Genomic DNA, 51,939 nt, shown 5'->3' on the forward strand with positions numbered 1-51,939 from the left:
AGTTCCTCGATCGGGCACTGCCCAACGAGGACGCCGACGTCTCGAAGGAAATCGCCAAGCAGTACAAGAAGCTCGGCGTCACCATCAAGACCGGTGCCGCTGTGCAGTCCATCAGCGACGACGGCAGCAAGGTCACCGTCTCGATCAAGGACAACAAGTCCGGCGAGATCGAGACCGTGGTCGTCGACAAGGTTCTGCAGTCCGTCGGCTTCGCACCGCGCGTGGAGGGCTTCGGTCTCGAGAACACCGGTGTCGCGTTGACCGATCGCGGCGCCATCGCGATCGACGACTACATGCGCACCAACGTCCCGCACATCTTCGCCATCGGTGACGTCACCGCCAAGCTGCAGCTCGCGCACGTCGCAGAAGCTCAGGCTGTCGTCGCTGCCGAGACCATCGGCGGCGCGGAGACGCAGACACTCGGTGACTACCGGATGATGCCGCGTGCGACGTTCTGCCAGCCGCAGGTCGCCTCGTTCGGTTTGACCGAGGAGCAGGCCAAGGCCGAGGGCTACGACGTCAAGGTCGCGAACTTCCCGTTCGCTGCCAACGGCAAGGCACACGGTCTCGGTGACCCGACCGGTTTCGTCAAGCTGATCGCCGACAAGAAGTACGGCGAACTGCTCGGCGGGCACCTCATCGGACCGGACGTTTCGGAACTGCTGCCCGAGCTGACCTTGGCCCAGAAGTGGGACCTCACGGTCAACGAGTTGGCACGCAACGTCCACACCCACCCCACGCTCAGTGAGGCACTGCAGGAAGCGATCCACGGCCTCGCCGGCCACATGATCAACTTCTGACGGCAGGGCCTTCGGCCCCGTGCGCCTTTTCGGTAGTTCGCACTACCGGAAAGGCTCACGGGGTTTTTCGTCTTTTGTGTCGAGTTGTGTTGCGAAACCGCCATCTGAGGCCTTCGAGTCGGGGTGTAGGCGCGCAACGCATTAGCGTCCCGAGTCGACCATTCGGCTTTCGAAGGACCACTCATGAAAACTCGTTCCGTACTGCTCGCGGCTTGCGTCGCGCTGACGCTCTCCGCCTGTGGAACCTCAGGTGACTCCGGATCGGACGCCGAAGCTTCGGGTGCCGCCGAGGTGGGGGCGTTCCCCGTGACCGTCGACCACGCCTACGGTTCGACGACGATCGACGCGGAGCCTATGCGCATCGTGACCATCGGATGGAGTGGCCAGGATGCGGTGATCGCACTGAACAAGGTTCCGGTCGCCATGGAGAGCTTCTCCGGCGCCGGCATCGAGAACAACATCCTGCCCTGGGACGCTTCGCGTCTGAACGGTGCCAAGCCTGTTCTCATGACGACCAATCCCGATATCCCGTTCGAGCAGATCCTCGGGCTCGATCCCGACGTGATCCTCGCCGTGTACTCCGGCATCGACGAGGGCGAGTACAAGCGTCTCAGTGACATCGCGCCGACCGTCGCGTTCCCCGACCAGCCGTGGGATACCGCGTGGGACAAGCAGATGAGCATGATCGGTGCAGCGCTCGGACAGCCGGAGCAGGCTCAGACGCTGATCGACGAGACCGGGGCGTACTTCGAGAAGCAAGCCGCTGATCACCCACAGTTCCAGGGCAAAACCGCAACGTATGCAATGCGCACCGACGAGGGCCTGATCGTCTTCTGCGGCACCGACCCGCGGATCCGTCTTCTCGGCCAGCTCGGGGTGAAGACCTCGCCCGGTGTCGACGCAGTGTGCACTTCCGGCGACAGTTCGGTGTCCGTGGGCATGGAATCCATCGACACACTCGACGCCGACGTCTTCATTCTCGTCGACGCCGACGGCATCAACCTGGACAAGCTGATGTCCTTCGGTCCGTTCGCGAACATGACCTCGGTGTCGAACGGCCGTCTGGTTCGTCTGGTCGGAATGGACTACGCGATGGCTACGTCCGCTCCGACGGTGCTGAGCGTTCCCTACGCATTCGACGAGTTCATCGCTCAGCTTTCGGACAAGTTGAGCTGATTCCGAGCGTCGTACGACGCTTGTGACGCAACGATTTTCGGAACCTGCGACTCGAGTAGTTCGATCAGGGCCGTGATCTTTGCGGCGACGTCGGCGCCGAGTTCGGTCAGGCTGTATTCCACTTTGGGCGGGATGGTTTCGAGTACCTCACGGTGCACGAGGCCATCCCGCTCGAGTGTTTGCAGGGTCTGCGAGAGCATGCGCTCGCTGACTCCGTCGACGCGTCGGCGCAGGGCACTGAACCGGTACGGGCCCTCGTTCAATGCCGCCAGCGCGAGTGCTCCCCAGCGTCCGGTTGCATTCTGCAATGCCGCCCGAGAGTTGCACCCGCGAGCGAAGACGTCAGCCTCGAGCGTTGGGTCCACGACGTCGGCATTCGGATCAGGGGTCTGGGCAGCACGTGAAGGTGAGTCGGTGCTGGTCATGAACCCAGGCTACTACTGCACGATCCCATAGCGCTAACTCGACGTGTTGCACTTACGAAAAATAAGTGCATGATGGTTGCAGAACGCATTTACGCTTCAACCTGGATCGGGAGTTCGCATGAGCATTGCAGTCACCGGCGCAACCGGAAACCTCGGACAACTGGTAGTCGAGTCGTTGATCGAGCGGGGAACCGCCGCGTCCGACATCGTCGCAGTGGTCCGCAATCCACAGAAGGCGGAAAGCCTCGCCGCCCGCGGAGTAGTTGTACGCCAAGCGGACTACGCCGATGCCTCGGCGTTGGAAACCGCACTGGCGGGCGTCGACAAGCTGGTTCTGATCTCGGGAAGTGAAGTGGGGTCACGGCTCGCGCAACACACCAACATCATCGACGCGGCGAAGGCTGCCGGCGTCGGATTCATCGCCTACACGAGCATCTTGAATGCTCAGGACACGCCGATGAAGCTTGCTGCCGAGCACAAGGCGACCGAGGACGTGCTCACTCGGAGCGGTATTCCGTTCGCGCTGTTGCGCAACGGTTGGTACTGGGAGAACTTCACCAACGACCTGGCCGGTGTGATCGAACGCGGCGCACTGGTCGGTGCGGGAGCGGAAGGCAAGATCGCGGCTGCGGCGCGTGCGGATTACGCCGACGCCGCAGCAGTAGTCGCGACCACCGATGGCCACGAAGGTGCAGTGTACGAGTTGGGCGGTGACGAGAGGCTCACCTATGCCGAATTGGCCGAGAAGATCAGCGAATTTGCCGGCAAGCCTGTCGCGTACCAGTTCGTGAGCGAGGACGCATACAAGGGGATTCTCGAGAGCGTCGGCCTGCCTGCCCCGGTCGCAGAGATTCTCGCGGATTCCGATGCTGCAATTGCCAAGGGGGCGTTGGACACCGAGTCGGGTGACCTGCAGAAGTTGATCGGCCGCAGCAGCACTCCGGTGGCTGAGGTGTTGAAGAAGGCCTGACCTGCTGTGCGCCTTTATTAACCGCGGGCGGTTAATAAAGGCGCACAGGGGTTACCCCATGTGGACTGCACCCTCGGCGGGCAGATCACCCTTCTTGGCGCGGACCAGAACCAGCACTACCGGTGCGATGATCGCCAACAAGATTGCCGCCCAACCGAATGCGGCCGAGTATCCGGATACCTCGGCGCCGAAGAAGTAGTCCGTCATCGAGGCGACGAAGTCCTGTACCGGCTGGGGGAGTAGTGCCAATTGATCGCCGGTCGGGATGGTCGCATTCGACATGTCGACAGGAATGCCTTCCGGCGGGATCGGCGCCGCGTTGTCGGCGGTGAAGGCCGACTTGGCCGAAGCGTAGATCGTGGTGAACAGTGCGGTTCCGAGTGCGCCGCCGATCTGCAGGGTGGCGTTGACCAGGGCACTGGCAGCGCCGGCGTCGTGGTCGGGGACACCGATCAGTGCGAGGTTCTGCATCGGCACCATCAGCAGACCCAGTCCGAAGCCGAAGATCGCGAGGCCGGGGAACACGTGCGTCCAGTAGGAGCTGTGTACCTCGATCTGGGTCAGCATGAGCAGTCCTACTGCTGCCACCAGCGGGCCGGCGACCATGAGCGGCTTGGGGCCGATCTTGGTGGACAACTGCGCTGCGATGGTCGACGCCAAGACGATGAAGAACGCCATCGGCAGCGATCCGACGCCGGCCATGACCGGGCTGAATCCGAGCACGATCTGCAGGTAGAACGTCAGGTACAACGTGCCGCCGAGCAGGGCGGCGCCCACCAGCATGGAGCCGATCAGAGCAGCGCCGCGATCACGATGCCACGGAACGCTCAGCGGTAGAAGCGGATTCTTGCTGCGGCTCTCGACGACCACGAAGATCGCGAGGAAGACCAGACCCAGTGCGATGAACAGCAAAGTGTCCGCCTGACCCCAGCCGTGCTCGGCGCGTGTGAATCCGTAGACCAGTGAGCCGAGCCCCAGGGCGATGAGGACAGCGCCGGGAAGGTCGTAGCTCGTGTCGCCGTGCGCTTTGGTTTCCTTGACGATCGGGACGGCCGCAGCGATGGCGATCAGCGCGATCGGGATGTTGACGAGCAGGCACCAGCGCCAGTCGACGTACTGCGTCAGCACTCCACCGAGGAGAAGGCCGATAGCAGCGCCACCGCCGGAGATCGCGCCGTAGACGGCAAAAGCCTTGGCGCGCTCCTTCTCTCCGATGAAGGTGGTGGTGAGCATCGACAGCGCGGCGGGCGCGAGCAGTGCTGCGAAGACGCCCTGGCCGGCGCGAGCGATGAACAGTTCGATACCGCTCTGCGCGATGCCGCCGATGCCGGAGGCAACCGCGAAGCCCGCCATGCCGACGATGAAGGATCGCTTTCGGCCCCAGTAGTCCGCGATACGTCCGCCGAGGAGCAGCAGCGCACCGAACGCCAAGGCGTACGACGTGACCACCCACGCGCGGTCAAGGTCGCTTATGCCCAGTTCCTCCTGGGCTGCCGGTAGGGCGATGGAGACGATGGTGCCGTCGAGCACCACCATGAGTTGAGCGAACGCGACGATGCAGAGCACCAGCCAGCGACGTTGATGATTCGGATTCTCGGAGACAGCCGGGATCGGTGGCAGAGTGCCGCCGTCGACGTGGGACGTGGTGGTCATTGGAAAAAGGTATTCCAGCCTTCTCGGGTGAGTCAAACGAAATAGTTCGTTCGGTTACCATCATCACTATGGCTCCCACTGACTTGACCGCGACGAAACAGCGAATCCTCGACGCTGCGCAAGAAGAATTCGGCACCTACGGGCTTGCCGGTGCGCGCATCGATCGGATTGCGAAGAACGGAAACGCCAGTAAGGAGCGCCTCTACGCCTATTTCGGTGACAAGGTCGCGTTGTTCCACGCGGTGCTCGACGTCGACTTCGAGCAGGCGATGGAATCCGTCGAGTTCACCGGTGAAGACATGCCCGCGCATGCCGTCGAACTGTTCGACGCAATGCTCGGCAAACCACAGATTCAACGGATGATGATCTGGGGTCAATTGCAGGGTGAGGCACCACGGATGAAGAAGCTGGCCGAGGAACATTCCAGCTGGGTTCCGCGAATGGCCACGATCCGCAAGGCTCAAGAAGACGGCCTCATCTCGAAGCACTGGGACCCCCAGGACCTGATCACGATGCTGTTCGGCCTCGTGTTCGGCTGGGTGGTGGCCCCCGGTGTGGCCGACAACCAGAACGTCGACGCCGACGAGATCGCGCGCCGCCGTGAAGTGGTGCGCGAGGCCGTCACTCGAATCTGCAAGCCGTGACTGTCAGCGAGAGAGGTACGCGGCCCAACCGCCGTAGTCGGTGATGTCAGCTGCGCCGTTTACGGCGTCATGAGTGCAGCTGAAACCGACTGTCGTTCTGCCGTCGGATAACTCGACGCTGGTGAGCGCCATCGGTGCAGGCAAGGCGGCGAGGAACGTTCCCAGCCCGGCCGGTGAGATTCGGAAGATCTCGCCGACGACCGGTGCGCCGAGTCCAGGGCCACGGCGTACCAGGCCGGGCTTCGGTGGCGTCGTGTCGAGAGCGAAGAGCCGGTAGGCATCCGAGGTCGTGACGGTTTCGACGTACCGCGCGCCGAGGTCGACCAACTGTGTGTTGAGGGGTTGCCCGCGCAGGTGAGCGCCGAATACTGCGAGGTCGATTCCGGTATCGACGAGCGTGGGTGAAGGCGCACCGCCGAGTCGCGCAGCGAGGTCGATGGCGATCTGGTCGTCGAAAGCGGGTACGACGAACATGACGCCGAACGGGTGATCTTCGGCAGTGCGGTGTCCGGGCGCCGCGACGGCCGCCATGTCGAGCAGGTTGCAGAAGTTGGTGAAAGTTCCCATCCGGCGGTTGATTCCGAACGGATCCTCGGTCACGGCGGCAATCGTCGGGTGTTCGGTGGTGGTGGGAAGCAGTAGGGCGTCGAACCCGGCGAGGAGTTCCCGGGCGGCAGCCTTGGCGCGGGTGAGAGCATCGAGATCGTCGACTAGCTGGTATCCGGTGGGGTGCTTCGCACCGAGCACGATGTCGGACACCGCGGGATCTGCTCCGGCAGGACGAGTTTCGAGGAACTCGCCGGCAGCGGCGTACCGCTGCGCCACCACGGCGCCGTCGTAGAGCAATCGGGCCGCGTCGAGCAGTCCGGATATGTCGACGGTCTCGGTCTCGGCGCCGCCGGCTACCAGAGCTGTCACAGTGTCCTGAAATGCTGCTGTATACGACGGGCTCAGTTGAGCGAGATCCTCGATTCGGGGGACGGCGACGCGGGGATTCGGCGCCGCCGCGAGACGAACGTCGGAAGGCCAGACGCGGCTGCGGGGATCCCTAGGTTCGTGGCCGATCATGATTGCCGCTGCCGCGGTTGCCGATTCGAGGTCGTCGGCAAATACCGTCAGAGCGTCGTAGTCGACGCAGGCGGGCACTACTCCGTGGGCGGGGATGACGCCGAGCGAGAGCTTGAGTCCGTAGATCCCGTGGAACGCTGCCGGCACCCGGCCCGAACCGGCAGTGTCGGTGCCGATTCCGATGTCTGCAATTCCCAGCGCGACAGCGACGGCGGATCCGGAGCTACTACCGCCCGAGATCAACTCTTCGTCCCAGGCGCAGCGAACGGCTCCGTACGGACTGCGCGTTCCGACCAGTCCGGTGGCGAACTGGTCCAGATTGGTCTTCCCCAGAACAACAGCCCCGTGCTCGATCAACCGCGCAACGGCACTGGCGGTTTCGTCCGGCGAATACGCGAATTCGGGGCACGCCGCTGTGGTCGGCAGACCGGCGACGTCGACGTTGTCCTTGACGGCGACCAGACGCCCAGCCAGAGGAAGATGCTCGCCCGTGGCGATTCTGGCTTCGACCGAAGCGGCATCGGCAAGCACATCTTCCCTGCGGCGCAACGTGATCCAGACTTCGGGGCGATCTACTTCCTCGATCCGCTGGAATGCCTGCTCGACCCGGGCTGTCGGGGTGAAAACTTCTGCTGCGATGGTCATGGTGTGTACTGCTCCGATCAGTCCGTGATGTTGGCGAGTGAGAGCGCGGTGATCGCGCGGGTCACCCGGTCGAGGACGACGTCGAGAGACTCGCCGATGTGCTGGTGCAAAAGCGTGCGGGCCTCGGGCAGATTGCCGGCACGTAGTTCTTCGAGGATTCGAATGTGCTCCGCGATCGAGGTGTCGATGCGGCCGTTGACCATGAAGTCGTACATCCGAACGTGCCGGATACGGGAATTCACCGACAGCAGCGACGCGACCAGTTCATTGTTTCCCGACGCCCTCAGTACGGCGACGTGGAATTCCTCGTCCAGTTCGACGAACCCCGGTTCCTGAGCGGGCGGATCGAGAGCCAGGGCACGCCACCGCACCAATTCGTCGTCGAGGATTGTTCGGTCGTGCCGGATCGTCGGATCTGCGATCGCCCGGGTAATTCCCTGTAGTTCCAGAGTGATTCGGAGTTCATACAGATCTCGGATCCGCGGGATACTCGGGCGCACGGCGGAGAACCCGTACTCTTCCCGGCGCAGGAGTCCATCGGCGCACAGCATCGTCAACGCTTCCCGTACTGGTGTGCGAGAAATGCCGAAACGCGTGGAGAGTTTCGGTTCCGTCAGGCGCTGATCGAACCCGATGGTCCCGTTGACCAGTTCGGTGCGTAGTTCCCGGTAGACCACCTCACGCAGTGGCTCCGGCGCCGTATTCATCCCTGTCGACATACCTGTATACGCTATTGATCAGGTGTTTCGTCCAGATGTCTTCGGGTTAGAGCTGAGTTACGGCCGCCGCGGAACTTCAGGAGAAGTCGCGCTGAACCCGCAAGGTTCCGATCGTGGTGGCCAGGCCGTCGTACTGAGTGACCAACAAGGTGAATTCGATCAACCGACGATCGTCGAGATGCTGCGAGAGCGTTCCCCACGTGTCGTCGGTGACGTCCTTGGTGGTGACCAACTCGTCGACCGCAGTCAAGATCGCACGGTGACGCGGACTCAACTCGGAAGCGCCAGGGCCCTCGATGATTCGGGCCAGTTCTTCTGCGTCGATTCCGGCTTTGCGGCCGAGCCTGATGTGGTGATCCATCTCGTAACCGCAGTCCCGCAGGTGCGCGACCCGCAGGATGATCAGTTCGGTGTCGTGGCGAGAGATCTTGCCGCCGGGCATGAGTGAGCCGGAGTAGTGCAGCCAACCGCGGAAGAGTCCACCCGTGCGCCCCAAGGTGCTGAACAGATGCGCATCGGGTGCTCCGGCAGCCTTCGACAGGACACGCCAGATTCCCCAGTTGATCGGACCGAGGTCCTTGAATCGGCCGGGCGGGATGCGGGGGTTCATGCGACTCCACGGATGTGAGAGGGACGGAGGTCTATAGCTCGTTGCGCGATGTGGCGAACCGCGGCGCTGCGGCGGGGCGCGTGTACGCGTGACTTCCGGCCGACGATACCGCGCTCGAACGCGTCGACGGCGTCAGCGACGGTCGTGGTGCCGACGCTGGCGAGGGTTCCGCGTGCTCCGTCGAACGACAGTGCGGTGGTATCGGTGTCGATGTCGCCGATATACGCGACGCCCACCTTGGTGCCGAGGTGTTTCATTTCCAAGCGCAACGCGTCACCCAAGGCTTCGACGCCGGCGCGCGAAGCACCGAACGGTCCGCGAAACGGATGCTTGGCGGCGCCGTGAGCCGAGGCGACCACCAGGGCGTAACCGTTTTCGTGACTGATGTGCGGACCGGCTGCGCGCAGGGTGTAGTACGTGCCCATGAGATTGACTTCGACGGCGCGGCGCATGTCCGCAGGGTCGCCGCCGAGGATCGACGAGTTCGCCTCGACCCCGGCATTGGCGACGACGACGTCGATGCCTCCCAGCTTCTCAGCGATGTAGTCGACGCCGCGAGATACCTGCTCGAGGTCGGCGACGTCGCACAACTGCCACGGCGCGCGGCCGCAGGAAGTGGCGACTTGCTCGAGAAGTTCCGGCTCGAGGCCGAGCAGTCCCACGGACGCACCACGGTCGTACAGGCGTCTGGCCAGCGAAGAACCGATATTGCGGGCAGCGCCGGTGATCAGGATGCGCCGACCCGTCAGGTCGTCCGCACTACTCTTGGCCGATTCGGCCTTGCCCGCCTCGCTCTTGCCCATTGCTGTGTCCCTACGCAGTGACCTTCTGGTCCTCCGACGCTAACACCGCCGGGTAGCTGCGACTGCAAGTACCGCCAACTCCGTCCGAATGGACGCTCAGACCGATGCGACCTCGAGACGCGGATGTGACGCGGAAGCCTGGGTCGACCGCAATCGACGGAATCGGACCACGGCAACGACGGCGGCAACAGCGGCGAGGATCACCAACGGCAGCGACGGACCCATCGTGGGTTCGATGACAACCAGTAGCACCGGCAGTCCGAATCCGAGATAGGTGCCGACGTAGAAGATCCCGGTCAGGGCGCCCCGCGAGGCCGGGGGAGCCAGCGACTCGAGGTCGAGCAGTCCCTCACGCAGACACAGTCCGTAGGCCGTACCGAGGACGAGCGCGCAGACGATGAACAACCCGAGCGCGGGGTGCGCGCCGCCGACTGCGACCAGGCAGTATCCGAGTGCCGCCAGTGCGGCGCCTGTCGTGCCGGCCTGAGGACCCCAATTGCGATGGCGCGCAGCGGTTTGAACCAGGATTCCAGCACCCAGAGTCAGCGCCGCCGCGAAACCCGGAAGGAGAGGACCTGAGTAGCGGTCCCCGAGCCTGGCCGTCATGGTCACGAAAGACACTGTTGCGCTGGCGAACACCCATGGAGCCAACGGAAGTGCCCAGAGCAGCGCATTTGCGACGGAGCGCTCCGCGCCGTCTGGCGCATTTGCGACGAAGCGCTCCGCGCCGTCTGGCGCATTTGCGACGGAGCGCTCCGCGCCGTCTGGGACGGGTGTGATGGTCGCGGCTTCTACGGGAACAGGTGTACGACTCCACACAGCTGCCGCGGTAACCGAACCCACCGACAAGACGGCCGAGACGACAAAGGGCGTAGCGAGTGGGAAGGCGGCAAATTGTGCCAACAGACCCGAAAACAGTGGTCCCAGTGCAAAACCCGAGGTGAGTACTACGCCCGCCATCACGGTTCCGGACTTGCCGCGAAGGTCAGCCGCCCACGCGGTGCCGGCGCCGATTGCCAGACCGGCACCGATACCGACAACGAGGCGCCCGACCATGAGCCCGGGCGCGTCGTGCCAGAGAAGAAGAATCAAGGTTCCGAGCGAGGCTATGAGCGCTCCGGGCAGGACGACTACAGCTCGGCCGACGCGATCCGACAGTGCTCCACCGGTCAACAGGCCGGGTAGGAGTCCGAGCGCGTAGATACCGAAAACACCGTCGAGCACGGTATGCGAAAGGCCCTCGTCCACCCGGAGAACCGGGATGAGCGAAGCAAAGTGGTTGGCGGCCCAACCCGTCGAAAGTAGAACTGCCAGTACCGAGATGAACCCGCGACGGGATGGATCGCCCATACCGGCAGCTTAGGCGGGTACCAGATCGCTCACGTCGGCGAGGAGTTCGAACGTGCGCAACCAAGCCTCGCGGTTGGTGCCGGTCGACACCGTGATCAGCTCGTCGGCCTGTGCATGCTCGGTGAACTCGTCGAGGTAGGCGCGGACCTCCGTGGGCGTGCCGATGGCGCTGTACTTGGTCATCTGCAGAACCTGCTGACCCGCGGGGGAGTCGAGCAGCATGTCCGCTTCGTCGTCCGTGAACTTGCGTCCGCGTCCGAGAAGAAGGCTGGCGCGCGAACGCTTGGCCGCGAGGAAGTCCTGCTGAGCCTGCTCATGGGTGTCGGCGGCGATGACGTTGACGCCCGCGATGACGTACGGCTCCGCCAACTGCTCCGACGGCTTGAACTCGCGTCGATAGATCGCGACGGCGTCGCGCAGGGCGTTGGGGGCGAAGTGCGAGGCAAATGCATACGGCAGGCCGAGCATCGCGGCGAGCTTGGCTCCGAACAGTGACGATCCGAGAATGTAGAGCGGAACGTGAGTGCCCTTACCGGGAACGGCATTGATTCCGGGGACGCGCGAAGTGTCGCCGAGGTAGCCCTGAAGCTCGAGTACGTCCTGCGGGAAGCTGTCCGAAGAACTCGGGTCGCGTCGCAAAGCCTGCATGGTCTTCTGATCACTACCGGGCGCGCGACCGAGACCGAGATCGATGCGACCCGGGTGCAGAGTCTCAAGGGTGCCGAACTGCTCGGCGATCGTCAGCGGCGCGTGGTTGGGCAGCATGATTCCACCGGCGCCGAGGCGGATTTTGCTGGTGTGCGCGGCGACGTGGCTGATCAGAACGCTGGTGGCCGAAGACGCGATGGAACCCATGTTGTGGTGCTCGGCATACCAGATTCGCTTGTAACCCCACTGCTCGGCGCGCTGCGCCAAGGTCACGCTGGCGTCGAAGCTGTCTTTGGCGGTTTCGTTGTCGCCGATGTGGGCGAGATCGAGGATGGAAAGTGGGACGGCCATGAATGTGGTGCCTTTCTCAGCGAATAGAACGCAAGCGTCGTTGTGAGGTGCAACCGCTGTGAGTCCATTCCTATTTCCGAGAGCCTTCCCACGCTGAGCAAGTGCGATTTTCGGAGGGGCGGTGACTCCCGCTCGATCAGTTCCGCACAGCGTTGGCCATGGCGGCCAACGAGAGGGCCTGCCGAGCGCGGTCGAGGACAACCGCACGAGAGATGTCGATGTGCGACACCAGTGCCTCGTGTGCTTGCGGAATCTTGCCGTCCAGCACCAGTTCGACGACGGAGATATGTTCCTCCACGGTGGCCTTCATACGGTCGGGAGTCAGGTAGTCGAACATCCGCACGGGGCGCAGCTTCGAGTTGACGGCCTGCAAGGCGTCGACCAACGCGTGGTTTCCGGACGAGGCGAGGAGCGCGATGTGGAACTCCTCGTCGAGCGTCACGAAGCCGGCGTCCGGTACCGGCATCTGTTTGAGAAATGTGTACCACTTGTCGAGTTCGGAACCGAGCGCGTCTCGATCATGAGCGGGGGCCTCACCGTCTAGTACCCGCCGAAGCCCGTGCACTTCGAGGAGTATGCGCAGCTCGTAGAGGCCACCCAACTCGTCGAGGTGCGGTCGGTACGGAAAGAGTCCATGTTCGTCGCGCTCGACCAGCCCGTCGGATTCCAACTTCGCGAGCGCTTCGCGCACCGGTGTTCGCGAGACACCGTAGAGATGAGCCAACCGTTCTTCGCCGAGTCGTTCGGATGGCGCGATCTGACCCGACATCAGATCGTTCCGGATCGACCGATAGACCTGCTCGCGCAGCGGCGGGCGCACACTCATGTCAGATTGCCATCGCTCGACGAACCGCCTCGGTGGACGTGGTGCCGCCCTCACCGGTCGAGGTCACGTGTCCCGCCGCGAGAATGCTGTAATGCTGCGCAGATTGGAGCGCGAAACCGATGTGCTGCTCTACGAGGAGGACACCGAGATCGCCGCGTTCGGTGAGTTCCATGACGGTCCTTTCGATTTCGGCGACCACGTTGGGTTGAATGCCCTCGGTCGGCTCGTCCAGAATGAGGATCTTGGGCTCGGTGATCAGGGCGCGAGCGATGGCAAGCTGTTGTCGCTGCCCACCGGAGAGAAGTCCCGCGCGACGGTCGAGGAGCGTGGTGAGTGCGGGAAACAGATCCAATGCCTCTGCGATGAGTGCCTTTCCGCGTTTGCGCCCGTCGGCGACCACCCGAAGATTCTCGGCAGTTGTCAGTTGTCCGAACGACTGCTGGCCCTGGGGTACGTAGGCAAGTCCGCGAGCGACGCGGGCGCTCGGCCGTAGACCGGTGATGTCCTCACCGTTCAGAAGTACCTTTCCCCGTGTAGGTTTGATCAGACCGACGGCGGCGCGCAGCAAGGTGGTTTTACCCGCACCGTTGTGACCCATGACTGCCGCAACTCCGTCGCTGGGAACCAGCAGGGATACGCCGTGGATCACTTCGGTGCGTCCGTAGCCGGCGCGGATGTCGACGAGCTCGAGCATGATTCAGTCCTCCGGGGTCGGTTCGGTGTCGGCGCCGAGATCGGTTCCGGCAGCGGCTGTGCCGAGGTAGACCTCTTGCACCTTGGGGTCGGCTTGGACCTCCGCCACAGTTCCTTCGGCAAGCACTTTCCCAGCGGCGAGCACTGTGACGGACGTGGCGAAGGATCGCATGAAGTCCATGTCGTGCTCGACTACGACGACGGTTCGCGCACCGCCGATGCGCCGCAGAAGGTTCCCGGTCTCCTCGCGCTCCTCGAGGCTCATGCCTGCGACGGGCTCGTCGAGCAGGAGCACGGAACAGTTCTGTACCAACAACATTCCGATTTCGAGCCACTGCTTCTGTCCGTGCGCCAGAATGCCTGCGGCGGTGTCCCTGAGGTGCTCCAACCCGGTTGTCTCCAGCGCCTCTTCGATCTCGGGAAGCACACCTTTGCGTTTTCTGAGCAGGTTCCACGGTGATCGGGCGGCTCCGGCCGCGATGTCGAGATTCTGCAGCACCGAGAGCTCTTCGAAGACGCTTGCCGTCTGGAAGGTTCGCCCGACGCCGAGGCGGGCGATCTTGTGAACCTTCTTGCCGAGCAGTTGCTCGCCGGACTTCGTGATGGAACCCGTCGCGGGAACGAGTCCGGTGATGGCGTCGACCAACGTTGTCTTTCCAGCCCCGTTCGGGCCGATGAGAAACCTCAGGTCGCCCTGCATGAGGGTCAAGTCGACGCCGTCGACGGCCTTGAAACCGTCGAAGCTGACCGAAAGATTCCGTACTTCGAGGTACTCGGACGACATTCCGGCGTTGCCACCCAGTGCCGGTGTGGGTTCGCTGGTGGCGGTTGTGTTGGTCATGACGACACCTCCACTGGTTCGGGTTGGGAGACCTTGACCGGCGGGTCGGCCGGGGTCTCACGCTTCTTGCGGTGGCGCATCAGGGCGAACAATCCGGCCACACCTGCCGGGAAGAACCCGACCACGACGATGAACATCAACCCTTGTGCGTAGATCCATCCCGAAGGGAGTTTCTCCGAGAATGTCGACTGCGCCCACGCGACGCCGATCGCACCGAGTACCGGACCCAGAAGCGTTGCGCGGCCACCGATCGCGACCCCGATGAGAAAGGCGATTGACGGAACGATCCCGACGTCGGCGGGGGAGATGATGCCCACGATCGGAACGAACAGCGCACCGGCGATACCGGCGAGGAACGCCGCGGTCACGTAGGCGACCAGTTTGATGTTCGCCGGATCGTATCCGAGGAAACGTACGCGCTCCTCTTGATCGCGGACGGCGACGAGGAGTTCGCCGTATCGGGAGTTCATCAGCTGGCGAATCAGAGCGACCGATGCGAGAAGAACTCCGGCGGCGATGAAGAACAACATCTGCTTGTTCGCCGGATCGTTGAGGTTGAAACCGAAGAACGTGCGAAAGCGGTTGAGGCCGTTGCTGCCACCGATCGACTGCTGGCCGATCAAGAGGATCGCGAAAGCCGCGGCGAGTGCTTGCGAGAGGATCGCGAAGTACGCGCCCTTGACTCTCCGCTTGAACACACCGAGTCCGAGGAGAAAGGCAACAGCGGCCGGCAGGAAAAGGATGGCGAAGATCGCCACGAATGGCGAGGCGAACGGTTGCCAGTATCCCGGCAGTTCGGTCTTGCCGGCGATGGACATGAAGTCCGGGACCGCGTCGCCCTTGAGTTCGGCATCGGCGATCTTGAGGTGCATCGCCATCACATATGCGCCGATCCCGAAGAACACCCCCTGGCCGAGCGTGAGCATTCCGCCTCTGCCCCAAGCCAAACCGATACCGACAGCGACTATGGCGAAGCACAGGAATTTGGCCAACAGTGACAGCCTGAAGTCCGAGAGCACAGCCGGAGCGACGGCGAACAGCACGATCGCGGCAAGTGCGAAACCGCCCCACACCCGAATTCGGGAATTGTTCAGGATGCTCATACGAGGCTCCTCGTCTTGACTGCGAACAGGCCCTGCGGCCGAACTTGAAGGAAGACGACGATGATGACGAACACGATCACCTTCGCGATCGACGCTGTCGTCGAGTACTCGATGAACGAGTTCAAGATGCCGAGGGCGAAGGCTGCGATCACGGCTCCCTTCATCTGACCGAGACCGCCGACGACAACAACCAGGAAGGCGTCGATCAGATAGGACTGGCCGATGGTCGGGCTGGTGGAACCGATGAGCGTCAACGCGACACCCGCGACGCCGGCGAGCCCGGAACCGAGGAAGAAGGTCGTGATGTCCGTACGACGAGAGGAGATTCCGCTCGTCTCGGCCAGATCGCGATTCTGGACGACCGCCCGGATGCGTCTACCCATCGACGACTGCTTCAGTGCGACCGAAAGTGCGATCACCGCTGCGATCGCCAACACCAGAATGAAGATGCGGGTTTTCGGCACCACGGCGCCGAAAATATCGACCCCGCCCGAAAGCCAGCTCGGCGCCGAAACATTGACTGCCGGCGCGCCGAAGATGTCGCGCGCCAACTGCTGAAGGATCAATCCGACGCCGAATGTCACCAACAGCGTGTCGAGGGGTCGGTGGTACATCCGCGATACCAGGACCACTTCGAGCACGACACCCATCAGTCCGCCGACGATGAAACCGACGAGCAGAGAAATGATCAACGATCCCGTTGCATTCGAGATCACCTGCTGAACTACGTATGCGGTGTACGAGCCGGCCATGATGAACTCGCCGTGTGCCATGTTGATGACACCCATCTGCCCGAACGTGAGAGACAACCCCAACGCTGCCAACAGGAGAATCGATCCGATACTCAAACCCGTGAACAGCTGCCCGATCACAACATCCATGACAGACGCTCCACCTCTCTACTCGTCGATTCCGTCAATTCCGCCTTTTGTCGATCAGCTACCGAGCCCCTCAGCCCAGGGGTAGTTCTTCAGGTACGGATCCGGCTCGATCGGCTGTCCCGAATCCCAGACCGTGTAGATCAGTCCGTCGGAACGGATTTCGCCGATCCGGGCAGTCTTGGTGATGTGGTGGTTGTCGCCGTCGATGGTGACGAGTCCTTCGGGCGCCTGGAAGGTCACACCGTCGGCGTTGTCCTGAATATCCTTGACCGCAAACGAGTTGGCCTTCTCGACGGTGTTCTTCCAGAGGTAGACGGAGGTGTATGCCGCTTCCATCGGATCGGACGTGGGCTTGTCCTGGCCGAACTTCGCCTTGTACGCCTCGACGAACTTCTTGTTCTCGGGGGAGTCGATGGTCTGGTAGTAGTTCCACGCCGTCAGCTGGCCTTCGACGTTCTGGACTCCGATACCGCCGACCTCTTCCTCCGCAATGGAGACGGAGACGACGGGCATGTCGGCGGGCTTCAGGCCGACATTCGAGTATTCACGGAAGAACGCAACGTTGGAATCGCCGTTGAGTGTGTTGAACACGGCATCGGCGTCGGCTGTGCGGACCTTGTTCACGATGGTGGAGAAGTCGGTCGAACCCAGAGGCGTGTAATCCTCGCCCTTGATCTCGATGCCGTTCGCTGCCGCGTACGCCTTGATGATGCGGTTGGCGGTCTGCGGGAACACGTAGTCGCTGCCGACCAGATACAGCGACTTGACGCCCTTCTCCTTCAGGTAATCCAGAGCCGGGATGATCTGCTGGTTGGTCGTTGCGCCCGTGTAGAAGATGTTCTTCGAATCTTCCAGTCCCTCGTACTGGACCGGGTAGTAGAGCAAAGAGTTGTTGTCCTCGAACACGGGCAGCATGGCCTTGCGGCTCGAGGAGGTCCAGCCACCGAAAACTGCTGCGACGCAATCGCTGCTGATCAGTTTCTCGGCCTTCTCGGCGAACACTGTCGGCTCCGACGCGCCGTCCTCTGCCACGATCTGGATCTTCTTACCCAGTACACCGCCGGAATCGTTGATCTCCTGCACCGCCAACGAGATGGAGTCGCGGACCGTCACTTCACTGATGGCCATGGTGCCCGAGAGTGAATTCAGGGAACCGACCTTGATCGTGTCCCCCGAGGTGTCGACGCACGACGTAGCCGTCGAATCTCCCGATGCGGTGTCTGTTGCCTTGCTTCCGCAGCCGGTGAGAACCAAGCCCAGCGCGGCGAGAGCGGCCGGCGCGGCAAGGGTGCGCTTCGAGAAGGTTCGCATGTACGGGCCTTTCGTGTCGATGGCTCTGGCAGACAATGGCTCTGACAGATCTGTATCCGGAGTGCGTATACAACGCTGTATTCGTCGAGTGCACAGAGTAGGTGGAAGTTGTTGCGGTGGAATGACTGTCGGTGACAAGTGTGTGTCCGGTGTTTCGATTGGGTGTCCAGGACCTCACACCGCAGGTCAGCGAGGGTGCGGTGTTAGCATCGACGAGAAATTGATCAAGCACTCGCTTGACGATCGGAACGTCGGAAGGATCTTCTCGTGCGCTCGACCCGACGGGACGAAATACTCGCTCATGCGGCCAAGCTGTTCAGTGAGCGGGGGATCGCCGCGACGACGGTGCGAGACATCGCCGACGAAGTCGGGATCCTCTCCGGCAGCCTCTATCACTACTTCGACTCCAAGGATGCGATAGCCAACGAGATCGTCGTCCGGTTCCTCGAAGATCTCAACGTCCGGTACGAGGACTCGATCGAACCGGAAGGTTCGGCTCGAAATCGCCTGGCCACGATGGTGTCGGTCTCTTTTGCCTCGGCGGTGGATCACCCGTATGCCACGGAGGTCTATCAGGGAGAAGCCATACTTTCGTCGCAACCGGCGGACGCGCCCATCACCATCCTGGTTCAGAAGGCACACAGCTACTGGCGATCGGCTATCGCTCGCGGAATTGCCGACGCGGAGTTTCGGGAAGACATCGATCCCGAACAGTTTCACCGTCTCCTGCGTGAATCCGTCTGGTCCACCGTCGCGCAGTATCGCCCGCAGCTTTCCGAATTGGCCGAAGATCTGCAGCGCAATCTGATTTCGGTTTTCCTGGACGGCTTTGCCGCACGTTCCGTCGACGGCGAGCCGGTGGCACGCATTGCGCGGCGCACGGCGAAGAAGGAAGCGCAGACCGAATCTCCCGACTCGGACCTTGCCGAACTCCGCTCTGATGTCGACGAATTGAAGTCCGTCATTCGCGAACTCAGCTCGTCGATCCGGCAGCTGCAGAAGCCGTAACACCGCAGTTCCTGCGCGTGTAGTTCGGATTTTGACTATCAGTGTGACCCAGTGCATACTTCTGTCCACACTCGTAAATCAAGCGCTTGTTTGATCTACCAAGCACAGTTTGGACGGGAGTTCGATGTGAGACTCGGAAAGGCGATCGCCGTCTGCGCGGCAGTGGTCCTCGGGGCGAGCGCGTGCGCATCTGCCGGTGTCATTCCCGAAGACACCATCGTCATCGGTCTGGACGAGGACTCCACCGGGCCCGGTGCGTCGTACAGCACGATCGCCGGCAAGACGGTGCGGATGACCGTCGACCTGATCAACCAGGCGGGCGGAATCAACGGTAAGCAAGTCGAATTGGTTGTCGAGAACGACGAGAGCAGTCCCACCAAGACCCCGTCGATCATTCGGAAGTTGGTCGATCACGGGTCCAGTGCGGTCATCCTCGCCACGGGCAGCGGGTCGGTGCTGCAGGCCAAGTCGATTCTCCAGCAGTCGAAGATTCCTGCGATAGCTCCGGTCGTTCTCAGCGACGCCTTTGCCTCGGCGCCCGACAACGACTTCTCGTTCATGATTCCGAACTCGTTGAAGCAGTACGCCCAGGTGTACTGCGGGGCTTTCGAGAAGATGGGGTATAAGTCCCTGGGAATTCTCGGTGACGCGAGTGCGTCCATCGACGGAATCATCAAGACCCTGCGGCCGGCGCTCGAGAAGTGCGCGAGAGTGACGGGCGTCGAAAAGGCGCCGGTCGATGCCGCGGACATCACCGCACAGGTCTCACGTCTCGCGGAAACCGAACCGGACGCGATTCTGGTCGCCAGTATCGGCGGGCACTTCGAAATCCTCGCGCACAACACCTTGTCGAAGGTCACCCCGCAGACGCAACGCTTCTCACTCGCTTCCATCGGAAACCAGCCCGCATCTTGGGCTTTGGCGGACCCGAAGGCGTTGAGCGGCATGGTGTACATGGGCTCGCTCAGTGAGAACAACCCGAGAACCGCCGAACTGCGTCGCAAGGTGCAGGCGGTGAAGGGGCCTGATTATCAACTGACCGCCTACGACGCACAGGCGTACGACGCCGTCATGATGTTGGCCGAGGCAATCGAAATTGCCGGCGACCACCGAGATCGGACGGCCGTTCGTGATGCTCTTCAACAGGTTTCGGCACTTCCCGCCAGCTTCGGCCAGGACGGATTGACACTGTCGTTTTCTTCCCAGGATCACCTGGCTCCGGACAGCCTCTGCGGACTGGTGCTCGTCGAATTCGGTGAGGACAACAAGCCGGCCCATCCGTGGGATTCCTACCAACCCCCGTGCGGATAACCGAGGAGCCTTGACATGACAGACGCACAACTGTGGCTCGCAGCCATCGAGATCGGTGCATTCTTCTCACTGATAGCCCTCGGAATGTATCTCGTGGTGGTCGGCGCCGATTTCTTCAACTTTGCGATGGGCCCGTACGCGATGGCTGCGGCCATGGCGTCGAGTTGGGTCGCGATCAATTACGGGCTCGCTCTCTGGATTGCCATGCCGCTGGGGATCGCGGTAGCGGTGGCGCTGTCGATCCTGACGGAAAAGCTTGTGGTCAAACAGGTTCAGAAGCGTTCGGGTCGTGGGGAACTACCGGCGTTGGTGGCGGTGACCGCAGTACTGTTCGGGATCCAGCAGCTCGCCGGCACGGTCTTCGGCCGAACACCACTTCCCGGACAGAAGATCTTCGACTTCGATCCGATATCGGTGCTCGGTGCCACCGTCGACAGTTCGACCGTTGTACTCGTCGTCGGAACTGCCGTGATCTTCGTCGGTATCGGACTGTGGCTGAACCGGTCCACCTCGGGCCGTCTGCTTCGCGCCGTCGGCGACAATCCGGATGCCGCCCGAGTCCTGGGCTTGCTGGTGGATCGGGTACGCCTCATCGCGTTCACCCTCGCGGGTGTGATCGCCGCCGTCGCCGGACTTCTGTTCGCTCCCAAGGCCGGTGTTCAGTTCACGAGCGGTCTGTCCTGGACGCTGACGGCATTCATCGCACTCGTCATCGGTGGTACCGGCCGGAGTTGGGCTCCGCTGATCGGCGGAATGGTGTTGGGCGTCGTCCAGGTATTCGCCCCGTACTACTTCGGTGCGAGTGCTGCGCAAACCGCGATTCTGCTGATTGCCCTGGTGTTCTTCGCTTTCCGTCCGGAAGGCTTGCTCTCGAGGAAGGTTCGCGTCTGATGGCCTCGCTTTCTACCAGTCCGCTGACGTCAAATCCGCCCACTACATCCGGCCGTTCCCGGACGAGGATGCTCGCCCTGTCACGAGAAGCGCTGATCACCGTGGTCGTGGTTGCTGCCGTGCTGCTGTGGATGGGGCCGAGTCTGTACCGGCAGGATCTGGTGTTCCTCGCTGCGACGTATTCGCTGATCGCACTCGGCATGTACGTGCCATTCGTGCTCGCGGGATCACTGTCGATGGCGTACAGCGCGTATGCGGCGATCGGCGCGTATGCCGTTGCGCTGATCTCGGTTCGGACCGGGTTGTCGATGTGGTGGGGATGGATTCTCGGCGCCCTCGCCGCTGCAGCGGTTGCAGTACTCCTCAGCTTGGCAACGCAGAAACTCTCCGGCTTCTACCTTGCCGCGGTGACCTTGTTGTTCGGTATCGCTTTCGAGCACTGGTTGATCGACGGGCCGAGTTTCACCGGCGGATCGGCCGGGATCTCGGGCGTCGAGACTGTGACGATGTTCGGCTGGGTGCCACTGCGCTACGCATTGGTCGTGTTCGCGATCTTGTTCGTGTGTCTGATCGCGGTCGCTGTCGATCGACTCCGGAAATCGGTGTGGGGGCTGATGTTGCAAGCTGCCCGCGACAATCGTAATGTCGCACGGTCTTCCGGCGTCAATCCTGCGCACCTGACCGTTGTGGCGCTGGCGATCGGTGCCGCGATCGCGTCGACCGGCGGATCGCTGTTCACCGTGTCGGTGCAAGCTGTCACTCCTGAAACCTTCACTCTCAGTATTGTTTTCCTTGCGATCTTCATGCCGATCATCGGCGGTCGCAGTTCGGCGTGGGGTGCTCCGCTCGGTGCATTGATCGTGGTGATCGTGACGCTGAACATGCCCGGGTACCAGGGAAGTGGCGAACTCCTGCTTGCCGGAGCCGTCCTGGTGATCCTCATCGTCGCGCCTGGTGGGGTGATCGGGTGGAGTCAGAACGTTCTGGGTCGAATGAACCGTCTGTACAAGGAGCGTGGCAATCGATGACTCGGCTACTCGAAGTGAGCGGGCTCCACAAGTCCTACGGCGGCGTCCGCGCTGTCGACGATGTCTCGTTCAGCGTCGGACCGGGAGAGGTGATCGGCCTGGTCGGCCCGAACGGGGCAGGCAAGACCACACTGGTGGACTGCATCTTCGGCACACAGCAAGCAGACTCCGGAACCGTCGCGCTCGCCGGTGCTCCCTTGACCGGGCCGTCGGAGCGCCGTGCACGGCAAGGGCTCTCGCGCACGTTTCAACATCCGCAGCTCGCGGCGGAACTCGACGCCGTCGACAACATCATCCCGGGACTGTACGGGCACAAGATCACCTCACCTCTGCACTCGCTGTGGTGGGCGATCAAAGGACCTTTCGAGAACTGGGACCGGACAGCACAGCGGGCCCGAGAGATTGCTGCGCGATACTCGGTCACCGACGTCGAGAGTGCTTGCGGGGATCTCAGTTTGGGCGCGCAGCGTCTGGTCGAGGTGGCGCGGGCGATGGCGACCGAACCCGAAGTCCTCCTGTTGGACGAACCGTTTGCCGGTGCGGATCACGACGGCATCGCTGCCATCTCCGGTGCCGTGCGATCGATTGCCGCGCAGGGCAAGGGAGTAGTCCTGGTCGATCACAACGTCGATCTCATCGCGGCGCTCGCCACCAAGATCGTGCTGCTCAATTTCGGATCAGTGGCGTTCTACGGACCACCGCAGGAGTGCTTGGCCAGCGACGCGATGCGAGAAGTCTATTTCGGTTCCGAATACGAGGAAGGCGCCTGACATGCTCGAACTCGACAGAGTCACAGTTCGATACGGATCCGCTGTCGCCGTCCGGGAAGTCTCCCTTGTCGCCCCCGCCGGTGAAGTGACAGCGATCGTCGGGCCGAACGGTGCGGGCAAGACCAGCTTGGCGGGATCCATCTACGGCTCGGTTCCCGCCACCGGGACAATCAAATTCGATGGTCGAGAGATCCAGAAATTATCGGCACTGGATCGTGTCCGCAGCGGATTTGCCTACGTTCCCCAAGGCAGGCAACTGTTCATGCGAATGTCCGTTCGCGAGAACCTACGCGTCGGCGCAGACCTGCTGGGATTGAAAGCCGAAGCCGTGGAAACAGCTTTCGAGAGGTTCCCGATCCTGCGTGAACGCTCGGAGAGTTATGCCGGGGTCCTCAGCGGTGGTGAGCAGCAGATGTTGGTTCTGGGGCGGGCCCTTCTGGAAACCCCGAAGGTGTTGCTCCTCGACGAGATGATGACAGGACTGGCACCGAAAATCGTCGCGGAGCTGCGAGCATTGGTCGGGGGTCTGGCCGCCGAGGGTGTGACCGTCATCGTGACGGAACCGGCACTTACTGCACTGAAATCGGTTGTCGACCGCGGATATGTCATGCAGCGCGGCGAACTCGTCCGCGAATGCGATTCCGCATCCACACTGGACAACGCGTACAAACAATCGATGGGCGTCCTCAGCGCCGACGGGAGATGATCGACGATCATGCTTGAAACGAAGACACTCGACTTCACCGTCGGTGAATTCGCCACGAATCCGGACCGCTTCGCCGGCGTCAGCATCAGCGAAATGGTCAGGCATTGGTCTGAGACCATCCCGGACGAAACCGCCTTTGTCACTCCGGAATCGAGGGTGTCGTGGAAGCAGTACGACGCGGCTGCCGATGCGATCGCGTCGGCGCTGGATCTAGCTGGTGAGGGATACGGACATGTAGCCGTGTTGCTCCCCGACACCGCTGTATTCCATGCGGCTCTCTGCGCAGCATTTCGTACCGGCCGCGTCGCCGTCGGAATCGGTTCGCGCTCGGGCATTCGCGAGATCTCTCATCTGATCGCCCGCTCGGAAGCCTCCGTACTCGTCACCACTCGCACGCTGCGCGGCGTCGATACCGCCGAACTCGTGGCGAGTCTGCGGGCAGAGCATCCCGGACTGGACGTCGTCTTCGCCGACGAACGCGCCGACGTGAGTTTCGAACGCGTGAGCGCAAACGGCGAACTCACCTCGTTGCCGGTCGAGCTAAAGCAGTTCCCCGCAACCAGTCCGTGTTTTGTCACGTCAGCCGTTTCGATGCTGAACTCGACCTCCGGCACAACGGGCCTACCCAAACTGGTCACACAAACCGAGGATCGTTGGGTTGGTTTCTCCGAGATTGCCGCCGAGGCGGCGGCGATCGGTTCGGATGAGGTGTTCCTCGGCGCGGTTCCAGCACCTTTCGGATTCGGCCTCTGGACTTCGCATTTCCTGCCGGCACTACTCGGTGCTCGCAATGTCGTCATGGAACGCTTCGACGTTTCGGTGATGATCGAGTTGATCGAGCGCGAACGGGTGACTGCTTTGAATTGTGTGAGTACACAATTCAAGATGCTGTTGCGTTCGGAGGCCGCGGAATCGGCCGATCTCTCGTCACTTCGTTTCATGTTCACCGGTGGTGAAGCCGTGCCCTATTCGGAGGCGCTGGCATTCGAACAACGTACCGGAGCGGCTGTCCTGCAGTTCTACGGATCGAACGAAACCGGCGCCGTCTCGGTGACGACGGTTTCGGACGATTCCGACACCCGACTGAAGACGTGCGGCCACGTCATCGATCGCATGCAAGTTCGTGTATTCGACGATGCGGCAAAGGAAATGACCGGCTCCATCCGCCGCGGTCAGCCTGGGGTGAACGGACCGCTGATGTGTCAGGGCTATTGGGGGGACACCGATGCGAACGACGAGTTGTTCACCGATGACGGTTGGATGCTTCTCGGCGACATCGTCGAGATCGACGAGACAGGACGGGTGCGTGTGGTCGGGCGCAAAGCCGACATCATCATTCGTGGCGGCAAGAACATCTCCGCGGTCGAAGTCGAGGAGTACGTGCGCGCGCACCCTTCGGTGGAGTTGGTCGCCGTGGTCGGGGTCGACGATCCGCTGTTCGGTGAGAAGGTCTGTGCGGTCGTCGTGTCCGCCGATGACGATCTGAGTTCGGAGGATCTGACCGCCTGGCTGCAGAGCCGAGGAGTGACCCGCGAGTACATACCCGAGTACGTGATGACGGTCGCCGAATTGCCGATGGCGGCAGGCGGCAAAGTAGCCAAGGGTGAAGTCAAGGCACTCGCGCAGAGGCGGATCGCTGAACTCGGCTGATCGCACTTGGCGGTACCGGCTTCGCGTTACGCTGATCCGGACATTGTGCCGAGAGTGAAGGAAACCCGATGACGAACCCTTCACCGCATCGGTGGCGCAGGCGCTTGCTGTGGGCTCTGGCAATTGTGTTCGTTCTCGTCGGAGCCGTGGTTCTGGCCTTCGTTCTGAGCCCGAGACCTGGCGCACTCACCGTGCGATGGGTCTTCGATCGTGATGCCGTGAAAGTCACCGAGGCGCTCGAGAAGCACGCGCCCGAAGGCGTCGACTCGATCAAGGACCAGCAGTACCGCGCCGATGACGACGACGCATACCTGGATGTCTACTTTCCCGCAGCGACGACGACCGCATTGCCTACGGTGATCTGGACTCATGGAGGTGCCTGGATCTCGGGAAGCAAGTCCAACTACGCGCCGTACTACGAGTTGCTGGCCTCTCGTGGCTACACCGTTGTGTCCCTGGACTACTCACTCGGACCCGAGCACTACTATCCGACTGCAGTGCGGCAGCTCAACGACGCTCACGCGTACGTCGTCGCGAATGCGGAACGGCTGCATGTTGATCCGACGACGGTCGTTCTGGCCGGTGATTCTGCGGGAGCGCAACTCTCGAGTCAGCTCGCCACTCTCATCACTGATCCCGCCTATGCGAACCGTGTGGGCGTGGTCCCGTCGCTGCGGCCGGATCAGTTACGTGGAGTAATCCTGAACTGTGGAATCTACGACGTCGGGAACATGGTCGGCGGACCCGGCATCATCGGTTGGGGAGTTGATCGGTCCCTCTGGGCGTATACCGGCGTGCGTGACTTCATGAGTACCGACGCAGCGGATCAGATGTCGACCTTGAACTACGTCACCGATCGATTTCCGCCTGCCTACATCAGCGGCGGCAACGCCGATCCGTTGACGGATTCTCAGTCGAAACCGATGGCTGACAAATTGACCGGGTTGGGAGTTGCGGTCGACACACTGTTCTATCCGGCCGATCACGTTCCGGCGCTCGGTCACGAGTATCAGTTCGATCTGGACAATGCCGACGGTCTCACTGCGCTCGATCGCACGGTTCAGTTTCTCGAGGCTCATACCGGCTAAATGTCGGATTGTGGTGAACCACTGCGAAAATGGTCATTTTGGACAAAGCTCCGCGGGTGCGTTGCCAGGGAATTCTCAACTAGTCCTTTTGGTCTAGCCTGGGTGAATCCGATCCGACCCCAGGAGTTGTTGTGCGCGCGTCTTCCCCCGACAGACGGCGAAGGCGCATTGTCGGAACCGCGGCGGTATTCGTCGTCATTCTGCTGTCCGGGGTAACCGCGGCACTCGTCAGTCCGTGGCCAGGAGTTCTCCTCGTACGGTGGATGTCGGCGGGTGGCTCCGAATCGACTCACGCACAACTCGACAGGCATGCACCGTCAGGAATCGTCTCGATTCTCGATCAGTCGTACCGCGAAGGCGACGACGATGCACAACTCGACGTGTACTACCCGTCGGAGTCCACTTCGGCGCTACCCACGGTGGTCTGGGTGCACGGCGGTGGCTGGATATCAGGATCGAGAACTGATGCCGACGGTTACTACAAACTGTTGGCAAATCAAGGCTTCACTGTGATTTCGGTGGACTACTCACTGGGACCAGATGCGTATTACCCCACCGCAGTGAATCAGCTGAACGACGCGTATCGATTCATCGTGAGCAATGCGGACAGGTTGCATGTCGATTCGACCAACCTCTTTCTTGCGGGAGATTCGGCAGGCGCGCAGTTGTCCAGTCAGTTGGCGACCGTCATGACCAGCCCTGACTACGCGTCGGAAATGGGTGTGGAGCCGGCATTACGTCCCGAGCAGACACGCGGAGTTGTCCTCGACTGTGGGGTCTTCGATCTGAAACCGCTGCTGTCACAGGGGAAGTACTTCGGTTGGGGCGTCGACAAGCAATCGCTGTGGGGGTACCTCGGAACGAGGGACTTCGACGGGTCGACTGCAGTGGGTCAGATGTCGACACTGGGTCATGTGACCTCGGACTTTCCAGCGACGTTCATCACCGGCGGAAATGTCGACCCACTGACCGCCAGCCAGTCGAAACCCATGGCAGAACGGCTCGCCGATCTGGGCGTCGAGGTCGATGCACTGTTCTACCCGGACGATCACGAGCCTGCACTCGACCACGAATATCAGTTCGACCTCGACACCGTGGACGGGATGGTCGCGTTCGATCGCACAGTCGCGTTCCTACGCGACCACGTGCTTTAGCGCGGTCAGCGAATAACGTACGGCGAAATCGAACTCCGGTGCTCGCTGATGTCGAGGTCTTTACCCAACGGAGGGAAGGCACGCTGCGGACAATTGAGGCGTTCGCAGACACGGCAGCCCGAGCCGATCGGCGTTCCCGGATTCGACTCGTCCAGATCCAGACCGTCGCTGTAGACGAGTCGGTGGGCGTGTCGAATCTCGCATCCCAATCCGATGGCGAAGATCTTTGCGGGCTGTCCGTATCGAGCCGCTCGACGTTCGACCGTGCGAGCAACCCAGAGGTATCGGCGGCCGTCGGGCATCTGTGCGATCTGAGGCATGATCTTGCCCGGATACGAGAACGTCTCGTAGACGTTCCACAGCGGACACGTACCGCCGCTGGTGGAGAAGTGGAATCCGGTGGCGGACTGACGCTTCGACATGTTTCCGGCACGATCGACACGCACGAACATGAACGGAACCCCGCGAAGTTTGGGGCGCTGCAGGGTCGAGAGGCGGTGGCAGATCGTCTCGTAGCTCGCGGAATAGAAGGCGGACATGCGCTCGATGTCGTACCGGAAGTCCTCGGCAACCTCGTGAAACTGGCTGTAGGGCAGCACGGTGGCCGCGGCGAAATAGTTGGCCAAACCAAGCTTCGCCAGGGAGACCGACGCTTCGCTGGTGAAGTTGCCCTCGGCCACCAACGAGTCGAGCAGGTCGCCATGCTCGAGGTATGCGAGTTCTGTCGCGAACTTGAAGACCTGTTGCCCGCCGGAGAGTCGTGCGGAAATTTCCAGGACCCTGGTGTCCGGGTCGTAGCGATGAAGTATGTTCTCGCCCAAGTCGACTCGTCGAACGATCTGCACGTCATGGACGGACTCGAGGCGTCTGGCGATCTCGCCGGCGACGTCGCCACGGTGAAAGCGCATCCGGGCAGTGAGTTCTTCGGCCGCGGTGTCGAGATCGTGGATGTAGTTCTGTCGCTGATAGAAGTAGTCGCGCACTTCCTCGTGCGGCATGGTGATCGAACCGCTGCCGCTGCCGTCCGAGAAACGGTCCTCCGTGGCTGCGGCGAGCTGCGCCGTCGTGTTCCGGAAGCGGCGATGCATGTTCACCATCGCCTTGGCCAGGCCCGGGTGGGTGGAGACCATCTCCGCGATTTCGTGGGCGTCGGCGTCGATACCCATCTCCTGATCGAGGGCAACTTCACGCATTTCCGCGATCAGGCGTGTGTCGTCCTGCGGGGAGAAGAAGGTGGTGTCGACACCGAAGACTTCACTGATTCGCAGGAGCACCGGCACGGTGAGTGGCCGGACGTCGTGCTCGATCTGATTGAGATAGCTTGCCGAGATCTCGAGCGTCTTGGCCAGCGAAGCCTGACTCAACCCGCGCTCGGTCCGCAGTTGGCGGAGCCGGACACCGACAAAGGTTTTCGACATTTTCCCAGGATACGAGTGACAGTCCGGCTTCGCAAAGGTGGGTTCGCAGTCTTCGCACAGGGGCTCCGCCCCCGTGAGTGGTTGAGGAGCCTCGGCACTCCCTAACCACTCACGGGGCCGGAGGCCTAGACCCTGTTCTCCGATCGAGGGGCGCCGATTCCGGGATCGATCTGGAACGGCCCGCTCGACGAGGGTGCAAGGGGGAAGTCGAAGATCGCAGTCGGGAGATAGACCGTCGAACACGAGTTGGGGATATCCACGACACCCGACAGGCGGCCCTCGATCGGCGCCGCGCCGAGTAGCAGGTACGCCTGCTCTGGCGCGTACCCGAACTTGGTCAGATACTCGATCGCATGCAGGCACGCACGCTGGTAGGACAGATGTGAATCCAGGTACTTCTGTTCGCCGTCCAACGTGACGGAAGTGCCCGAGAACGCAAGCCACTCGGAATACTGCGGATCCGTGTTGCCCGGCATGAAGATGGCGTTCTCGGAAACGCCGTAGGTATCCATTCCGCCCTTGATGATGTCCACACGAAGATCGATGAAGCCGCCCATCTCGATGGCACCGCAGAAAGTGATCTCACCGTCGCCCTGGGAGAAGTGAAGATCGCCGACCGACAGATTCGCACCGTCCACGAACACCGGATAGAAGATTCGGCTGCCCTTGGTGAGGTTCTTGATGTCCTGGTTTCCGCCGTTCTCACGCGGGGGAGCGGTACGAGCCGCCTCGCCGGCCACGCGTGTGTACTCGTCACCGGTCAAGGTTCCCAGTACTGCATCGCGGGGCTCGGGCGGAAGTGCAAGCGGGGGAACCCGATTGGGATCGGTGGCAATGAGGGCGCCCTCGCGGGCATTCCACTTGGCGAGCAAGGCTGCCGACGGAGCCGTGCCCATGAGTCCCGGGTGGACGATGCCCGTGAACGAGACGTGCGGAATGTGACGCGACGTCGCCGTTTGGCCGGAGAAATCCCAGACGGCTTTGTACGCATCGGGGAACTGTTCGGTGAGGAAGCCGCCGCCGTTGTTCCGAGGGAAGATGCCCGTGTACCCCCAGCCTTGGCCGGCCAACGGACCCGAATCTTCTTGGGGGATAGGCCCGATATCCAAGATGTCGACGATCAAGAGGTCGCCGGGCTTCGCGCCTTCGACGGCAAAGGGGCCGGACAGCGTGTGGACCGTGGTCAGTGGTGCATTGAGAATGTCGTCGGCCGAGTCGTCGTTGTGTATTGCGCCGTCGAACCATTCGCGGCAATGGACACGAAACGCATCACCGGGTTTCACTGTCACCGCCGCTGGGATGTCCGGGTGCCACCGATTGTGGCCGACGATTGCCTGGTCGGTGAATTTCTTGGCGGAATCGAGTGGAAACAGCAGTTCAGGCATATGCACTCCTCATTCTCGAAGAAACGGAAAACTCGTGGCGGCAGGACTTTCGTGTCGGATCGGGCCTCATGGCGAGGACGCGCGGTGAGGACGCTCAGGGGCGAGGTAGCTTGCGGTGCAACGGATTGGACGTCGTCGGGGCAGATTGCCGGCCGCGGCCGGGTAGCGACCCACTGACCACGGCAGGCTCGTGAGCCGATCGAGCAGTGCTGTCCAGTAGACCCATCGCGGCCGACGACGCGTGACTCAACCGGGGAGACGAGACCACCCGCTTGGACTCGAGACTGCACTGGGGGCAAGTAATCGACTGGGGCACTTCGGCCATCGCGAACGACCGCTCGAGCGGGCCGCAGCCGGTACAGCGAAACTCGTACAGAGGCATGCGGTCACGCTATCGGAGGATCCGTAAGTGCGACACTGGAACGACACGCACCGGGTTGTCGATGCCGCAATTGCGCCCGTCAGCGCAAGTACACAACCGCGTTGTCTCCGCCGGTACAGGTGACGATGCCGGAGGTCACCTTGCATGCCATCGTGTACTCCTTGCCGGTCACCGGACTACGTGCGGACACGGTGCTGGATGCACCGGTTGCACCGGAGTTCCCGTAGGCGATCCGAACCGCCTCGGCAAACTCACATGAAGTTTTGCCCCCACTTGTCGCGGACTCCTTGTAACTTCCGGCCGGCTGCCCGCCGGGGCAGGCGGACGCACCGGCCGGGAAGTTCGCGGCGCGTGTGGTCGTCGGGGATGTCGTGCTGGGAGCGGTTGTCGTGGTGCCGGGTGTGTTCGCGGCGCTGATGGTGGTGTGGGCGGCGCCACCGGCGGCCGAGTTGGGGACGTCCTTCGGCCAGAGGACCCAGGCAAGCCCGCCGAAGAGAGCCAACACAGTGATGACTCCGATTACGGATACCGGAATCACCCAGCCGGGCCGACGCGGCGGCGGATTTCCACGTGGCGGTGCAGGCGGGAATCCCTGGGGCGGGGGATACGACTGCGGCGCGGCTCGGTAGCCCAACTGCGGCGGCTGTGGACCGGATTGCGACCATGCCTGGTTGTTCGGTGGCCGCTGATAGTTGTCGGGCACCGCTTTATCGCCCGGTCGGGGGCGTCGAACGACAAGTCATGGTTCGACAGCATATGGCCGGCGAACGGGTTGTCTCCGGCTTTCCCAGGGGTAGATCCCGGAATTGTCCTAGCGAAGGCTGTTGCCGAGGAGTGATTGCGGTCACTCGCGGGTAGTGAAGTTGGCTCCGAAGTAGCGGACGGGCCTGTTCCGAGTGGCGTGCGAACTGCCGGAATTCGCAAGCGGCAGAGTTGAGTGCATTTCGTTCACAGCCTGCGGTTTCTTTCCTACTCGCCAGTACGGAACCTGTCCGATTGGGTAGTACCAGCCGCGTAGGAATCTTCACAGACTTAGCAAAGTGTGTTGAAAAGGTAGCGAAGATTGGCATTAGCAACAGGTAGACGGCACTTTTTCGATGTGCCATTCTCGGTAAGTACACAAGAAGGGCCTGGCAAGTATGTGAAGTAGTACGCACGTACTGCTCACAACAGGCCGGACCAGCAGATCAAAGAGATGGAGTCTTGATGTCGACCACCGGCACCCCGAAGACCGCAGCTGAGCTCCAGCAGGATTGGGACACCAACCCTCGCTGGAAGGGCGTTACTCGTAACTACACGGCCGATCAGGTCGTCAAGCTCCAGGGCACCGTCGTCGAGGAGCAGACCCTCGCTCGTCGCGGATCCGAGATCCTGTGGGATCTCGTGAACAACGAGGACTACATCAACTCCCTCGGTGCACTTACCGGCAACATGGCTGTGCAGCAGGTTCGCGCCGGCCTGAAGGCCATCTACCTCTCCGGTTGGCAGGTTGCCGGCGACGCTAACCTCTCGGGCCACACGTACCCGGACCAGAGCCTCTACCCGGCCAACTCGGTTCCGACCGTCGTTCGTCGCATCAACAACGCACTGCTGCGCGCAGACGAGATCGCCAAGACCGAGGGTGACACCTCCGTCAGCAACTGGCTCGCTCCGATCGTTGCCGACGCCGAAGCCGGCTTCGGTGGCGCTCTCAACGCTTACGAGCTGCAGAAGGCCATGATCGGCGCCGGCGCTGCCGGTGTCCACTGGGAGGATCAGCTCGCTTCGGAGAAGAAGTGCGGCCACCTCGGCGGCAAGGTGCTCATCCCCACGCAGCAGCACATCCGCACCCTGACCTCGGCTCGCCTGGCTTCCGACGTTGCGGACGTTCCGTCCGTCATCATCGCCCGCACCGACGCTGAGGCTGCAACCCTCATCACCTCCGACGTGGACGAGCGCGACCGCCCGTTCCTCGACGGAACCCGCACGGCTGAAGGCTTCTACGGCGTCAAGAACGGCATCGAGCCCTGCATCGCTCGCGCCAAGGCTTACGCACCGTACGCAGACCTCATCTGGATGGAGACCGGCGTGCCGGATCTCGAGGTTGCAAAGAAGTTCGCCGAGTCCGTTCGCAGCGAATTCCCGGACCAGCTCCTGGCCTACAACTGCTCCCCTTCCTTCAACTGGAAGGCGCACCTGGACGACGCGACCATCGCGAAGTTCCAGAAGGAGCTCGGCGCAATGGGCTTCAAGTTCCAGTTCATCACGCTGGCCGGCTTCCACTCGCTCAACTACGGCATGTTCGACCTTGCCTACGGCTACGCCCGCGAAGGCATGACGGCATTCGTCGACCTGCAGGAGCGCGAGTTCAAGGCTGCCGAAGAGCGTGGCTTCACCGCCATCAAGCACCAGCGTGAGGTTGGCGCCGGCTACTTCGACACCATCGCCACCACCGTTGACCCCAACACCTCGACGGCAGCTCTCAAGGGCTCCACCGAAGAGGGACAGTTCCACTAAGAACTGACTTCGGGTGGGGGAGAGGCTCGGCTTCGGGTCTCTCCCCTGCTTGTATCACCGCACTACTTTCTCTCGTCTTCAAGGCAGTTCCGATTGCGTCGGCCACCAGCGTCGACGCAGTTCGAAGTGCTTGTTTTGCAACACCTTCACCAGACAAACTCCACGAGACAAACAAGGAGCTGACGTGACCAGCGAAAAAATTCAGCGCGTCGGCGTTATCGGCGCCGGAATCATGGGTGCCGGAATCGCCGAGGTGTGCGCCCGCGCACATGTCGATGTTCTGGTCTTCGAGCAGACTCGCGAGCTTGCAGCAGCCGGGCGTTCACGCATCCTGCGTTCGCTCGACCGCGGCGTGAGCAGCGGAAAGATCACAGAACGTGAGCGTGAGCAGGCCGCATGGCGTCTGCGTTTCACCTCCGATCTGGGAGATTTCGCGGACCGCCAGCTCGTCGTGGAGGCCGTCGTCGAAGACGAGAAGATCAAGAGCGAAATCTTCGCCGAGCTCGACGCGGTCGTGACGGACCCGGATGCGGTTCTCGCGTCGAACACGTCGTCGATCCCGATCATGAAGCTCGGCATCTCGACCAAGCGTCCCGAGCGAGTCATCGGCATGCACTTCTTCAACCCGGTTCCGGTTCTGCCGCTCGTCGAATTGGTGACGACGCTCAAGACCAGTGCCTCCGTCTCGCAGCGCGCCGAGGCTTTTGCCAGCGACATCCTCGGCAAGCAGGTCGTCCGCAGTGCCGACCGCTCCGGCTTCGTCGTCAACGCACTCCTGGTGCCGTACCTGCTCTCGGCGATCCGCATGGTCGAGTCGGGCTTCGCGACCAAGGAAGACATCGACAAGGCAACGGTTCTCGGCCTCGCGCACCCCATGGGTCCGCTGGCTCTGACGGACCTGGTCGGACTCGACACCGTCAAGTCCATCGCCGACTCCATGTACGAAGAGTTCAAGGAGCCGCTGTACTCCGCTCCGCCGCTGCTCCTGCGTATGGTCGAAGCCGGATTGACCGGCAAGAAGTCCGGCGCGGGCTTCTACGAATACGCCGACAACGGTCGCTCCACCAAGCAGGCAAGCTAAGGCCCAACGCCCCTGTGCGCCTTTCTGGTAGTTCCGGCTACCACAAAGGCGCACAGGGCGCTCGCGCCCCTCGGTTAGAAAGGTCGACCGCATGTCCAGCAGCACTGCAGCATTCGGCTCCAGCGTCCTGGGGTATCCGCGCATCGGGCCGCGCCGTGAGCTCAAGCGCGCCCTCGAGTCCTACTGGCACGGCACTTCGGACAAGGACGCACTTCTCGCGGTCGCCAAGGAACTCCAGGAATCGACCTGGAGCGAATTGGCTGCGACGGGATTGAGCCAGGTTCCCGGCAACACCTTCTCCTTCTACGATCACGTGCTCGACAATGCGCTGCTCTTCGGCGCAGTGCCGGAGCGGTTCAAGCCGCTCGAGGGCGCCCTCGAGCCGCTCGATTTCTACTTCACGATGGCCCGCGGCCGCCCGGACTTCCCGCCTCTCGAGCTGGTGCGCTTCTTCGGTACGAACTACTACTACCGTCAGCCCGAGATCGACGCGAACACGGTGTTCTCGCTCAACTCGGATGCACTTCTCGACGAGTTCGAACGTGCGAAGGCGCGCGGCATCGAATTGCGCCCCGTCATCATGGGGCCCGTCTCGCTGCTTCTGCTTTCGAAGGTCGGACCTGCCACCGAGAAGTCCGATCCGAACTTCACCCCGCTCGACCTGTTGGACGCGCTCCTGCCCGAGTACGAGAAGCTCTTCGAGCAGCTCGCCAAGGCCGGTGCGACCTGTGTCCAGTTGGACGAGCCTTCGGTCACCGAGGATCGCACCCCCGAGGAGCTAGCCGCTCTGGGACGTGCGTACGAGAAGCTTTCGACGGCCCCGCTGCGCCCGCGCCTGTTGGTGACGGGTCCGTACGGCAAGTTCGGCGAAGCCCTCAACATCTTGGCGCCCACCAAGATCGAAGCCTTCGGTCTGGACTTGGTGCACGGCAAGATCACGGCCGAGGAACTGGCCGCGGTGCCGAACATCAGGCGCAAGCGCATCTACGCGGGCGTCGTCGACGGTCGCAACGTCTGGCGCGTCGACCGGTTCAACACCTTGACGTACCTGAACGAACTCAAAGACGTTGTGCCTGACCTCGTCGTCTCCACGTCGTCGTCGCTGCTGCACGTGCCGTACGACGTGCTCTCCGAGTACGACATTCCGGGAGACGTCGCAGACCGTCTGGCTTTTGCGAAGCAGAAGGTCGGCGAAGTCGTCTCACTGGCGAAGGCGCTCACCGAAGGTCCTTCGGACAAGTGGCGTAAGCGTCCGACGAAGGTGCACTTCAAGCTCAAGCACGCTGTCCGTGCTCGGGTGAACGCGATCAAGCCCGAAGATCGTGTGCGTGCACCGTACGAGGAGCGTCGTAAGGCTCAGCAGGAACGGTTGAATCTGCCGTTGGTGCCGGCCCAGACACTGGGTTCGTTCCCGCAGACCGACGCGATTCGCCAGGCTCGTTACGAACTCGGCCAGGGGCGTTTGGAGTGGGACGACTACTACAAGCGCATCCAGGAAGAGATCGAGCGCACAATCCGTCTGCAAGAGGACATCGGTCTCGATGTTTTCGTGCACGGCGAGCACGAGCGCAACGACATGGTCCAGTACTTCGCCGAACTGCTCGAGGGCTATGCCTTCACGCACAACGGTTGGGTTCAGGCCTACGGATCTCGGTGCACGCGTCCGCCGATTCTCTACGGCGACATCGCACGTCCGAAGCCGATGACGGTCGAGTGGATTGCGTACGCGCAGTCGCTGACCGACAAGCCGGTCAAGGGCATGCTGACGGGTCCGGTCACCATGATCGCCCGTTCGTTCGTTCGCCAGGATCAGCCGCTCTACGAAACGGCAGAGCAACTGGCACTTGTCATTCGAGACGAAATCGCGGATCTCGAAGCTGCCGGAATCGCCATCATCCAGGTGGACGAACCGGCAATTCGTGAACTGCTGCCACTGCGTGAGGACGGCCGGGAGGCCTACCTGGAGTGGGCCGTCGACGCGTTCCGTCTGGCAACAGGTGGAGCGAAGCCGGAAACACAGATCCACACACATTTGACGTACTCCGCTCGGTCGTCGGTGGTCGACGCCATCGAACGGTTGGACGCCGATGTGACGGCTATCGTCGCGACCCGCTCCATCACGTGGGTTCTCGAAGCACTCAAGGAAGGCGCGCTCACGCACGGCGTCGGCCCCGGTGTCTACGAATCTCGCTCGGCTCGGATTCCCGACATCGACGAACTCGACGAATTGCTCACTGAGGCAAGCGAATCGATCTCTCTCGATCGCTTGTGGGCAAACCCGGACGGCGGCCTCAAGACCCGCCATCCGTGGCAACTCGAGCCTTCGCTGCGCAATATGGTTGCGGCCGCGAGGCGCCTGCGTCGTCGGGCCGAGCAAGCCGAGCGCGACGCCGGGTAAGTCACGTAAAGAACAAGTCATGGAGGGGCCTGCGAGTTGCAGGTCCCTCCATGCACGGGTAGGCATGTGTGCATGGTTACTGCTGCTGCTTATGCCGCGACGTCCGCTGACGGTCCCCTCGAGAAGACCACTGTCGAACGCCGCGAGCTCGGTCCACTGGACATTCTCATCGACATCAAATTTGCCGGCATCTGCCATTCCGACATCCACACCGCTCGCAACGAGTGGGGCGGAGCGAAGTACCCGATCGTCCCCGGACACGAAATCGCCGGCGTCGTCGCCGCCGTGGGGTCCGATGTCACCAAGCACAAGGTCGGCGACCGAGTGGGCGTCGGCTGCTTCGTCGACTCGTGCGGGGAGTGCGACGCCTGCACCGCCGGTGAAGAGCAGTACTGCCGCAAGGGTGTGACGGGTACGTACAACGCCACCGGCCGCGACGGCGAGCGCACTCAGGGTGGCTACTCGACGCACATCGTCGTCACCGAGCACTTCGTGCTCTCGATCCCGGAGGGCATCGAACTCGACGTTGCAGCGCCGCTCCTGTGCGCGGGCATCACCTTGTACTCACCGCTGCGGCACTGGAATGCCGGCCCCGGCAAGAAGGTCGCCATCATCGGGTTCGGCGGCCTCGGTCACGTCGGTGTGAAGATCGCCAAGGCGCTCGGCGCGGAAGTCACCGTCCTGAGCCAGACGCTCGGCAAGAAGGAAGACGGCCTTCGTCTCGGTGCCGATCACTACTACGCGACCAACGACCGTGAGACGTTCAAGGCTCTTCGTGGCGAGTTCGACCTGATCCTCAACACGGTCTCGGTCAACCTCGACATCGACGCCTACATGTCCTTGCTCGCCATCAACGGCACTCTCGTCGAACTCGGCCTGCCCGAGAAGCCGATCGAAGTTCGAGCATTCTCGCTCGCCGCAAACCGTCGTAGCCTCGCCGGCTCCATGGTCGGCGGTATCCCGCAGACACAGGAGATGCTCGACTTCTGCGCCGAGCACGGCATCGGCGCAGAAATCGAACTGATCCCGGCGAGCGACATCAACGACGCTTACGAGCGCGTGATCAAGAGCGACGTTCGATACCGATTCGTGATCGACACCGCAACAATCTGACCCGCTCGGTCCTGCTCAGTCGAATTGTTCGCGGAGCTCAGTCGAGTTGCTCGCGAAGATTACTCAATGTCTTCGCGAGCAACCTCGACACGTGCATCTGGGACACACCGACTTTCTCGGCGATCTGTGTCTGCGTCAGATTTCCGAAGAATCTGAGCATCAACACCGTCCGCTCTCGCTCGGGCAGCTTGTCGAGAAGCGGACGCAACGCCTCGTGATTCTCGACGTTCTCGAGAGCTGCGTCGTAGTCACCGAGTGTCTCCACGAGTGGGAGATCGTCGGTGTGATTGGACGCGGCACCGTCGACCGAGACCGTCTGATACGCGTTGCCGGCGATCAAGGCCTGGGCAACTTCTTCGCGTTCGATCCCCAACGTCTCGGCCAACTCGTCGACGGTCGGCGCGTGCCCGAGCTGTTGTGACAGCTCGCTGATGGCCTGCCCGAGTTGGAAGTGCAACTCCTTCATCCGGCGGGGAACCCGCAATGCCCAACCGGTGTCGCGGAAGTGTCGTCGAACCTCGCCCATCACGGTGGGAACTGCGAACGAGACGAAATCGGATCCGCGCGTGGAATCGAAACGGTCGACGGCGTTGACCAGACCGAGACGCGCCACCTGAACCAGATCGTCGTGTGCCTCGCCACGACCGTCGAATCGTCTGGCAATGTGCTCGGCCAACGGTAGGCATCTGGTGATGAGTGCAGTGCGCACTCGTTCGTACTCCGGGCTGTGGGGCTCGAGGGTCCGCAGTTCCTCGAAAACTGGTATTACGTCCCGATATTCGTCGGTGGACCGCCGACGCGGGCGTGACGGGCCGTCTGCGGAAGCGGTCACAGGCGCCCGCTGAGGGCCTTGGTGAACTTCATGGTGGTGATGTAGCCGACGCCGCCGAGGTTCTCTTCCTGGTCGAGCGAAATCGAATCGGTGAGTTCGGTGAGGATGTGCCACCCGAACGAACGCTGACTGCTGTCCTCGTACTCCGTGGTCGTCGTGGACACGGACACGTGCAATTGCGGCGGCGTGAAGACGAACCGACACACCAGAACCGAATCAGGCGCAGCGCGAACGATCAGATGCGTACAGATTTCGTCCATGGCCAGTTTGATGTCGGCGATGGCGTCGAGGTCGAAGTTTTCCTGAATGGCAACGGTGGCGGCCAGTGCACGCAAAATCGACAGCTGATCGAGAGTCGCTTGAATCCTCAACTCCACAACTGGCTGAGTCTGATCCTGATCGGGCTCGAGTGCGCTGAGGTGTGCCATAAGTTCTCCGGATCGTCGTACCAGGGGTCGCGGTGAAGTCTGGTGCCGAGAACGATACCCATCCCGACCTTCACAGTGACCCCCGAACACGAAATTTGGTCGATGGTGGTGCCGGGGTAAACGACACGATTCTGCTCACGACCGTTGGCGATCGCAACATCGGATTACCTCGCGGAACCGCAGACCAAACCACATTTTTGTTCGGAACACCGAAACGAATGGTCGCAACGCACTTGTGACGTCCGTCATGCTGGCGTACTGTTTCAAACCGAGGTTGAGCACACAGCCGATGAGGGATTTATCCGTATTTCTGGAGACCCGTTCATCGTGCGTCTCCTTCGGAGGTCCCTTCTCTTTTGCAGAGTGTAAACCGTTGCGGGATGGGAGAACCATGACTGTTGTTCCAGGATCATCTATTTCAGGCTTTACGAACGCGGCGAAGGGATCGGTAGACTACGGACCTCCCGCGACCGGGACAGCTACCGCATCGTTTCACGCGCACCGCATCAGTGCACACACCGCTGTGATCAAAGTTCGTGGTGAGATCGATCTGATGAGCGCCAATGCTTTTCGTGACTTCTTGACGTACCACGTGGCCGCGGACCGGACGCTGGTCGTCGATCTATCCGAACTCGAATTCATGGGGACGTGCGGCTTGTCCGTACTGTCGGTCCTGTCGACGCGATCACGCGACGTGGGCGGCACACTCGCGCTCGTCTGCGCCCGCCCGGTGCAAAGGTTGCTCAAAGCAGCTGGTCAGGAGTCGATGTTTGCCTGCTACGAGTCGCTCGATCATGCAATCGGACTCGAAGAGACCCGACGTTTCCCCGCTTGATCACGCAGTTTCAGTCCACGCTACGTGAAATCACCTTCGTGAATTCAGTTTCGTAGAGCCCGTCAGCGTCAGTGCACTTCACTTCGGTGAGTGCCCTTGTGTTGGCGGGCTCTCGGCGGTGCTGTGACGCAGCGGCCGTAGGTGCGGACCACTTCGGTGGCGACGTGATCCCACGAATACGATTCGCACGCTCGGGCCCGGCTCTGCCGTGCAAACGCCGCGCCTTCGTCCTCGTCGTCGAGAAGATGGCGGACTGCGCGCGCGGTTTCCACCGGGTTGTTGACCGGGACCCGACGCCCGGTGAGTCCGTCGATCACCGTATCCCGCAGTCCGCCAACAGGAGTCGCGACTACGGGAACTCCGCACGCCATTGCTTCCAGTGCCGCGATTCCGAACGGTTCGTATCGAGGGGTGCACACGAGGGCGTCGGCCGATCGCATCAGTTTCGGTAGTTGGCGGTGCGGAACCCGTCCCAACAATTGGACGCGATCTGCGACGCCGAGGCGCTCGGCGAGCTTGACCAAGCGGATCGCCACTTCGTCGGTGCTCAGTTGCGCCACGGGTGGCCCGCCGATCACCACCAACTCCGTATCCGGCAGCGAAGCCAGCGCGGCGACGGCAACATCGAAGCCCTTCTGCTCCACCAGTCTTCCGACGCAGATCAATCGATGCGGTGCGGTTTTCTTCGCGGCGGGTCCCTCCGGGGTGAATGCTTCGGTGTCCACGCCCGAGGGCACCATCGTGGTCCGTGATCGCGGTGATCCCTGCCGGACCAGATCGAAGATTTCGTCCGAACTGGTCGCGATGACATGGGTTGCGCCCCTGGCGATCAACGGTTCCAGGTGAGTCCGCTCCGAGGGGCTGTCGTCGGCTGCTCCGAGGTGGCGGTGCGCCGCAGATCCCAGGGAATGGAATGTCTGAAGTACGGGGATGCCGAGCGATCGGGTCGCGAGTTCCGTTGCCACACCGGACATCCAGAAGTGCGAGTGCACCACATCGGGTCGGTCGGTACTCCACTGAGCGCGCAGAATGCTGGCAAAGGTTCCCAGGTGAGGGAGGATGTCGGCATCCGGAAGAGCCTGCGTCGGGCCGGCCTCGAGATAGTCGACGGAGTACCCGGCGCGGGCGCGAACGCGGTCCGGCCCACCGACGTGGGCACGCCTGGTGAAGACGGTGACGTCGTGTCCGGCACGAACCAAGGCGGCAGACAGTTCGTCGACGTGCAGGTTCTGTGCACCGGCTGCCGAGCAGCCCACCGGTGCGAGTGGATCGGCGTTCACCGACACCATGGAGATCTTCAGCATTCGTCCGGGAGCCATAGCGGGCGAGTACTTCATCGGGTCCCCTCTCCACTTGATCGGTTCGTCTGGGGATACCCGGAGTCCGTGATCTGAACCGGGTTTCGACGCGGTCAGCGCTGGGCACATTCCAAACACGATGGCGAGGAGTGAGGTTCGATGACAGAACAAATGCTGGTCGACGCAACCGTCGGACTCGGGTTCGAGCGGTACGTACAACGGGTGGCGGTCGGTGTGGGGGCCGGCATCGAGCAGTGGTGTTGCAGGCGAGAGCACCCTCTGGAGGCTTACATCGCATTGGACCGAACTGTGCCGCGTTTCCCCGGGCGCGAGGTGGCTTTGCTGTGGGAGGAGACGTGCGGTTGGGCCCTGGCCGTGGAGACCAGATCAGGGGAGGACCTCATCGTTCTCGGATATCTGGGCGAACACGCAGTGCCGACCCCGGACGCCGTCGCCGATTTTGCCGCGACACTGGGCACGCGCAGCCCACACTGGGTCATGAACAGACCATTGGCGGATTCGGACGAGACCGCGCGAGAACTGCGGAGCTACTCCGGAAGTGCTTACGCCTGAACAGTATCGAGGTCCGATCGGCTCAGTTGACTACATCGAGGATGGGATCGAGAACCGGAGTCGCTGCAGCCTCGACGGCCGGATCGTCCATGAGCTTGAAAACGATGTGACCACCGAGCGCGCCACCGACACCGACCGCGGTGAGCCCCAGCACCGACAGCACTCGCGCCAGCGCGAGTGAGTCCTTTCCGCGTAGCCTGTACGACGCCGCAAAAGACCAGATCCCCACTGCATTCGACGCCGCGTGCACCAGCCCCACTCGGCGTGCGACGTCGCCACGTTCGGACCAGTCCAGCCATCCCGTCAGCAAAGCCGGCGGAGTCGAAACCAATCCGAGCCCGATCAGCCGTCGTGCAGTCTGCGGATCGCCTAGAACATCGAAGACCAACGAAGCCGTCCACGCGCCCGCGGGAATGGTCACGAGAGCAGGATGGATGGGATGCCCGACGGCGGCGCCGCGGAGAAGTGCGGCGACAGTGCGCGATCGGTCGGATCGCTCCGTGATCTCGAGGATTCTGCGCCTGAGGCCAGTGGACGGACCGTCCAGTCCGCGAGCGGATTCGATTCCGCGATAAAGAGTTCCGATGTCCATGTAATTCGGCTACCCGGCGTAGACGTCGGGAAACCTCGCGACGGCGGTGTCTTGTCGACCGTCATGCTCCGGCGTACGGTCGAAACGAAAGAGATCCGACCGGAGGAGCGAACGATGAAGCTCAATCTCTTTGCCGCGTGGGCGTCGTATTTCCTGGTGCTGGCCACAGTGGTCTGCCTCGGCAGTTTTCTGGTGGCGGCAGGTTCAGGCCAGGGTGGTTGGGCATTGATCGCCGGCCTCGCCGGCGTCGCGTGCATCGGCCTCGCGGTAGCCCTGTACGCCAGTACTGTGCGTCACGACCACAAAGTGCACCGCGAATCCCCACACCTGTTCTGATCAGGCCTGCTTCTGATCAAGACTGTGCGAGTCGTGCCTTCTCCGCCTCGATGTCGAAGTCGGCAGGGGGCCAGTCGAGATCGAGCTTTTCCAGAGCGTCGATCAGTAGCTCCGTGACCGCAATGCGGCTGTACCACTTCCGATCACACGGCACGACGTACCACGGCGCGTGCTCGGTCGACGTCTTGTCGAGCATTGCCTGATAAGCCTGTTGATATGCAGGCCACAAACCGCGTTCGGTCACGTCGCCGGGGTTGTACTTCCAATACTTGTCCGGGCGGTCGAGACGTTCTTCGAGTCGCTTCTTCTGCTCGTCGAGCGAGACGAACATCGCGACTTTCACGATAGTGGTTCCGGCGTCGACGAGTTCCTTTTCGAACTGGTTGATCTCGTCGTAGCGCTTGCTCCAGACATCCTCCGGGACAAGATCGTGGACGCGCACTACCAGGACGTCCTCGTAGTGGGAGCGATCGAACACACCGAGATAGCCGCCGCGGGGGAGTTCCTTCTTGATCCGCCAAAGGTAGTGATGTTGCTTTTCCTCTTCGGTCGGGACGCCGAAGGCCGCGTGCTGAACTCCCGAAGGATCCACGTGACCGATCACGTGTCGGACCATGCCGCCCTTGCCTGCGGTGTCCATTCCTTGCAGAACCAGCAGGACTGAACGACTGTCCCCTGACCGGCCGTTGGCGTACAGCAACTCCTGCAGGTCGGACAGAACCGCGCCGCGCTCCTCGAGCAGACGTTCGCCGTCAGCTTTGTTTCCGGTGAATCCCGGAGTGCTGTTGCGATCGAGTTGATCGAGTTCGAACCCGGGCTCCGCCCGCAGGGTCTTGGCGGCCGGTGTTTCCCACAGCGAGTCTTGTGCCATGCCGAAAGAGTGCCACAGGATCGCGCCCGGCGGCTCGAAAGTTCGGTCTCGGGCGAGTCAGTCCTCGGCAGGCTTGACGAGGGGATGCGGAACCGACTTGAACTTGGCCGGTGATCCGTTGACCGCCGCTATGCCGGTGATGCCGCCCCACGTCATCATCGTGAGGTAGTCGATCAGCGATTCCGCGGACATCGACTTGTTGGAGATCCACCAGTGCGTCGCGAGCTGAATTCCGCCCACGATCCCGAACGCCCACGGCAGCGAACCGCCGGAATCCATCTCCATCTCGCGAAGACGATTGCCCAACACCGTGGAGAGCAATTCGGCGATCATGCGCTCGGAATCGGCAACGACGTCGCGGTTGGCGCCGGCGCCGTTGGCCATGACGTAGAGGTAGATGTCGGGGTCGGATGCCACCGTCTCGACGTATGCGGTGATGCTCGCCTGGGTGAGTTCGAAATCGTCGAGATCGCCACTGATCGCTTCGTAGATACGCGGCGACAGGATGGTCTCGACGTACCGCATCATCGTGGCGGTCGTGAGGTCGCTCTTGTCGGCGAAGTATCGGTAGAGCACGGTCTTGGAGACACCGATCTCGGACGCGATCTCGTCCATGCCGATCTCACGGCCGCGCGCGCGGATGGCGGCGATGGTGCCGTCGACGAGTTCCTCGCGGCGAGCGATCTTGTGCTCACGCCAACGACGCTTCCGACCGTCGGATTTCTCGGGCTTCGCATCAGCAACGACTGGGCCGTCTACCTGCTCGTTGTCCTGCACGGCATTCTTGGCCACGAGTCATCTCATATCTGTGGTGCGAGCCACGTCCGATCGGTCTACTTTCCGGTCCAGCTTAATGTCCGCGCCTTTATCTCGGGCACTCACATCCGCAGTTCGGGGGATTAGGTCCTGCAGAATCGGACTTCGTGTCACTCGCGCTACGCCGCGTCACACCTTTCGGCACAATGGCGAGGGTGCAGCAACTGAGCCTCTCCGCCTTCGACGACGCCGCCAAGCGTCGGGACCTTCGCAAGATGAAGGTCTTCGCTACTGGCCTTCTGGGCTTCGCGACGGTGGTCTACATCTTCTGCCGTTGGCAGGAATCCCGCGGCGCCGGAGAGTGGGTCGGGTACGTCCGGGCCGCGTCCGAGGCAGGCATGGTCGGCGCGCTTGCCGACTGGTTTGCCGTCACCGCGCTCTTCCGTCATCCGATGGGGCTTCCCATCCCGCACACTGCCATCATCAAGCGTAAGAAAGACCAGCTCGGAGCCAGCCTGAGCTCATTCGTCGGTCAAAACTTCCTGGCTCCCGAGGTTGTGTCGGCCAAGGTGCAGCAGGCGCAGATTCCGCTGCGGCTCGGCACGTGGATGGCCGAACCTGCCAACGCCGCTCGCGTCGCCGCCGAGACGTCGACGGTATTGCGCGGCATGGTCGAGGTTCTTCGCGACGAGGACATCGCCCAGATCATCGACAACACGATCGTGAAGCGGCTGGCCGAGCCCATGTGGGGACCGCCGATCGGCCGAGTGCTCGGTGAACTTCTCAAGGACAACAAGCAACTGCCGATCATCGAATTGCTTGCCGAGCGGGCACATCAGTGGGCTCTCGGCAGCCAGGAGACGATCGATCGTGTGATCGTTCGCGATTCGCCCGCGTGGTCGCCGAAGTTCGTCGACGCAATGCTGGGGGAGAAGATATACAAGGAACTCGTCGAGTTCACCTGGAAGGTCCGTTCCAACCCCGAGCACGAGGTACGCCTCGCCGCCAACCGCTTCCTGATCGACTTCGCCGATGATCTGCAGAACGACCCGGAGACCATCAAGAAGGCCGAGGGGATCAAGGCCGAGATCATGGGTCGCGAGGAAGTGACGGGTCTGGCGTCGTCGACATGGCAGGTTGCCAAGCGGCTCATCATGGAGTCCGTCGACGATCCGAACAGCACCCTGCGGACCAAGGTCGCCGAGAACGTCGCCGGCTTCGGAGTCAGGCTGCGTGACGACGAGTCCATGCGTGAGAAGGTCGACGGCTGGCTGGTGCAGGGCACCAAGTACATCGCGGAGAACTACACCGACGAGATCACTGGAGTCATCAGTGACACCGTCGAGCGGTGGGACGCCGACGAAGCGAGCCAGAAGATCGAGTTGCAGGTCGGTCGAGATCTTCAGTTCATCCGTATCAACGGCACCGTTGTCGGCTCGATCGCCGGACTGCTGATCTACACGATTTCGACGCTCATCTTCGGCTGAGCTGTCCGGTATGTGACGTCCACCACGAGTGCTAGCAGTAGTGCTTGCAATAGTTAGCACCCTCTCCTATCCTGGGAAATGTCCACTGGAAAGGGAGGACGCAATGCCAGCGAAGTCGACGAACTCCGATGACGGAGATCGTGAATCATCCGGTGCCGCAGCCGGAGCAAGCGACTTGGCAGCTCGCGTCGTCAGCTCTGCGGCACACGACATCGGGGGGTTCATTCGTGCACAGCGGGAAGCCGCCCAAGTTTCGATGCGCCAACTCGCTCAACTCGCCGGCGTCAGCAATCCGTATCTGAGTCAGATCGAACGCGGATTGCGCAAACCGTCGGCGGACGTACTGGCGCAAATCGCCAAGGGCCTTCGAGTCTCATCAGAAGTGCTGTACGTCCAAGCGGGATATCTCGAGCAACGCCCGCACAGTCCCATCAGGGACGCGGTGTTGGCCGAGACGGCCATCAACGAACGGCAGAAGCAAGTACTGCTCGAAATCTACGACTCGTTCTGTCGCGAGAACGAGTCGTCAAGACCAGCCGCAGCGCCCGATTTCGCTGAATCGGCCGCAATTCCAGACACCGAGACTTCACTAGGAGAACAAGATGACTGACAAGAACGCCATCGACAGCGTCAAGACCTCGCTCTACGCCGCCGTCGGCGCAGGCGACCTGGTTGTCCAGGCCGTGGCCGATGTAGTTGCTCAGGTTCGTGAGCGCGCCGAGAACACCCAGGGCGATGTCAACGGCCGTGTCGACGGTGCTCGCGAGAAGCTCGCTTCCGTCCAGGGTGACGTTGCCGAGAGCGTCGATGCGCTGCGCGAGCGTCTCGCCGGCCTGCCGTCCGAGCTGCCCGAAGAGCTTGCCGAGCTGCGCGAGAAGTTCTCACCCGAGGAACTCCGCAAGGTCGCCGAGGCATACCTCAAGGTTGCCGGAGATCTGTACAACTCCCTCGCAGAACGTGGCGAAGACGCAGTCGAGCGCATCCGCAAGCAGCCCGCAGTCGAAGAAGGCATCGCTGCTGCAGAGTCGGCACTCGGCGACGCCGTCGAGCTGACCGAAGACGCACTCGGAACCGTTGCTCGTCAGACGCGCGCCGTGGGCGAGCAGGCTGCCAAGCTGGCCGGCCGCGCTGCCGGACGCATCTCCGACACCGCAGAAGAGGTCGGCGAGAAGATCTCTGACGCCGGTGAGAAGATCGCCGACGCAGGCGACGAGGCTGCACTGAAGGTCCTCGACCTCGGTGACCAGGCTGACGAGGCTTCCAAGGAAGCTGCCGCTCGCGTGACCGCTGCTGCTTCCGACGTCCAGGAGCGCGCGACCACCGCCGCGAAGAAGGCCGCTCCGGCCAAGGCTGCACCCGCCAAGGCTGCTCCGGCCAAGGCCGCCGCACCGGCTCCGGCCAAGAAGGCTGCTCCGGCCAAGAAGGCCTGATTTGCCCAGCTCCACCTGACGAAGGCTCCCTCACTCAGCCGAGTGTGGGAGCCTTCGTGTTCGTCGGGAACCGGATGAGAACTTAGGATGTAGTTGTGACTCAAGTCGATGGGCTAGTCGGTCTGATCTTTCTCGCACTCAAAGTGCTCGCCTTGGTGGGTGCTGTCTACGCGATCGTTCATGCCGTCAGGCAGCGTCCTGACGCTTTCACCGCGGTCAACAAATTGACCAAGCCGATCTGGCTGGGAATTCTGATCGTCGCGGCGTTGATCCTCTTGGCGACGTCCCCTGTCGGGCTCCTGGGCATCATCGCGGTCGTTGCAGTGTGCGTGTATCTCGTCGACGTTCGCCCGCGGGTGGACGACATTCAGCACGGCGGTTCTCGCTGGTAGTTTGCCGCACTCCCGCTCATTCCGAGCCGTGGTTCCCGGCTCATGGTGTGCTGCCCCACTCTTCTCTCCAACGCTGACAACGGGCGTTGTTCGAGTGATAGTGTCGGTTAACGGCAGTCACACATAGATTGCATCCGTCTGTCGTCAGCAGCAGTCAGGGGTAAATGCATGTCCAGTCGTTCGCGCACCACAGAGCTTCGAGTACTGGCAGGCGCCGTCGGAGTGGGAGCACTCGTCGCGGCCGTCGCTGGGATCCGTCATCGGCGATCCACGCGTGGGTTGACTCTTTCGAGCGACGTCGAGCCCAATGCACTCCTGAAGACTCCGACTCTCAAAGCTGACATCAGCGAACTGACCACCGACGACGGTGCGATCATCAATGTCCGGGCTTACGGTCCCGTCGACGGCGATCCGATCGTTCTCAGTCACGGCTGGACGTGCTCCACCGAATTCTGGTACCCGCAGGTCAATGCGCTTGCCGGCGAATATCGCGTCATCACCTACGATCAGCGCGGTCATGGCCGCAGCACCGTCGGCAATCTTCCGCTCGGCCCGGACGTCCTTGCCGACGATCTCTCTGCAGTGCTGGCGGCCACGGTTCGCGAGGACAAGAAGGCCGTCATCGTCGGTCACAGCATGGGCGGGATGAGTATCATCGCCTGGGCGGGACGTCACCCCGACGAGGTCAAGAAGTACGCGTCGGCGGTCATGCTCGCGAGCACCGCGAGCGAAAGGTTGATCGCCGAGACCACGGTCATCCCACTGCCCAATCGTTTCCCTCGCGTGCCGGTCCCCGTGGGCCGCGCCATCCTCAGTTCGCCCGTTCCGTTCGTCTCCTCGGGCGCCATGACGAAGGCGATCCAGTACGTCTCGATGTCACCGAACGCGACCAAGGCCGAGATTCAGTTCTGCGAGAACATCGTTCGTGAGTGCAAGCCCCGCATCCGTGGAGGTTGGGGAGCAGCACTGAGCACCCTCGACATTCACGAGGGACTCGACAATCTCGAAGTGCCGACCACCGTGCTCGTCGGTTCGCTCGATCGGCTCACTCCGCCGGTCCATGCGCGCAAGCTTGCGCAAGTCCTCGACGACGCCGGCAACCTCGAACGGTTGATCGTGTTGCCGGGCGTCGGTCACATGTCGTCGATCGAGAACATCGACGAGTTCGACAAGGAAATCGTGCGATTGCGCAATCTCTAGCGCAACGCAGCTCTAGCTGAAGACGACCGTCTTGCGCCCGTGGACCAGCACACGATCCTCGAGGTGCCAGCGCAGTCCGCGGGAGAGCACGAGCTTTTCGATGTCTCGACCCTGACGGACCATGTCGGCGACATCGTCGGCGTGGTCCACACGGATCACGTCCTGCTCGATGATCGGACCGGCATCAAGTTCGGCGGTCACGTAGTGGCAGGTGGCGCCGATCAACTTCACGCCGCGGGCGAACGCCTGGTGATAGGGGCGGGCACCGATGAACGACGGCAAGAAGCTGTGGTGAATGTTGATTGCGCGCCCGGCCCAGTGCTCGCACAGTGATTCGGGCAGCACCTGCATGAATCGGGCAAGAACCACGGCGTCGGGATTGTGAGCGTCGACCAGGGCGCGGACCTTCTCGAAGGACGGTCCCCGTTCTGCCGGGTCCTTGGCGAACGGAACATGGTGGAAGTCGATCCCGTGGCGCTCGGTGACACTGCGCAGATCTTCGTGGTTTCCGATGACGGCGCTGATTTCTGCGGGGAGTTCCCCGCCCGCGGCGCGGCCCAGGAGGTCATGCAAGCAGTGACCTTCCTTGCTCACGAGCAACACGATCTTCTTGGGTGCGCCGGAGTCGTGAAGAGTCCACTCGGTTTCCGGACCGATCTCGGCCGCAACAGCTTTGAACCGTTCACGAAGCTCGTCGATGCTCATACTCACCGACGATGCACGGACCGCCTGACGCGTGAAGAACCATCCGGTGTCGGCATCGGCGTGGTATGCGGCCTCCACGATCCATCCACCGACGTCGGTGAGAAAGGTCGAGATGCGTGCGACGATGCCCGTGGTGTCGGGGCAGCCGAGGGACAGAACATAGCGACGATCATCGATCGATGGTGCAGCGGTCATGCGGCCTAGTCTCTCAGGTGCGGCTGCAGCGACGGTCGCGTGGTGGTGTGCCAAGCTTTCCAACATGTCTGAAGCTGCACTCACTCGTTCCCAGGTTGCCGCGATGGTGGACCACACTCTCCTCAAACCCGAAGCCACCGCGGCCGATGTGACCGCCCTGATCGACGAAGCACGCAGCCTCGGTGTGCTGGCTGTCTGTGTCTCGCCGTCGATGTTGCCGATTCGCGCCGAGGGACTTGTGACGGCGGCCGTCGTCGGATTCCCGTCGGGGAAGCATCATTCGCTGGTCAAGGGTGCTGAAGCGCGACTGGCCGTCGATCAAGGCGCAGCCGAGATCGACATGGTCATCGACGTAGGAGCGGCGGTCGCCGGCGACTACAGCGCGGTGTTGGCCGATATCCTCACCGTCCGCGAGGCGATGGGGGAGAGTGCGATCCTCAAAGTGATCCTCGAAACCGCAGCGCTGTCCGACGAGGCCATCGTCGAATGTTGCCGCGCAGCTGTGCGTGCCGGAGCGAACTTCGTCAAGACCTCCACCGGCTTCCACCCCGCGGGTGGAGCGACGGTCGAGGCCGTCGCACTGATGGCGCAGACGGTCGGCCCGGGCGTGGGAGTCAAGGCCAGTGGCGGAATACGTACGACGCAGGCAGCGCTCGACATGATCGCGGCCGGCGCCACCCGCCTCGGACTATCCGGAAGTCGAGCAGTATTGGACGGTCTGGCCGACTAGGTCAGCAGGCCGCAGCTGTCCGGAACCGCCGAGGTGTTCTGGTTGTTCGCGTCGGCGACGGGCATGGCGTAAGCGCCGCCCTCCAACGAGATCTGGATAGCGTCGTCGGTGACGGTCAGCTTCGTGGGCTTCATGTCCAGCGGGTAGGTCTGCAGGCTGTCGGTGAGTGTCTGGACGATGCCGTCGACCAGATCGGTCGGCAGACCCAATCCGAGAATCTCGGCGCCGACGGTCTGGACGTCGACCACACCGTTGGTGACGGTGGGCTTGACCGTGAGCTTCGCGAGCCCGACCGGACCGACGTCGAACGCGAGTGTTCCGGCGCTCGAGTCGGCGGTGACGCCGGAGACGAGCCCGCCGAAGGTCTGTTCCTGCAAGGTGGCGAGAATGCCTGCGGTAGACCAGGTGACGTCGGCGCTGGAGCTGCCGATGGTGCCGCTGTTGCCCGCCGAGGGCTGCAAGTTGATGTCGTTCACCTTCGCGTGAACCTGCATTCCCGTTGCGGGGCCGAACGAAGAGTCGTCACTGTCGATGCTGATGTACGGCACCTTCTTGTCGACTGCCTGCAGGAGTACGGGCTTCCAGCTCAACCCGACGTCGACCTGGGATCCCAGTTCGCTCTGGAACTGATCGGCCATGCAGGTCTTCACCTGGTTGCGTACGTACAGTTCTCCACCGACGAGCGCCGCGACGAGTACGGCGATCACCACGAGAAGGATGATGAGCACTCGGTTGCGCGGACGAGGGTTGTTCGCTGCGACAGTCATTCGCCAGATTCTTCCCGACGAGTCTGAACGAACTCTGTGAATACGCACTTCCTCATTCCTGTGATGCGCGACACACTCGCCCGTAGTCTGTTCGAAACGGCGTTTTCGACGGTCACCGGAGGTGGTCATGGCTTCGGACTACGAATCACTCGAGCTGCTGGCGCTGCGACAGTGCGGATTTGTCACGGCTCTCCAGGCATCCGAACTGGGTTTCGGTCTGGCGTTGATGGAAGAAATGACGGAATCCGGAACATGGACATGTGAGTGCCGCGGGCTTTTTCGCCTCGAACGCGTCAGACATACCGCCTTGGACGAGTTCGCGAAGTGGTGCACGTGGTTCGCCGGTAGCGCCACCGTCTCGCACTACAGTGCTGCAGATCTGCATGGCCTCGGGCACCTGCAACCTCGCTTCATTCACCTCTCCGTTGCGCACCCTCTCGCGGCGCCGACCCGCCAGGTAGCGCTGCACCGACTGCCGCTCGCGGACGACGAGTGTGAACAGATCGGGCCCATCCGCATCACCACGCCTTTGCGTACCGTGCACGACCTCGCTTCCGGTGGAATTTCTCAAGTCCTGCTCAACGAAGTAGTCGCCGATGCGGTCGCGATAGGTCGACTGGACGCGCACGAGCTGTATCTCTCGTGTGAGAACGCGAGCGTCGACGTTGCTGTTCGGGTCGAGTTGGCTCTGGCCGCAAGCCTGTAGCCGAGAGAGATCTTCGAGGCTCCTGCGACCTTCTGGCATCACGCCCGAAATCGAATATGACGCCGATATCAGAGATTTGTAAATCGCTATTTTCGGGCGACTGTTTTGTCTTTAGCGCAGGTAAGAACGCATCCAGATGTGCGGTTCGGGACGTTCAGCCCACTGTTACTGCAGTTCGGCGATGTCGCCGATGAACTAAATCTGCGAAAAGCGTAGTTACTTTACAGTCAATGGGATAACGTCACGGCATCGAAAGCAGACGGACGCTTGTCCTGGACGCCTGTCTGCCCCGTTGTCGAGAGGGATCTGGATGTCCGTGAGTGGTGTTCGTCGTGTTGTCGGTGGGTTGAGTGTTTTTGCTGTTTCTGCGGGCTTCGCGGTGGTTGCGGGCGTCGGGGTTGCTGGTGCGG

General features: G+C 62.2%; 53 protein-coding genes (1 of these 53 only partly in view). 27 read left to right on the plus strand and 26 right to left on the minus strand.

Annotated elements, in window-relative coordinates:
* A protein-coding gene (lpdA, locus tag QRN54_RS05740; protein ID WP_003941477.1) for a dihydrolipoyl dehydrogenase crosses the window boundary here: on the plus strand, window positions 1–800 show its 3' portion. 604 nt of this gene lie to the left of the window's left edge; only the last 800 of its 1,404 coding nucleotides appear in the window; the start codon falls outside the window, past its left edge; it ends in the stop codon at window positions 798–800.
* Window positions 801–983: 183 nt separating this feature from the next.
* A complete protein-coding gene (locus QRN54_RS05745) occupies window positions 984–1,976 on the plus strand; it encodes an iron-siderophore ABC transporter substrate-binding protein (RefSeq protein ID WP_285181724.1) in 993 nt (330 codons plus the stop codon).
* Here QRN54_RS05745 and QRN54_RS05750 read toward each other — a convergent pair.
* Window positions 1,952–2,401 carry a winged helix-turn-helix transcriptional regulator gene (locus QRN54_RS05750; protein WP_007735410.1) on the minus strand — a complete coding sequence of 150 codons (450 nt, stop codon included), beginning with the start codon at window positions 2,399–2,401 and terminating at the stop codon, window positions 1,952–1,954. The genes QRN54_RS05745 and QRN54_RS05750 overlap by 25 nt on opposite strands.
* Window positions 2,402–2,519: 118 nt before the next feature.
* Between QRN54_RS05750 and QRN54_RS05755 the strand changes: the two genes are divergently transcribed.
* Complete coding sequence (locus QRN54_RS05755; RefSeq protein WP_075832598.1) at window positions 2,520–3,371, plus strand: SDR family oxidoreductase; 852 nt, start codon at window positions 2,520–2,522, stop codon at window positions 3,369–3,371.
* 51 nt (window positions 3,372–3,422) lie between these two features.
* Here the strand turns inward: QRN54_RS05755 and QRN54_RS05760 are convergent, their stop codons facing one another.
* Window positions 3,423–5,024 carry an MFS transporter gene (locus QRN54_RS05760; protein WP_003941517.1) on the minus strand — a complete coding sequence of 534 codons (1,602 nt, stop codon included), beginning with the start codon at window positions 5,022–5,024 and terminating at the stop codon, window positions 3,423–3,425.
* 68 nt (window positions 5,025–5,092) lie between these two features.
* Here QRN54_RS05760 and QRN54_RS05765 point away from each other — a divergent pair, with 68 nt between their 5' ends.
* Window positions 5,093–5,668: a TetR family transcriptional regulator gene (locus QRN54_RS05765; RefSeq protein ID WP_285181725.1), complete on the plus strand. Its 576-nt coding sequence runs from the start codon at window positions 5,093–5,095 to the stop codon at window positions 5,666–5,668.
* Between the two features lie 3 nt (window positions 5,669–5,671).
* Here QRN54_RS05765 and atzF read toward each other — a convergent pair whose 3' ends face one another.
* The 12 genes from atzF to urtA form a co-directional block, all read right to left on the minus strand.
* Complete coding sequence (gene atzF / locus QRN54_RS05770) at window positions 5,672–7,381, minus strand: allophanate hydrolase (RefSeq protein WP_285181726.1); 1,710 nt, start codon at window positions 7,379–7,381, stop codon at window positions 5,672–5,674.
* Between the two features lie 17 nt (window positions 7,382–7,398).
* Window positions 7,399–8,100 carry a GntR family transcriptional regulator gene (locus QRN54_RS05775; RefSeq protein ID WP_019744458.1) on the minus strand — a complete coding sequence of 234 codons (702 nt, stop codon included), beginning with the start codon at window positions 8,098–8,100 and terminating at the stop codon, window positions 7,399–7,401.
* 76 nt (window positions 8,101–8,176) lie between these two features.
* On the minus strand, window positions 8,177–8,710 hold the full coding sequence (locus tag QRN54_RS05780) for a carboxymuconolactone decarboxylase family protein (protein WP_003941526.1): 534 nt from the start codon (window positions 8,708–8,710) through the stop codon (window positions 8,177–8,179).
* Window positions 8,707–9,513 carry an SDR family NAD(P)-dependent oxidoreductase gene (locus QRN54_RS05785; protein WP_058038498.1) on the minus strand — a complete coding sequence of 269 codons (807 nt, stop codon included), beginning with the start codon at window positions 9,511–9,513 and terminating at the stop codon, window positions 8,707–8,709. Before QRN54_RS05785 ends, QRN54_RS05780 begins: the two co-directional genes overlap by 4 nt.
* A 96-nt stretch (window positions 9,514–9,609) precedes the next feature.
* Window positions 9,610–10,863, minus strand: a complete 1,254-nt coding sequence (locus tag QRN54_RS05790; protein ID WP_285181727.1) for an MFS transporter — start codon at window positions 10,861–10,863, stop codon at window positions 9,610–9,612.
* Between the two features lie 9 nt (window positions 10,864–10,872).
* Window positions 10,873–11,862: an LLM class flavin-dependent oxidoreductase gene (locus tag QRN54_RS05795; RefSeq protein ID WP_285181728.1), complete on the minus strand. Its 990-nt coding sequence runs from the start codon at window positions 11,860–11,862 to the stop codon at window positions 10,873–10,875.
* A gap of 136 nt (window positions 11,863–11,998) precedes the next feature.
* On the minus strand, window positions 11,999–12,688 hold the full coding sequence (locus QRN54_RS05800; protein WP_063314792.1) for a GntR family transcriptional regulator: 690 nt from the start codon (window positions 12,686–12,688) through the stop codon (window positions 11,999–12,001).
* 1 nt (window position 12,689) lies between these two features.
* Window positions 12,690–13,382: an urea ABC transporter ATP-binding subunit UrtE gene (gene urtE / locus QRN54_RS05805; RefSeq protein WP_003941544.1), complete on the minus strand. Its 693-nt coding sequence runs from the start codon at window positions 13,380–13,382 to the stop codon at window positions 12,690–12,692.
* Between the two features lie 3 nt (window positions 13,383–13,385).
* Window positions 13,386–14,222, minus strand: a complete 837-nt coding sequence (gene urtD, locus QRN54_RS05810) for an urea ABC transporter ATP-binding protein UrtD (protein ID WP_285181729.1) — start codon at window positions 14,220–14,222, stop codon at window positions 13,386–13,388.
* Window positions 14,219–15,325 (minus strand): urea ABC transporter permease subunit UrtC, encoded by a 1,107-nt coding sequence (gene urtC / locus QRN54_RS05815; protein ID WP_007735392.1) that lies wholly within the window; start codon window positions 15,323–15,325, stop codon window positions 14,219–14,221. The genes urtD and urtC overlap by 4 nt, the downstream gene beginning before the upstream one ends.
* A complete protein-coding gene (gene urtB / locus QRN54_RS05820; protein WP_042452920.1) occupies window positions 15,322–16,206 on the minus strand; it encodes an urea ABC transporter permease subunit UrtB in 885 nt (294 codons plus the stop codon). The genes urtC and urtB overlap by 4 nt, the downstream gene beginning before the upstream one ends.
* A gap of 54 nt (window positions 16,207–16,260) precedes the next feature.
* Entirely contained in the window at window positions 16,261–17,517 is a 1,257-nt protein-coding gene (gene urtA / locus QRN54_RS05825; protein ID WP_019744446.1) for an urea ABC transporter substrate-binding protein, read from the minus strand.
* Between the two features lie 267 nt (window positions 17,518–17,784).
* Here urtA and QRN54_RS05830 point away from each other — a divergent pair, with 267 nt between their 5' ends.
* The 9 genes from QRN54_RS05830 to QRN54_RS05870 all read left to right on the plus strand — a co-directional run bounded on the left by QRN54_RS05830 (window position 17,785) and on the right by QRN54_RS05870 (window position 27,123).
* Entirely contained in the window at window positions 17,785–18,525 is a 741-nt protein-coding gene (locus QRN54_RS05830; RefSeq protein ID WP_003941474.1) for a TetR/AcrR family transcriptional regulator, read from the plus strand.
* 126 nt (window positions 18,526–18,651) lie between these two features.
* Window positions 18,652–19,836 carry an ABC transporter substrate-binding protein gene (locus QRN54_RS05835; protein WP_042452925.1) on the plus strand — a complete coding sequence of 395 codons (1,185 nt, stop codon included), beginning with the start codon at window positions 18,652–18,654 and terminating at the stop codon, window positions 19,834–19,836.
* Between the two features lie 15 nt (window positions 19,837–19,851).
* Window positions 19,852–20,727 (plus strand): branched-chain amino acid ABC transporter permease, encoded by an 876-nt coding sequence (locus QRN54_RS05840; protein ID WP_285181730.1) that lies wholly within the window; start codon window positions 19,852–19,854, stop codon window positions 20,725–20,727.
* Window positions 20,727–21,755, plus strand: coding sequence for a branched-chain amino acid ABC transporter permease (locus QRN54_RS05845; RefSeq protein WP_285181731.1), 1,029 nt, complete (start codon window positions 20,727–20,729; stop codon window positions 21,753–21,755). The genes QRN54_RS05840 and QRN54_RS05845 overlap by 1 nt, the downstream gene beginning before the upstream one ends.
* Window positions 21,752–22,525 (plus strand): ABC transporter ATP-binding protein, encoded by a 774-nt coding sequence (locus QRN54_RS05850; protein WP_007735383.1) that lies wholly within the window; start codon window positions 21,752–21,754, stop codon window positions 22,523–22,525. The genes QRN54_RS05845 and QRN54_RS05850 overlap by 4 nt, the downstream gene beginning before the upstream one ends.
* Before the next feature lies 1 nt (window position 22,526).
* A complete protein-coding gene (locus QRN54_RS05855) occupies window positions 22,527–23,231 on the plus strand; it encodes an ABC transporter ATP-binding protein (RefSeq protein WP_285181732.1) in 705 nt (234 codons plus the stop codon).
* 9 nt (window positions 23,232–23,240) lie between these two features.
* Window positions 23,241–24,881: a class I adenylate-forming enzyme family protein gene (locus tag QRN54_RS05860; protein ID WP_285181733.1), complete on the plus strand. Its 1,641-nt coding sequence runs from the start codon at window positions 23,241–23,243 to the stop codon at window positions 24,879–24,881.
* A 68-nt stretch (window positions 24,882–24,949) separates the two neighbouring features.
* Entirely contained in the window at window positions 24,950–25,969 is a 1,020-nt protein-coding gene (locus QRN54_RS05865) for an alpha/beta hydrolase (RefSeq protein ID WP_285181734.1), read from the plus strand.
* Between the two features lie 131 nt (window positions 25,970–26,100).
* A complete protein-coding gene (locus tag QRN54_RS05870; protein ID WP_285181735.1) occupies window positions 26,101–27,123 on the plus strand; it encodes an alpha/beta hydrolase in 1,023 nt (340 codons plus the stop codon).
* A 5-nt stretch (window positions 27,124–27,128) separates the two neighbouring features.
* Here QRN54_RS05870 and ramB read toward each other — a convergent pair whose 3' ends face one another.
* The 4 genes from ramB to QRN54_RS05890 form a co-directional block, all read right to left on the minus strand.
* Window positions 27,129–28,541: an acetate metabolism transcriptional regulator RamB gene (gene ramB, locus QRN54_RS05875; protein ID WP_003941547.1), complete on the minus strand. Its 1,413-nt coding sequence runs from the start codon at window positions 28,539–28,541 to the stop codon at window positions 27,129–27,131.
* A gap of 125 nt (window positions 28,542–28,666) precedes the next feature.
* On the minus strand, window positions 28,667–29,926 hold the full coding sequence (gene fmdA / locus QRN54_RS05880; RefSeq protein ID WP_042923284.1) for a formamidase: 1,260 nt from the start codon (window positions 29,924–29,926) through the stop codon (window positions 28,667–28,669).
* Between the two features lie 94 nt (window positions 29,927–30,020).
* On the minus strand, window positions 30,021–30,308 hold the full coding sequence (locus tag QRN54_RS05885; protein WP_037129638.1) for an FmdB family zinc ribbon protein: 288 nt from the start codon (window positions 30,306–30,308) through the stop codon (window positions 30,021–30,023).
* Between the two features lie 79 nt (window positions 30,309–30,387).
* Window positions 30,388–31,011: a serine/threonine protein kinase gene (locus tag QRN54_RS05890; RefSeq protein ID WP_223304378.1), complete on the minus strand. Its 624-nt coding sequence runs from the start codon at window positions 31,009–31,011 to the stop codon at window positions 30,388–30,390.
* A 503-nt stretch (window positions 31,012–31,514) separates the two neighbouring features.
* Here QRN54_RS05890 and aceA point away from each other — a divergent pair.
* From aceA to QRN54_RS05910, 4 genes are all read left to right on the plus strand, one after another.
* Window positions 31,515–32,804 carry an isocitrate lyase gene (gene aceA / locus QRN54_RS05895; RefSeq protein WP_003941533.1) on the plus strand — a complete coding sequence of 430 codons (1,290 nt, stop codon included), beginning with the start codon at window positions 31,515–31,517 and terminating at the stop codon, window positions 32,802–32,804.
* Between the two features lie 184 nt (window positions 32,805–32,988).
* Window positions 32,989–33,885, plus strand: a complete 897-nt coding sequence (locus QRN54_RS05900; RefSeq protein ID WP_003941541.1) for a 3-hydroxybutyryl-CoA dehydrogenase — start codon at window positions 32,989–32,991, stop codon at window positions 33,883–33,885.
* A 91-nt stretch (window positions 33,886–33,976) separates the two neighbouring features.
* Window positions 33,977–36,283 (plus strand): 5-methyltetrahydropteroyltriglutamate--homocysteine S-methyltransferase, encoded by a 2,307-nt coding sequence (gene metE, locus QRN54_RS05905; RefSeq protein ID WP_054825602.1) that lies wholly within the window; start codon window positions 33,977–33,979, stop codon window positions 36,281–36,283.
* 72 nt (window positions 36,284–36,355) lie between these two features.
* Window positions 36,356–37,396 carry an NAD(P)-dependent alcohol dehydrogenase gene (locus QRN54_RS05910; protein WP_042452947.1) on the plus strand — a complete coding sequence of 347 codons (1,041 nt, stop codon included), beginning with the start codon at window positions 36,356–36,358 and terminating at the stop codon, window positions 37,394–37,396.
* A gap of 37 nt (window positions 37,397–37,433) precedes the next feature.
* On the opposite strand, the gene QRN54_RS05915 is transcribed toward QRN54_RS05910, so the two are convergent.
* Both QRN54_RS05915 and QRN54_RS05920 read right to left on the minus strand, forming a co-directional pair.
* A complete protein-coding gene (locus QRN54_RS05915) occupies window positions 37,434–38,228 on the minus strand; it encodes an RNA polymerase sigma factor SigF (protein ID WP_003941515.1) in 795 nt (264 codons plus the stop codon).
* Window positions 38,225–38,656, minus strand: coding sequence for an ATP-binding protein (locus tag QRN54_RS05920; RefSeq protein WP_003941553.1), 432 nt, complete (start codon window positions 38,654–38,656; stop codon window positions 38,225–38,227). The genes QRN54_RS05915 and QRN54_RS05920 overlap by 4 nt, the downstream gene beginning before the upstream one ends.
* Window positions 38,657–39,047: 391 nt before the next feature.
* Between QRN54_RS05920 and QRN54_RS05925 the strand changes: the two genes are divergently transcribed.
* Window positions 39,048–39,491, plus strand: coding sequence for an STAS domain-containing protein (locus tag QRN54_RS05925; protein WP_007735372.1), 444 nt, complete (start codon window positions 39,048–39,050; stop codon window positions 39,489–39,491).
* A gap of 68 nt (window positions 39,492–39,559) precedes the next feature.
* Here QRN54_RS05925 and QRN54_RS05930 read toward each other — a convergent pair whose 3' ends face one another.
* A complete protein-coding gene (locus QRN54_RS05930; protein WP_003941555.1) occupies window positions 39,560–40,828 on the minus strand; it encodes a glycosyltransferase in 1,269 nt (422 codons plus the stop codon).
* A gap of 120 nt (window positions 40,829–40,948) precedes the next feature.
* Here QRN54_RS05930 and QRN54_RS05935 point away from each other — a divergent pair, with 120 nt between their 5' ends.
* Window positions 40,949–41,362, plus strand: coding sequence for a DUF6292 family protein (locus QRN54_RS05935; protein WP_003941464.1), 414 nt, complete (start codon window positions 40,949–40,951; stop codon window positions 41,360–41,362).
* Between the two features lie 22 nt (window positions 41,363–41,384).
* Here the strand turns inward: QRN54_RS05935 and QRN54_RS05940 are convergent, their stop codons facing one another.
* Entirely contained in the window at window positions 41,385–41,954 is a 570-nt protein-coding gene (locus QRN54_RS05940) for a DUF2231 domain-containing protein (protein ID WP_003941554.1), read from the minus strand.
* Window positions 41,955–42,068: 114 nt separating this feature from the next.
* On the opposite strand from QRN54_RS05940, the gene QRN54_RS05945 reads away from it, so the two are divergent.
* Window positions 42,069–42,290: a hypothetical protein gene (locus tag QRN54_RS05945; RefSeq protein ID WP_039973486.1), complete on the plus strand. Its 222-nt coding sequence runs from the start codon at window positions 42,069–42,071 to the stop codon at window positions 42,288–42,290.
* 16 nt (window positions 42,291–42,306) lie between these two features.
* On the opposite strand, the gene QRN54_RS05950 is transcribed toward QRN54_RS05945, so the two are convergent.
* Window positions 42,307–43,161 (minus strand): polyphosphate kinase 2 family protein, encoded by an 855-nt coding sequence (locus QRN54_RS05950; protein WP_054827968.1) that lies wholly within the window; start codon window positions 43,159–43,161, stop codon window positions 42,307–42,309.
* A 57-nt stretch (window positions 43,162–43,218) separates the two neighbouring features.
* Window positions 43,219–43,953: a TetR/AcrR family transcriptional regulator gene (locus QRN54_RS05955; RefSeq protein WP_003941527.1), complete on the minus strand. Its 735-nt coding sequence runs from the start codon at window positions 43,951–43,953 to the stop codon at window positions 43,219–43,221.
* 170 nt (window positions 43,954–44,123) lie between these two features.
* Here QRN54_RS05955 and QRN54_RS05960 point away from each other — a divergent pair, with 170 nt between their 5' ends.
* The 5 genes from QRN54_RS05960 (at window position 44,124) to QRN54_RS05980 (ending at window position 48,426) form a co-directional block, all read left to right on the plus strand.
* Window positions 44,124–45,404: a DUF445 domain-containing protein gene (locus QRN54_RS05960; RefSeq protein WP_020968906.1), complete on the plus strand. Its 1,281-nt coding sequence runs from the start codon at window positions 44,124–44,126 to the stop codon at window positions 45,402–45,404.
* 103 nt (window positions 45,405–45,507) lie between these two features.
* Window positions 45,508–46,014 (plus strand): helix-turn-helix domain-containing protein, encoded by a 507-nt coding sequence (locus QRN54_RS05965; RefSeq protein WP_003941483.1) that lies wholly within the window; start codon window positions 45,508–45,510, stop codon window positions 46,012–46,014.
* Window positions 46,007–46,834 carry a heparin-binding hemagglutinin gene (locus QRN54_RS05970; protein ID WP_285181737.1) on the plus strand — a complete coding sequence of 276 codons (828 nt, stop codon included), beginning with the start codon at window positions 46,007–46,009 and terminating at the stop codon, window positions 46,832–46,834. The genes QRN54_RS05965 and QRN54_RS05970 overlap by 8 nt, the downstream gene beginning before the upstream one ends.
* Window positions 46,835–46,929: 95 nt before the next feature.
* Window positions 46,930–47,226, plus strand: coding sequence for a DUF2516 family protein (locus QRN54_RS05975; RefSeq protein WP_003941505.1), 297 nt, complete (start codon window positions 46,930–46,932; stop codon window positions 47,224–47,226).
* Window positions 47,227–47,394: 168 nt separating this feature from the next.
* Window positions 47,395–48,426, plus strand: a complete 1,032-nt coding sequence (locus QRN54_RS05980; protein ID WP_021333908.1) for an alpha/beta fold hydrolase — start codon at window positions 47,395–47,397, stop codon at window positions 48,424–48,426.
* A gap of 12 nt (window positions 48,427–48,438) precedes the next feature.
* On the opposite strand, the gene purU is transcribed toward QRN54_RS05980, so the two are convergent.
* Window positions 48,439–49,326: a formyltetrahydrofolate deformylase gene (gene purU / locus QRN54_RS05985; RefSeq protein ID WP_003941509.1), complete on the minus strand. Its 888-nt coding sequence runs from the start codon at window positions 49,324–49,326 to the stop codon at window positions 48,439–48,441.
* Between the two features lie 64 nt (window positions 49,327–49,390).
* On the opposite strand from purU, the gene deoC reads away from it, so the two are divergent.
* Window positions 49,391–50,056 carry a deoxyribose-phosphate aldolase gene (gene deoC, locus QRN54_RS05990; RefSeq protein WP_047268935.1) on the plus strand — a complete coding sequence of 222 codons (666 nt, stop codon included), beginning with the start codon at window positions 49,391–49,393 and terminating at the stop codon, window positions 50,054–50,056.
* On the opposite strand, the gene QRN54_RS05995 is transcribed toward deoC, so the two are convergent.
* Window positions 50,053–50,823, minus strand: coding sequence for an LmeA family phospholipid-binding protein (locus QRN54_RS05995; RefSeq protein WP_007735358.1), 771 nt, complete (start codon window positions 50,821–50,823; stop codon window positions 50,053–50,055). The genes deoC and QRN54_RS05995 overlap by 4 nt on opposite strands.
* Window positions 50,824–50,950: 127 nt before the next feature.
* Between QRN54_RS05995 and QRN54_RS06000 the strand changes: the two genes are divergently transcribed.
* The gene (locus QRN54_RS06000) at window positions 50,951–51,529 is read left to right on the plus strand and encodes a type IV toxin-antitoxin system AbiEi family antitoxin domain-containing protein (protein ID WP_003941523.1); all 579 of its coding nucleotides are present in this window, start codon (window positions 50,951–50,953) and stop codon (window positions 51,527–51,529) included.
* The last annotated feature ends 410 nt before the right edge of the window (window positions 51,530–51,939 follow it).

It is taken from the genome of Rhodococcus sp. MEB032, assembly GCF_030208925.1.
Lineage (GTDB): Bacteria > Actinomycetota > Actinomycetes > Mycobacteriales > Mycobacteriaceae > Rhodococcus_F > Rhodococcus_F qingshengii.

Excerpts from the sequence above, each read along its gene's own strand:
- urtA (WP_019744446.1), bottom strand. The coding sequence starts at position 17,517 with ATGCGAACCTTCTCGAAGCGCACCCTTGCCGCGCCGGCCGCTCTCGCC.
- QRN54_RS05940 (WP_003941554.1), bottom strand. The coding sequence starts at position 41,954 with ATGGACATCGGAACTCTTTATCGCGGAATCGAATCCGCTCGCGGACTG.
- urtD (WP_285181729.1), bottom strand. The coding sequence starts at position 14,222 with ATGACCAACACAACCGCCACCAGCGAACCCACACCGGCACTGGGTGGC.
- QRN54_RS06000 (WP_003941523.1), top strand. The coding sequence starts at position 50,951 with ATGGCTTCGGACTACGAATCACTCGAGCTGCTGGCGCTGCGACAGTGC.
- QRN54_RS05760 (WP_003941517.1), bottom strand. The coding sequence starts at position 5,024 with ATGACCACCACGTCCCACGTCGACGGCGGCACTCTGCCACCGATCCCG.
- aceA (WP_003941533.1), top strand. The coding sequence starts at position 31,515 with ATGTCGACCACCGGCACCCCGAAGACCGCAGCTGAGCTCCAGCAGGAT.
- metE (WP_054825602.1), top strand. The coding sequence starts at position 33,977 with ATGTCCAGCAGCACTGCAGCATTCGGCTCCAGCGTCCTGGGGTATCCG.
- QRN54_RS05790 (WP_285181727.1), bottom strand. The coding sequence starts at position 10,863 with ATGGGCGATCCATCCCGTCGCGGGTTCATCTCGGTACTGGCAGTTCTA.
- fmdA (WP_042923284.1), bottom strand. The coding sequence starts at position 29,926 with ATGCCTGAACTGCTGTTTCCACTCGATTCCGCCAAGAAATTCACCGAC.
- QRN54_RS05925 (WP_007735372.1), top strand. The coding sequence starts at position 39,048 with ATGACTGTTGTTCCAGGATCATCTATTTCAGGCTTTACGAACGCGGCG.
- QRN54_RS05980 (WP_021333908.1), top strand. The coding sequence starts at position 47,395 with ATGTCCAGTCGTTCGCGCACCACAGAGCTTCGAGTACTGGCAGGCGCC.
- QRN54_RS05795 (WP_285181728.1), bottom strand. The coding sequence starts at position 11,862 with ATGGCCGTCCCACTTTCCATCCTCGATCTCGCCCACATCGGCGACAAC.
- QRN54_RS05855 (WP_285181732.1), top strand. The coding sequence starts at position 22,527 with ATGCTCGAACTCGACAGAGTCACAGTTCGATACGGATCCGCTGTCGCC.
- QRN54_RS05800 (WP_063314792.1), bottom strand. The coding sequence starts at position 12,688 with ATGAGTGTGCGCCCGCCGCTGCGCGAGCAGGTCTATCGGTCGATCCGG.
- QRN54_RS05910 (WP_042452947.1), top strand. The coding sequence starts at position 36,356 with ATGGTTACTGCTGCTGCTTATGCCGCGACGTCCGCTGACGGTCCCCTC.
- QRN54_RS05775 (WP_019744458.1), bottom strand. The coding sequence starts at position 8,100 with ATGTCGACAGGGATGAATACGGCGCCGGAGCCACTGCGTGAGGTGGTC.
- QRN54_RS05845 (WP_285181731.1), top strand. The coding sequence starts at position 20,727 with ATGGCCTCGCTTTCTACCAGTCCGCTGACGTCAAATCCGCCCACTACA.
- QRN54_RS05745 (WP_285181724.1), top strand. The coding sequence starts at position 984 with ATGAAAACTCGTTCCGTACTGCTCGCGGCTTGCGTCGCGCTGACGCTC.
- QRN54_RS05860 (WP_285181733.1), top strand. The coding sequence starts at position 23,241 with ATGCTTGAAACGAAGACACTCGACTTCACCGTCGGTGAATTCGCCACG.
- QRN54_RS05970 (WP_285181737.1), top strand. The coding sequence starts at position 46,007 with ATGACTGACAAGAACGCCATCGACAGCGTCAAGACCTCGCTCTACGCC.
- urtE (WP_003941544.1), bottom strand. The coding sequence starts at position 13,382 with ATGCTCGAGCTCGTCGACATCCGCGCCGGCTACGGACGCACCGAAGTG.
- QRN54_RS05785 (WP_058038498.1), bottom strand. The coding sequence starts at position 9,513 with ATGGGCAAGAGCGAGGCGGGCAAGGCCGAATCGGCCAAGAGTAGTGCG.
- QRN54_RS05935 (WP_003941464.1), top strand. The coding sequence starts at position 40,949 with ATGACAGAACAAATGCTGGTCGACGCAACCGTCGGACTCGGGTTCGAG.
- urtB (WP_042452920.1), bottom strand. The coding sequence starts at position 16,206 with ATGGATGTTGTGATCGGGCAGCTGTTCACGGGTTTGAGTATCGGATCG.
- QRN54_RS05765 (WP_285181725.1), top strand. The coding sequence starts at position 5,093 with ATGGCTCCCACTGACTTGACCGCGACGAAACAGCGAATCCTCGACGCT.
- QRN54_RS05865 (WP_285181734.1), top strand. The coding sequence starts at position 24,950 with ATGACGAACCCTTCACCGCATCGGTGGCGCAGGCGCTTGCTGTGGGCT.
- QRN54_RS05960 (WP_020968906.1), top strand. The coding sequence starts at position 44,124 with ATGGCGAGGGTGCAGCAACTGAGCCTCTCCGCCTTCGACGACGCCGCC.
- QRN54_RS05840 (WP_285181730.1), top strand. The coding sequence starts at position 19,852 with ATGACAGACGCACAACTGTGGCTCGCAGCCATCGAGATCGGTGCATTC.
- QRN54_RS05920 (WP_003941553.1), bottom strand. The coding sequence starts at position 38,656 with ATGGCACACCTCAGCGCACTCGAGCCCGATCAGGATCAGACTCAGCCA.
- urtC (WP_007735392.1), bottom strand. The coding sequence starts at position 15,325 with ATGAGCATCCTGAACAATTCCCGAATTCGGGTGTGGGGCGGTTTCGCA.
- QRN54_RS05885 (WP_037129638.1), bottom strand. The coding sequence starts at position 30,308 with ATGCCTCTGTACGAGTTTCGCTGTACCGGCTGCGGCCCGCTCGAGCGG.
- purU (WP_003941509.1), bottom strand. The coding sequence starts at position 49,326 with ATGACCGCTGCACCATCGATCGATGATCGTCGCTATGTTCTGTCCCTC.
- deoC (WP_047268935.1), top strand. The coding sequence starts at position 49,391 with ATGTCTGAAGCTGCACTCACTCGTTCCCAGGTTGCCGCGATGGTGGAC.
- QRN54_RS05930 (WP_003941555.1), bottom strand. The coding sequence starts at position 40,828 with ATGAAGTACTCGCCCGCTATGGCTCCCGGACGAATGCTGAAGATCTCC.
- QRN54_RS05995 (WP_007735358.1), bottom strand. The coding sequence starts at position 50,823 with ATGACTGTCGCAGCGAACAACCCTCGTCCGCGCAACCGAGTGCTCATC.
- QRN54_RS05750 (WP_007735410.1), bottom strand. The coding sequence starts at position 2,401 with ATGACCAGCACCGACTCACCTTCACGTGCTGCCCAGACCCCTGATCCG.
- QRN54_RS05965 (WP_003941483.1), top strand. The coding sequence starts at position 45,508 with ATGCCAGCGAAGTCGACGAACTCCGATGACGGAGATCGTGAATCATCC.
- QRN54_RS05850 (WP_007735383.1), top strand. The coding sequence starts at position 21,752 with ATGACTCGGCTACTCGAAGTGAGCGGGCTCCACAAGTCCTACGGCGGC.
- QRN54_RS05780 (WP_003941526.1), bottom strand. The coding sequence starts at position 8,710 with ATGAACCCCCGCATCCCGCCCGGCCGATTCAAGGACCTCGGTCCGATC.
- QRN54_RS05755 (WP_075832598.1), top strand. The coding sequence starts at position 2,520 with ATGAGCATTGCAGTCACCGGCGCAACCGGAAACCTCGGACAACTGGTA.
- QRN54_RS05945 (WP_039973486.1), top strand. The coding sequence starts at position 42,069 with ATGAAGCTCAATCTCTTTGCCGCGTGGGCGTCGTATTTCCTGGTGCTG.
- QRN54_RS05950 (WP_054827968.1), bottom strand. The coding sequence starts at position 43,161 with ATGGCACAAGACTCGCTGTGGGAAACACCGGCCGCCAAGACCCTGCGG.
- ramB (WP_003941547.1), bottom strand. The coding sequence starts at position 28,541 with ATGTCGAAAACCTTTGTCGGTGTCCGGCTCCGCCAACTGCGGACCGAG.
- atzF (WP_285181726.1), bottom strand. The coding sequence starts at position 7,381 with ATGACCATCGCAGCAGAAGTTTTCACCCCGACAGCCCGGGTCGAGCAG.